This window comes from Muribaculum sp. (assembly GCF_029051885.1).
Classification (GTDB): domain Bacteria; phylum Bacteroidota; class Bacteroidia; order Bacteroidales; family Muribaculaceae; genus Muribaculum.
Window position 1 is genome coordinate 1 of record NZ_JAIDKI010000244.1, and the last position, 55,992, is coordinate 55,992.

Consider the following 55,992-nt stretch of genomic DNA (forward strand, 5'->3'; position numbering starts at 1 on the left):
TCTTTGAGAATCGTCAATACGTTCATATTGTCTAATGTTTTTATAATGAACGTTTTGGCGATTCATTTGTATCTATAGCATTATTCCATCCGCTTAATTTTCAATTACTTCCGCGATTTTTACCGAATCATTGCTCTTAAGTAAGTCGTAAAAATTATTTTATATTTCCGGCGAGAGGATTTTTGATGGATTTTTCCTCGATGAGGAAGGAGTGTAGCGAGCTACATGACTGACGAAGAGAGGGAAAAGCTGCAAAAAGACTCCGCCTGAAATATAAAGTTTGAAAAGTATTCATATACGTAATAATTTTTACGACTTACTTAACATAAAAAGTGATAACTTTGAAGTCATGGAAATCAATACCGTAAACACAACCGCAATCAAACGTCACCCACGAGTTGACGTAGCCGATGTGCTCCGTGGATTCGCAGTGCTTGCAATCATCCTGCTCCACTCTATCGAGCATTTCAACTTTTACTCGTTTCCCGACACCGACGGACAGAGCGCATGGCTCACATTCGCCGACCGGTCAATATGGGACGGACTGTTTTTTACTTTCGGGGGAAAGGCATATGCCATATTCGCCCTGCTGTTCGGATTCAGTTTCTTTATACAGCACGACAACCAGCGCATGCGCGGCTCCGACTTCCGTCTGCGGTTCTGCTGGCGACTGATTCTTCTGCTGCTCATCGGTCAGCTCAACGCTGCGTTTTTCACCGCCGAGGTACTGGTGATGTATGCACTTGTCGGATTCGTGCTTGTGGCTACCTGCCGGCTGTCCGACCGATGGATAATTGCACTGTCGGCCATATGCATGTTGCAGCCTGTGTGTCTGTGGCAGATAATGCGCGCGATATCCGATTCTGATTATACAATAACGGCAATCAACACCTCGGCTTTCTGGGGCGCCACATTCGCCGCTCAGAGCAACGCAGGCTTTCTCGAGACAGTAAGGGTCAACCTCTGGGAGGGTCAACTGGCCTCGCTCGCATGGGCATGGGATCACGGACGCATATTCCAGACTGCCGGACTTTTCATGACAGGCATGCTCATAGGCCGACGCGGACTGTTTGGACGCGAGGCTCTTCCATTATGGCGCCGTGCACTTGCCGTAGCGCTGATATGCTTCTTTCCGCTGCGCGGACTCAATGCCATGGTACCCGACTACATCGTACGTCCCGACATTCTGAAACCATTGGGCATAATTCTGTCCTCGCTTGCCAATCTCAGCTTCATGGTAATCCTCGTGAGCGGCATCCTACAGGCATACTATTGTACCTCAAGGCTCAGCCGTATGCTCGCCGGACTGATACCCTACGGACGCATGAGCATGACCAACTATGTGACACAAGGTATCATCGGCTCGGCTCTTTTCTACCATTGGGGCCTTTATCTGCAAGTGGGCATTACCGGCAGCCTCCTCATCGGAATAGCCATATTCGCCCTGCAATACACAGTATGCCTGATATGGGTACGCAGCCACTCACACGGTCCGCTCGAATACCTGTGGAAACGCGCTACATGGATTGAATTCCCGTTCCGCTCCACTCCGGCACCACGTACGGCATAACTACAGGATTCTTTTTAAGAGCCGGTGAGACAATAAATGAATGAAGTATTTGCGGGAAAAGGGATTTTAAGTTATCTTTGCGCGATAATGTGGCTTAGAGGCTCATAATGGGCCTGAAAGCCTATGTTTTCCCGCTGATACGAGCCGGATTTCCTGCACGACACAGCTGAAGAAACATACATCATCAATCAAGGAAACAATAAAAATTTACAATAAAATGGCTGAAAAAGACCAAAACAATCCCCAACCCACAGCCCTTGACGAAGTAAACCGCAACAATCAGGAGCTGACAGATAAAGTAACTCTTAGTCAGAAGTACATCATGTGGGGCATGATTGCCCTCTCGGCTATTGCCGTAATCGTGCTCGTATATATCTTTGCCGTGCGCAACCCCGGCATAAAGAGCGCCGACGAGGCTGTCGGACAAGCCGACTTCACCCTCGCGCAGGGCAACGACTCGCTCGCTCTGGCACAATACCAGCAGGTTGCCAACGAATATGGCTACGACGCAGGCAACCGCGCCACACTCATGGCCGCCACACTCCTTTTCCAAAAGGGCGAATATCAGCAGGCTCTTGACCAGCTGAAAAACTATGATGCCCAGGAAGCTATCGTAGGCGCTGCCGCATACTCGCTCGAAGGTGACTGCTACGTCAACCTTCAGAAATATCCCGAAGCCATCAAGGCTTACGACAAAGCAATCTCGCAGAGCGACGACAACCAGCTCTACACACCCCTCTTCATGCTCAAGAAAGCAACAGTGCTCCGCGAGCAGAAAGACTACAAGGCCGAGCTCAAGGTACTTGAGGCCATCAAAGCCAAGTATCCCAACTATGGCAATGCCTACCGTCTCGACATCGACAAATATATAGCCCGCGCCAAATATCAGGCCGGCGAATAAGCCTCATCCATAAATAACACGGCGCGGGTGTGTCATAACCAAAGTAATGACACACCCGCACTGCATTTCTCAGAACCTCCTGACCAAAATGCTCATAACCGCACAATATGACCACACACACCGTCGGATGGCCACAATCGGCACATTCGACGGTGTTCATCTTGGCCACAGGGCTCTCTTGTCGCAACTGATATCGGAAGCCCGTAAGGCCGGACTCATACCTGCGGCTGTGACTTTCACAGCCCACCCTCGACGGAAAATCACCCCTGCGGAAGCCCCGATGATGCTAATGTCGCCACAACAACGGGCCGAGGCTATTATGTCGGCCGGAGTAGACGACGTGATTCTGCTCGATTTCGACGAGAAGATGCGCCATATGTCGGCACGCGAGTTTCTCGAGCTGCTACACACACACTACGATGTAGATGCGCTGCTGATGGGTTTCAACAACTCGTTCGGACACGACCGGCCAAAGGGGCTCGACGCCTACCGGGCTATCGGAGAAGAGACGGGAATCAGGATTATCGGCGCCGCAGAGCTGACAGTAGAGGGCTGTTGCAGAGTATGCTCGTCGGAGGCTCGCGAGATGCTGCTGCAAGCACGCCCCGACGAGGCGGCCCGTCTGTTGGGAGCACCATACCGGATTATCGGACGTGTGGTCCACGGAAAGGAACTCGGGCGAACAATCGGATTTCCCACTGCCAACATCAAGCCGCTCGCTACAGAATGCCTCATACCGGCCAACGGTGTCTATGCCGCAGCTGTGACACTCGCCGACGGCACAACCTATCCCGCAATGCTCAATATCGGCCACCGTCCGAGTGTGGACACTCCCCTTGCGCCGGTTTCTATCGAAGCACATATACTGGGATTCGACGGCGACATATACGGCACCACAGTAGCAGTCGACTTCCTGCACTACATGCGCCGCGAACGCAAATTTCCGTCGATTGAGGCACTGCGCCGACAGCTTGTAGACGATGCCGCCGCTGTGCTGGAGATTTCTGAATTAAAGGATATGATTACCCCAACCTGCCGCATATGAGAATTGTAATACAGCGCGTAAAACGTGCATCCGTTACCATCGAAGGGACGGTCCACTCATCTATAGGCGCCGGCCTTATGGTACTTGTAGGTGTCGAGAAAGAGGATACCCGCGACGACGCCATATGGCTCGCATCCAAGACTGCCGGCCTGCGCATATTCAACGATGCCGACGGCATAATGAACCGCTCAATCGCCGAGAGCGGAGGCGAAATACTTGCAGTAAGCCAGTTTACACTTACTGCCTCAACCCGTAAGGGCAACCGCCCGAGCTACATACGCGCCGCCGGCCACGATACGGCTGTTCCTCTATACGAACTTTACTGCGAAGAGACAACACGCCTGCTCGGACGCCCTACCCTACGTGGAGTATTCGGCGCCGACATGCAGGTAGAGCTCATCAACGACGGTCCTGTAACCATCATCATAGACTCAAAACTGAAAGAATAATGTCCGACAACAACAATACACATCCCATCGGCAACGGTACGGAAGATACTCCTCCGACCGAAGAAATTACCCTGCGCGGACTCCAGGAGCAGGTAGACAAGTGGATTACCGGCATAGGCGTACGCTATTTCTCTCCGCTGACCAATATGGCTGTCCTCACCGAAGAAGTAGGCGAAGTAGCCCGCATAATGGCACGCCGTTACGGCGACCAGTCGTTCAAGCCGGGTGAGAATCCCGACGCACTTGCCGACGAGCTTGCCGATGTGCTATGGGTGGTGGCCGCAATCGCCAATCAGACCGGAGTAGACCTCACCGATGCGTTTGCCCGCAACATCGCCAAAAAGACAGCCCGCGACCTTCACCGCCACGAACATCTGGCAGAATAGTTGTATCTATCTCCCGGCAGATTGTTATATTGTTATAAAGTATCAAAATATAGTAAGCATTTATCAGCAATTTGCATATGCTGATGAATTTGAGTATTTTTGTACGGCTTCCGCATGCAATCTCCATTTCTGCGGGACAAACTACAAATACACCATATAAATGAAGATAGCACTTATAGGATACGGCAAAATGGGCCGTGCCATTGAAAAAATAGCCATCGAAAGAGGCCATGAGATTGTGTGCCGCATCGATGCCGACAACCAGGATGATTTCGAATCGCCGGAATTCGCAAAGGCCGATGTTGCCATTGAATTCACCACGCCCGCTACAGCTGTGGCCAACTATCGGCGAGCTTTCTCCAAGGGAGTACCTGTTGTATCAGGCACTACCGGCTGGGGCGCTCAGATGCCGGAGATAAAGCAGATATGTGACAACGGAGAGGGAACTCTGTTCTGGACCTCCAATTTTTCACTTGGTGTAAACATATTCTTCGCCGTCAACAAGTATCTCGCATCTATCATGGAGGGATTCCCCCAATACACCCCTTCGATGGAGGAGATACACCACATACACAAACTTGACCACCCGAGCGGCACGGCAATCACTCTGGCCGAAGGTATCATCGCCTCCGACTCACGCATCAAAGGCTGGACCGAAGAGCCCTCGCAGGCCTCCGAAAGCGCTATGCACATAGCCCACAGACGCGAAGGAGAGGTGCCCGGCACACACATAATCCGCTGGGACAGTCCGGTAGACACAATAACCATCGAGCACCGCGCCCATTCGCGTGAAGGGTTTGCCCTGGGTGCCGTAATAGCCGCCGAGTGGACCAAAGGACGCCGCGGATGGCTCACAATGGACGAGATGATGCACTCGCTTATAGCCCGTCCCGCCCTGCTCGACTTAGTAAAATAATACACAGACAATCCACATCCATCCCCCGAAACACAAATGGCCGACAACAATACCGCAGCAAAGCGCTCCTTCGGCGAAGACCTTCGCGAACGCATAAGCGCCACCCGTACAACCCGCTGGATACGATTCGCCATCGTAGCCATCATATTCATAGCCTGGACCGCATGGCTCGGAAGCTGGTGGGTGCTGATATTCCTTCCGCTGCTGTTTGACATATATATCACCGGATTCATACCGTTCACATGGTGGAAGAAAAGCAAGTCGGCAGCTGTACGCACCGTCATGAGCTGGGTCGATGCCATAGTATATGCCCTCATTCTTGTATACTTCATATTCACTTTCGTAGGGCAAAACTATGCGATACCCTCCTCGTCGCTTGAGAAGACCCTGCTTGTAGGCGATTATCTTTGGGTCAACAAAATGGCCTACGGACCCAGAGTGCCGATGACTCCTGTACATTTCCCGCTGGTACAGAACCGCATGCCGATAATCGACACAAAAAGCTATACTGAATGGCCATCGTGGAAGTATCGCCGCCTTAAAGGTCTCGGACAGGTAGAAAGAGGCGATATCGTGGTATTCAACTTTCCCAAGGGCGATACAGTCACCACAAAATTCATGGAATCGGCCCAGACCTACTACGACCTTGTGGCTCAGTACGGACGCAATGCGGTAAATAACAACAAAGAGGTATTCGGCGATGTAATCTACATACCCGTCGACCGCCGTCAGAACTATGTGAAACGCGCAATCGGCCTCCCCGGCGAACGCCTCAAGATAGTCAATGACACCATATATATAAACGGCGAGCCGCTTGACGACCCTCAATATGTACAGTACAACTATCTCTACCAGTTCCGCAATGGCGGCCTCACAGACAGCGACTGGGAAGAACTTGGTGTAAGCGCCGCCGACCGATATACAATGGAACTGTCGGCTGCCGACATGGCTGCGGTGGAGTTAAATGGATTCTATATCGCGCCCGACGGCAAGGTACCGCCTATATATGTATCGCCACTGACCAGGGAAATGGTCGATAAACTGAAGTCCAACCCCGACCTCGCCCGCATAATAAAGGCTCCGGCCTATCCCGTACGCCTTTTCCCGGAAAATATCGACCATGGCTGGACTGTAAGCGACTACGGAGAGATATGGATACCCAAGAAAGGGGCCTCAATACGCCTGGATGCCTCGACATGGCCTGTATACGAGCGTGTAATCCGCAATTATGAAGGTCATACCGACTCGTATCTAAAAGACAACACGGTATATATCGACGGAAAACCGGCCGATACCTATACTTTCGCCATGGACTATTATTTCATGATGGGCGACAACCGCGACAACTCTTCCGATTCGCGCTTCTGGGGTTTCGTGCCCGAGGACCACATCGTGGGCAAGCCTTGGAGAGTACTCGTATCATTTGACAAGGACAAAGGCTTGTTTGACGGCAAGATACGATGGAACAGAATATTCCGCACAGCCAATCCCGACAAGTGAATAAGCCCGCATACTCCCCATTGGTGATATACCCCGAGCGCACGGCAATCGTGGCGCCTGCCTATTGCGGCAGTGTGGCCATGTATGCCGCAATGGCGCGATACGGACATGTCGTAATCGACGCATCGGCAAAATACAACAAGCGAGAGAAGTCGCTCCACCGTTGCACGATTGAAGGCCCCAACGGCATACAGCGCCTTACCGTGCCTTTACAGAAACCACAGGAATGGCACTCGACACGCATAGCCGACGTCATGGTCAGCACTCACGGCGACTGGTGGCACGTACACTGGGGGGCGATTGAGGCCGCATATGGACGCACGCCTTTCTTTGAATATTATGCGGACGATTTGCGCCCATGGTTCAACGGCGAGGTAGAGCGGCTGGTCGACCTCGACATGGGCATACACAGGTTCTGCCTGGATGCTCTCGGCATCGACTCTCGAAATCATGTCCTCATAGAGAATCGCGACAGCCTTCCATCCGAGGCCATATGTCTCGGAAATCCTACGGACAGTATGCCGCCATATTACCAGTTGTGGGCAAGGCGGTTCGGCTTTACCGACGGATTGTCGGTACTCGATCTTATATTCAATCTTGGTCCGGAGTCGGCGCTATATATGCGCGGCGATCTGTAACGGTCACCCCTTGTCAGAGGATGTGGTGGCGCCTTGTGCATCATCCGCCGACGCACGCTCTCCGGATACCCCCTCGGAATACACGATACCCGGCATGACGGGAGTCTCTCCGGTAGTCTTCGGAATATCTGAAGGATAGACCGTAACTGTCGAGAATGTATAGCCGGGGTCGCCCGATGTGTTGGGGGGCACCATGAAATTAGTTGTCGGATTATATGGAAGTGACGAAAGCGGTCTGTCGCCATAGTAAGGCATCGCCTTAGGATTGGGATTGGCGATATTGACCACGTCGCGCCCTGTAGGCGAACTGTAGGCCGACAGACCGAATACCGGCGCCGCGGCAATGATATGTTCGAAAATATCGCTTGATATGCCTTCGTATTTTACCCAGTCGACAGTGTTGAGATAGCAGAACAGCTGCAAAGGTATACCCTGGGCCGTATGCTCAAGCAGACGTACCATACATATCGGACCGCCCTGGGCCACCCATGGATGATGGCTCACATACAGACCTATGTATGCCCGGAAAAGACCGAGATTCGTGTCAAGCGAACCGTTTACAGGCACTCCGTCGCCGACTACTGCCGTGGGCTTGCCTTCTGCTGCAAGTTTCTGCATCTCGGCTATATACTCGCTCATATACGGCATCTTGCGACATTCTTCTATAAGCTCCGGAGTGGCAGGGCCCACAGAGGTCACATCAATGTATACTGAGCGTTCAATCTGTCGGCGTCCGCGTTTCTGCATCTGAGTCCAGTTCTGAAACCCGTCCTGGACCAGGGTGTACGGAGGCATAGTGACTGTGGTATTGTCCCAGTTGCGTATCTTCACGGCGGTGAGCGACACATCGGTCACTATACCGTTGGCTATGGTCTTAGGCACGGCTATCCAGTCGCCGACATGGAGCATATCGTTGGTCGACAGTTGTATGCCGGCTACAAATCCGAGTATAGAGTCACGGAATATCAGCATCAGAGCAGCGGCAAACGCGCCGAGGCCGGTGAGAAGAGCCAGCGGCGACTTATCAAGGATTATCGACACTATGATTATTGCAATCACTATCCACACAAGCCCCTTGCCGACATTAAGGATACCCTTGAGCGGAAGATTCCTGGTATTGTCGTGCCGGTCGTAGGCCATCCATATTATTTCCAGCAGTGAGCATATAGACCATCCGAGCACCATCATAAAATAAATGATGACTATCGCCTCTATGCGTGCCAGAGTATGGGGATCAGTCTCGAAAGCCACCGGCACCAGCGCAAGAAACACAAGTGGAGGTATGATATGGCTCGTACGGCTCACTACCTTGAGCCTTACCATGTCCTCGATAAATGGCGACTTGTAGTGACTCATCCACTGGTTCACAAGCAGCACGGTTATCTTCCGCGCCATCCATCCCAGCAATATCGCCACACCAAGTATGACAATCGTATATATTATCTCTTCAATAGTGCTCGACTTCTCTATGCCGAGAGTCTCGAGCACAGAGTCGACACCAGACATCAGCCATCTGGCCAGCGAATGGGCGGGAATAAGATTTATCAGCATAACTGTGGACAGAGCAAGTTTATATTTTCATCCTGGTTTATTTTTAACAATCTCCTTTACAAATTAGTTCCATAAAATTTGTACCTTTGAAAAGGAAGCCGACCCGGCTTCAATACACAGCGACCATAGATTACAACAACAAGAACTACAAAAAGATATGCACACTTTACTGTGGATTGCCATAGGCACGACTGAAATATGTGTGATGCTGCTGATTGTAGCGGCAGCCATACTTGCAGCCGTCATACGCCCGGCAACAGCCTCGCCGGTCATGACATATCTATATGCCTGCGACATATCTTCCGCAATCGACGGCAATGAAGTATCCATACAGCCGGAGGTTAGTCTTGAAGTACTTGATGATATGAGGGTCGTAATATCGCGCAGCGGATTTGGCGCAACACTTACCGACACCGGAGCCGTAAGCATCGCTGTCAATGTAAAGGGAACCGACATTTCCATAGAAGAGCGCATAACTCCCGGAGGCGGATATCCGATTGATGAGCCTGCACAGGCCGTCGCTTACATCGACTGTCTGCGTCCGGCCGGGCGTCCGCTCCATATCCACTACCGCAGCCAGTCGCTCAGCCGTGAAGCGGCCATGTCGCTTGCCATAGTACCGGGAGTGGTCATGAAGCGTATTCTTGCCCAATAATCCCATTATTGTTATATTTGCAATCCGGAAGTCATCGCAGGAAAAATCCGGGATGACTCAACGGTTAAACGATTAATAGAAGAAGATATGGAAAAAACATGGCGATGGTTTGGCCCGAATGACCCCATCACTCTTGAAATGCTCCGTCAGATTGGAGTCGAGGGTATCGTAACAGCTCTCCACAATGTGCCTCTCGGCCAGGTATGGAGCCGCGAAGATATCCGTGAAATGCGCGAATTTATCGAAAGCCGCGGACTGCGATGGAGCGTTGTGGAGTCTCTGCCCGTTACCGAAACAATAAAATACGCCGGTCCTGACCGCGACCAACAGATAGAAATATATAAGGAGAGCCTGCGAAACCTAGGCAAGGAGGGAGTGCGCACAGTGTGCTACAACTTCATGCCCATACTTGACTGGGCGCGTACCGACCTGGAGTACCCCAATCCCGACGGCACCTCCAATCTATATTTCAACAACGCTGAATTTGCCTATTTCGACATAAATATACTGAAACGCGAGGGCGCCCGCAATGATTATCCCGCCGATGTAATCGCACGCATGGAGGATATGGGCACACTTACCCCCGAAAAGGAGCAACAGCTTATCGAAAATATCATAATCAAGACCCAGGGATTCGTAAGCGGTAACTTCTCGGAAAATGACTTCGACCCCGTAGGCAAGTTCCGCGACCTGCTGAAGCTCTATGAGGGCATAGACAAAGAGCAGCTGCGCGCCAACATGAAGTACTTCCTCGAAGCCATCATGCCCGTATGCGACGAATACGGCATAAACATGTGCGTACATCCCGACGACCCGCCAAAAGCTGTGCTCGGACTGCCGCGCATAGTGACATGTGATGAAGATATACGCTGGCTGCTTGATGCAGTACCCGACCGCCACAATGGCCTTACCTTCTGTGCAGGCTCACTTTCGGCCGGACGACACAACGATGTATGCACTCTGGCGGAAAAGTATGCCGACCGTACCCACTTCGCCCATTTCCGCATATGCCAGGTAATGCCCGACGGCGACTTCAAGGAATCATCACATCTCGATTCCCGCCTGATTGAAGTAATACGCACATTCAGCCGCATAAATCCCGATGTACCCATGCGAGTCGACCACGCACCACTCATGCTCGGCGACGAGAAGATGGGCTACAATGCCGGATATTCATTCCATGGACGCATGCTTGCCCTTGGTATGGTAAGCGGCATCATGGCAACAATCGAAACTGAAAATCAACAATCATGACAAATCTGTTTGACATAAAGGGCAACGTCACTGTAATCACAGGTGGCACAGGCGTGCTTGGCCGCGCCATCGCCCGATATCTCGCACTCAATGGCGCTTATGTGATAATTCTTGGCCGAAAAGAAAGTGTAGGAGCCGAAATTGTGGCCGATACCATGACAGCCATAGCCTCAGAAAATGCCACCGGGAGCATTGAGTTCATGAAAACCGATGTAATGGACCGCGAAGTCCTTGAAGATAATCTCAGACATATCATAGAGCGCTACGGACGTGTCGACACGCTGCTCAATGCCGCCGGAGGCAATATGCCCGGAGCCGTGATAAGTCCCGACAAGACTTTCTTTGATCTTGACCCGTCGCAATTCCAGCGAGTGCTCGACCTCAACCTTACCGGCACGGTAATTCCGACACAGGTATTCCTTAAGCCCATGGTAGAGCAGAGCAAAGGCGTAATCATCAACTTCTCGTCGATGGCCGCATTCCGTCCGCTGACGCGAGTATGCGGATATGCGGCGGCCAAGGCAGGCATATCCAACTTTACAGCTTATCTTGCCACCGAATGTGCAAAAAAATTCGGAGAAGGAATACGTGTCAATGCAATAGCTCCCGGATTTTTCATAACAGAGCAGAACCGCTCGCTCCTTACCAATCCCGACGGCAGCTATACAGAGCGTGGACTCGATGTAGTGCGCCAGACCCCATTCGGACGCATGGGAGAAGCTGAAGAGCTGTGTGGTACAATCCACTATCTCATGTCGGAAGCCTCGAGATTTGTAACCGGTACAGTAGCTGTAGTTGATGGCGGATTCAATGCCTTCGCTATGTAAGAGCCGGTTTTGACAATAAATGCATCTTTTGTCGGGAAGGTTAGTGTTTAATCATGGTACAAGATTATTTAAAAGGGAATGATGCTTGGAAATATTTTCGTGAGAAAATTTCTTCCAAAATTTTTAAACTCTCGACAAAAGATGCTAACTTTGCAAAACCTTTCGGGGCGTAGCGCAGTCCGGTAGCGCACCTGGTTTGGGACCAGGTGGTCGCAGGTTCGAATCCTGTCACCCCGACAGTCTTACAAAACGGTGCAATCTGTTGGATTGCACCGTTTTTGCATTTCGGTATTTTTCATTATTTTTGCGGCTATGAACGAGAGCAAAAGGCTGCCACGTGTACTGGTGGTAAACAAATTCTATTACCGCAGGGGGGGCGACTGCGTCTACACGCTCAATCTTGAGCGTATGCTCCGCAGCGCCGGCCATGAGGTCGCGGTGTTCGCGATGCGCTATCCGCTTAACGAAGCCGCCGACTGGGAGGATTATTTTCCATCCGAGGTGTCCTTCTCCGGCAGTCTGCCGCAGAAGTTTAAAGCCGTGCGCCGAATGTTCGGCTCCGACGATGTGGCAAGTTGTTTCACCGCTCTGCTCAATGATTTCCGGCCTGAGATAGTACATCTCAACAACATCCATTCATACCTGTCGCCCGTACTTGCCTCAATTGCCCATGCCCTCGGTATAAAGGTTGTGTGGACGCTCCACGACTACAAGTTGCTATGCCCGTCATACAGCAGGCTTGCAGGGGGAAAAGTATGCGACCGATGCCATTCGTCACGGTTCAAGACATGCGTGCTACATACCCGCTGCATGAAAGGCTCGGGGGCCGCAAGCATCCTGGCATGGCTTGAATCGCTACGCTGGCGCCGACATACATTAAGCCGCGATACCGACGCATTCATATGTCCAAGCGCATTCATGGCCCGCGAAATGGAACAGGGAAAATATCCTGTAGAGAAACTCCACACTCTCAACAACTTCATACCCGCCATACCGGAGCCACCATCAGGACAACGCGGAAAATACTACTGCTACGTCGGACGTCTGTCAGAAGAAAAAGGCGTGGAGACCCTGCTCGAAGCCGCCACAATGCTACAGCATGAGCTTCGTATCGCCGGTAGCGGACCTCTCTACGGCAAACTCAAAGCCAAATATGGCAGCTGGCCCCAGATAACCTTCCTCGGACAACTCGACAGCGACGGGGTGGCAAAACTGCTCGGAGAAGCCGCATGCTCGGTGCTCCCGTCGGAATGGTATGAAAACAATCCGCTGGGTATAATCGAGTCGCTATGCGCAGGCACCCCGGTAGTGGGCGCGGAAATCGGCGGCATACCCGAACTCATTGACGACAACAACGGTCTTACTTTCGCTCCAGGCGACACCAAAGCGCTGGCAGCTGCGATAGACGCCGCTGTGTACGGTCCATGGAATCATGAGCAGATACGCCGTGACGCTATCTCTCGATTTAACCCCGATACCTATTACTCACGTCTTCTCTCCATATATAAATCCATCCTATAAATTCACTCTCCAACTAAAAAATACAATATATGTTTTCCGGAATAGTAGAAGAAGCCGCCAAAGTTGTGGCGGTAAAACGCGACGGCGGCAATGTGCATCTTACACTCGAATGTTCATTTACCGACGAATTGCGTATCGACCAGTCGGTGTCGCACAATGGTGTGTGTCTCACAGTTGTCGCCCTTCCAGGCGACGGCACCTACACCGTTACAGCCATACAGGAAACTCTTGAACGCAGCAATCTCGGCGACCTCAAAGAAGGCGACCTTGTAAATGTGGAGCGCTCTATGATAATGAACGGACGCCTTGACGGACATATCGTACAGGGTCATGTTGACTGTACCGCCATATGCGACGAACTGCGCGAAGTCGAAGGCAGCACCTACTTCCGGTTTGCCTATAATGTGGCTCCGGAAATGGCTCGCCGCGGATATGTGACAGTAGAGAAAGGCTCGGTGACAGTAAACGGCGTCAGCCTTACTGTATGCAACTCTCAGATTGACTCTTTTGAGGTTGCCATCATACCATACACCATGGAGCATACCAATTTCTGCCGCATCAAGAAGGGCACCCGCGTAAATCTCGAATTCGACATAATAGGCAAATACCTCAGCCGACTGATGGAGGTACAGAACCAATGACATACAGCAATATGGCATCACCTAAAGGTATAGCGGTATACTGTGCATCATCCGACAGGCTGGCCAAGGCCTACTACGACTGCGCACGCGAGGTAGGACGACTGCTCGCGTTGCGCGGTGTGCCGGTAATCAACGGCGGCGGCCGCATGGGGCTGATGGCGGCTACAACCGAAGGCGCCGTAGAGGCCGGTGGCACCTCAATAGGCGTGTTGCCCTCGTTCATGCTCGACCGCGGCTGGAATCATCCTGCCCTCACCGAAACAATCCGCACCGCCGACATGCACGAGCGAAAACAGACCATGGCCCGCATGTCGCGCGGAGCAATAGCATTGCCCGGCGGTATAGGCACATTCGAGGAGATGTTTGAAATAATCACATGGCGTCAGCTCGAACTGTATACCGGCCCGATGGTGATATGCAACGTAATGGGATTCTACGATAAGTTGCTCGAATTTCTGGCTCATGTGGATGAAGAGCATTTCATGCGCCCCGGCGCCCCGGCCCGACTCTGGCGTGTGGCATCCTCTGCTGAAGAAGCTGTCGATATGGCCCTTGCTCCGGCCGATATAATCACCGACGACTATACAAAAGGAAAATTCTGACCCTACCATGCAGTTTCAGCAGCACTCCCATCCAGACGACGCACCCACCGAACTGTGGATAAGCGGGCTTACGCATGACAACGTAGGCTACACCACCGGACTCGACGCTACCGAGCGTCCGGAACTGCCGGGATACAACTCCGGGGTACTCTGCATGGTGATAGCGATGATGCTGCTTGTAATATTCAACGCCCGCCATTACGGACGCTTCTTCAAGCGCCTTGTAAAAAATGTGTGGAGTATCCGAGTACGCGCCAACCTGTTTGACGAACATACCGTCAACGAAACCCGCATAATGGTAGCCCTCATTGTCCAGGTATGTGTATGCGAGTCGCTGCTCGGAGTCACATGGATGACCAGCCACGGCTACACATTCACATCCGGCGGCCTGGCGGCTGCGGCAGCAATAGGCACACTCATCACAGGCATGTACTATGTAGCCCAGATTGTCGTATACCGTATCATAGGTTATGCATTCACATCACACCTGCTGAGCACACAGTGGCTTCAAGGCTTCAACTCGACACAGACTCTTCTGGGATTTGCCCTGCTCATCCCTACCCTGATATCGATTTTCTATCCGTCGGCCTCAGAAAGCCTACTTACAATATCGGCATGCCTGTACATACTGGCGCGGATAGTGTTTATCTGCAAAGGTTTTAGGATTTTTTACCACAATTTTTTCTCACTGACATATTTTATTTTGTACCTTTGCAGCGTGGAAATTATTCCTTTGATTTTAGTATACAGAGGGATATCTTCTATTTGTTGTAATTTTCTGAGTTAAAGTCTCCTAACATAGTGAAAGTAAAGAAAGTACTGGTGTCGCAGCCAAAGCCTGCCTCTGAAAAATCCCCTTATTACGAAATCGCGGAGAAATATGGTGTGGAAATCGAATTCCGTCCATTCATCAAGGTTGAGGGACTTACGGCGAAGGAATTTCGCCAGTCGCGCATAAATCTGTCAGACTTTACTGCAGTCATATTCACAGCCCGCACGGCTGTCGACCATTTCTTCCGTCTATGTGAAGAGATGCGTTACAGTGTACCCGACACACTGAAGTATTTCTGCACAACAGAGGCCATTGCCAATTATCTGCAAAAGTATATCGTATACCGCAAGCGCAAGATTTTCTTCGTGACTACCGGTAAACTCGACGACCTGTTGCCTTCGCTTCTCAAGCATAATAAAGAGCGCTATCTCTACGCAGTAAGCGATGTTCACAATGACGCAGCCAACATCCTCGACCGCAACAACATCAACTACACCAAGGCCGTGATGTACCGCACTGTGAGCAACGACTTCCAGCCAGGCGAGCCGTTTGACTACGATATGCTGCTCTTCTTCAGCCCAATGGGTATCGACTCCCTGCTGAAGAACTTCCCCGAATTCCATCAGAACGACATACAGATCGGCTGCTTCGGAGCCACAACCGCCCAGGCAGTACGCAATGCCGGCCTGCGTCTGGACATGGAAGCCCCCACACAGAAAGCACCATCAATGACCGCCGCTCTCGATGCGTTTCTGAAAGAGCACAACTAAACTATATCGGCCAGCGATATGGTAAATATATCACAGCATACTTTTCGGCTGTACAAGCGCGAGAAGCTCTGCTCGGACACAGCAATCGACCTGCTATTCTCCCGTCAGGGAGGAGGGCAGGCCGCGTTGTCTTTTCCCCTGCGCGTTGTATGGCGCCACAACCATGCTCGCAGTGGCGGAGCACAGTTTCTGATAAGCGTGCCTAAAAAACGCCTTCGTCATGCCGTAGACCGCGTTGCCATGCGTAGGCTCATCCGTGAGGCCTATCGTCTCAACCGACGTCATCTCGGCGAGGCAATCGACATGCCTGTCGACATCGCCTTCACCTATGTGGCCGACAAGCATACCGACCTCCGCAGAGTGACTAATGCAATGATAAAGAGCCTGCGACGCATTGCCAAATCAATGCTTCCCGACGGAGATGACTCCGCTACCGACAACAGCTCTCACGCTATGGCACAACAATAGCGAGCCACATCCGTCCCCGTACAGTATGATAAAGCGATTCATAGGCCGGCTGCTGATATTGCCAATACAGTTTTACCGCGCGGCCATCTCACCCCATTTTCCCCCGTCGTGCCGCTTCACCCCTACATGCAGCCAATATGCCATCGAGGCCATAAGCCGTCACGGACCACTGCGCGGCATGTGGCTCACACTTCGCCGCCTGTCAAGATGCCACCCATGGGGAGGGAGCGGATATGATCCGGTACCTTAAGAGGATTTCATAACAAAAGCATGTTTGACTTCCATACACACAATCCCGATGCCACCGACGCCATGATAAACGCAGAACCGGGATTCATACCTCGACAAGGAGCCATATACTCAGTAGGAATACATCCATGGAACTGCGCTGATGTAACCGACATGGAACTGCGACGGCTGGATGCCGACGCACACCTCGACTGCGTCAAGGCAATAGGCGAGACCGGTCTCGATAAACTTCGCGGCGCGACACTCGAGCGACAGACAGAACTGCTGATACACCACATAGCTCTCAGCGAAGAACTACGCAAACCCATTGTATTGCACATAGTAAAGGCATTTCCTGAAATTATAGCACTCAAGAATCGAATTAAGCCGACACAATCATGGATAATTCACGGCTTCAGAGGTAAACCTCAACAGGCTGCAGAGCTGTTGCGCCACGGATTCTACCTCTCATTAGGCGAACATTTCAATCAGGAATCAGCTAAAATCATACCCGCCGAAAGATTGCTGGCAGAGACCGATGACTCTGATATGGATATAACCGCCATTGCAGCCACGCTCCCTACCCTCGACCCGGCACTCCCTTCCAAGATTCTCAAATTAAAAATTTCATAGAAATTTAGTATATTTGCGTTTAATACAATCATCATGGAGAAAGAAAATCCCTCAAAAGTATATTTCTGTCCGCGCATCAATGCCGAAAATCTTGTAAAAATATATGAGGCTCTCGGGCGCGAGGCTACCGGACGTGTGGCCATAAAGCTATCGACCGGAGAAGCCGGCAATCCCAACCATCTCAGCACTGATGTCATCAAGCAGCTGGTACAGCTTACCAAAGGCACTATCGTGGAATGCAATACCGCCTACGAGGGACGCCGCAACACGGTAGCCGAACATATGCAGACAGCCGCCGAACATGGATTCACAGCCATAGCCGAAGTCGATATCATGGATGCAGAGGGCGATATCGAGCTTCCGGTAAGAAACGGACGGCACCTTGATAGGAACTATGTAGGAAAAAACTGGGAGAATTACGACTTCACCATAGTACTTTCGCACTTCAAAGGACATCCGATGGCAGGATTCGGAGGCGCGCTAAAAAATGTGGCCATCGGCATGGCATCGTCGCGTGGAAAAGCGTGGATACATACTGCCGGCGCTTCACTGGATGTGCCTGTCGACTGGGAGAACGTACCCCCGCAAAACGATTTCCTCGAATCCATGGCTGAAGCATGCGAATCTGTATTCGACCGGGCCGGAGACAGGATACTATACATAAATGTAGCCAACAACCTGTCGGTCGACTGCGACTGTGTGGCCGAACCCGAGACAATACATATGGAAGACATCGGCATACTCGCCTCGCTCGACCCTGTGGCGCTCGACCGCGCAAGCATCGACATGGTGTACAACTCGCCCGACCCCGGAAAATCCCACCTCATCGAACGTATCGAGTCGCGTTGCGGCACACATTTACTCGACTATGCCGAGCAGATGGGCCTTGGCTCGCAGAAATATGTAATCGAGAATATCGAGTCCTGATGCACGACGAGGTCTTAAAAAAAGTACATGACGCCCGAGTCGTGATTATGTGCGGAGTGAGCGGTTCAGGAAAAACGTTTTTCTCCCGCAGGCTTGAGCAGTTGGGATTCCGCCGTATTTCATCCGACGGCATCGTATGGGACAAATATGGCAGCGAGTTCATGCACTTCCCGCCCTCACGTCAGAAGGAAATATTCATGTCGGCGCAACACGACCTGGCCGAACAGATGGTATCGCTTATTGACGCGGGAGATAAAGTGGTTGTCGACTCCACCATGTGCCGCCGCTCAAAACGCAATCACATGCGTGCTCTATGCCTCAGCAAGGGTATAAACCCAGCCATAGTATATATGTCAGCGCCGCTGCATATACTCCAAGAGAGGCTATCGAATCGCAAGGACACAGGTCCCGACGACCAGAGGGTAGATGACGATAATCTCAAGCAATACTATACAAACTTCGAGACACCATCTGCTGATGAAAATGCCTTTGTTTGCTCTCCCATCATACATGACCAAAGTAAGCTGACAAATTAATAAAACACTATACGCCGTACCATCGCAATTGATGATACGGCGTATATGTTTATAGACAAGTACCTTATTTACAGAGAGAGCTCTCTGTCATGAATCAGAAGTTGTAGCCCAGCGAGATGTTGAAGTTGCTGTTCTTGATTGAGGCTTTGCCCCACTGCTCCTTGTCGGCGATGTTTACAAGGCCAAACTGATAGTTCATGCCAAGATACACCTTGTGGAAAGTATAGCCGAGACCTACGCCCAGACCGAAATCAATGCGCTTGAAACCGCCCTTAGAGTCCTCATCGTCCTCATCAGCTACACCGAACATATCCATATCGTATTTTTCATCGCCATCCTCAAATTTCATCTTGCCGTTTACACCATAAGCGAAGTAAGGACCGAAGTTGACCTGAAGCTGCGACTCCTCGGCAAAGTTGAGACGATAAGAAGCATACACAGGAAGTTCAAGGTAGCCGGCAGTCATAGTGAGCTTATCGGTGTATCCTTCTTCACTTGAATCCTCTTTGGCGCCCTTCACGGTATAGAACAGACCTGTGTTGATGTAGAAAGAGCGTACAATCGGGAACTCTACAGCGAGACCGGCGCTGAATCCAACTTTTGTTGAAAGATTGGAATCATCAAGTTTATCGAGAGAGTAATTAGAGAAATTCAGACCTACACGCGGACCGATTACAATGCTCTGTTCAACTTCGTCAGTGTCCCAGAATGAAAATTCAGACGAGTCAGAAGCACGCTGTGCCGACAGGCCAAGGGCCGATACCACTGCCAGAGCAGTCAAAAATAATTTTTTCATTGCAAAATTAAATTATAGTGAATAACCTTAGTGTTTATCAAAGATCGAATGACATTTTCCACACATTGAATATGCGGTTGGCCGAACCACGCTGAGAAAGAAAATATATTTCCTTTCCGTCGGGCGACCATATGGCCGACATATCGTTGCCGGGATGATAAGTAAGCTGTGTGAGATTTGTGCCGTCTGTACGCACTACAAAGATATCGGTATTGATTGCTTTCTCCTTTTCTGAAACACTTGTCCCGGTCACCAGAAGCCATTTGCCATCAGGCGACAGCTGCGGAGTGGTGAAACTGCGTCCGGGCTGCGACAGGATTATCTCCTCCACACCGGTTTCAAAATTGATGCGCCATATCTCACTCTCCTTCTGGTCGGTAAAACGCGCGCAGTATATTTCATTAGCCTTTCCCGGAATCATCACAGGTGTCATGCCGCGCGAATAGTTGGAAAACAGATTGGTCTTGCGGTCGTAGCTCCATATGCTGTACGACTGAAGACCCTCCCCGCGATGGAAGAAAATAGTATTACCGTCGCGTGAGATAACACCTCCGTAGTCATTGTCATTACCTCCTGAAATCTGCTTTACAACCGAACCCTGCTCGGCATTTACAAGATATATGCCATGGTGGCCGTTGCGTACTTCCGTGAAACACAGCGTGCTACCGTCAGGACTCCAGCTGAAATCCTCTACGGCAGTACGAAACGTGCGCTGCACGCTTGCACCACCCTTCTTGGCACTCTTCACCATGATATTCTGAGTACCGTTCTTGAGATTGATATAAGCTATCTTCTGCCCGTCGGGCGATATGGCTATCTGCGGATTTACCCACCAGTCTACTCCCGAGGCTTTCTTCTTTCCGAATATGCCGCTTCGGTTGTTTACAGTGTACAACACACAATCGGCATCGTCGGTAATACGCTCAAAATTAACACCTCCCTCTTCAGGAACATTTACTACAGAGTAGTCAAACTTTATCTTTTTAGCCTCAGCGTTCAGTGCCAGAAGCGAAACTGTAAGGATGGCTGCGAAAATTTTATTCATTGAAATGTTGTAAATAATGAACTGGTTTATAGAATTGTAAAACAGTTACAAATTTACACATTTATTAACCAATTACCCCCCCCAATTGTTAATAATTATTAAAACGATTATTTTCTAATGTTAATCCCTTCCCCAAATGTAAGCAATTGCGGTATAATGCGTAGGCATTATACCGCAATTAAGCGCTCTATATATTATACTCTATATATTATATATGTGTAGGCTATACGTAGCCGAACATGCGGTGCATGGCATCGAACCGCATCAGCGAGTCGCCACCGTGGCGCGCCAGTGCGGCACGCGCTTTAGCTACAGTACGCTTCTCCATAGCTCCCGACTTGGAATAGAATTTGTCGGCATAGCATACGAGTTTCTCAAGTATTGACTCGGGCATATAGTCGCATGCCGGAAGGGGCAACTGCTGCTGTACTATGTCTTCTGCTGTAAGTCCGGTGCCTGTATGGGTTTCGGCCACCCGTACCCACTCCTCGGGAGCACCCTCTTCGCGCAGTATTCCGGCTCCGATAATACCGTGGCGTATATAAGGCTCCTCGCCGAAACAATGTATTCCGGGAGCTTTAGTGCGGCATATGCCTATATCGTGGAGCATCGCCGCTCCGCGCACCATATCGGCGTCGAGGCCAAGCCGGGCCGACTCGTTGAGAGCCACAGCCATGTCAGCTACCTGGCATGCATGCTTCATATATATTTCCCGCATCAGGGGGTCGGCACCTGATGCGGGATAATATTTGTCGATTATGGCTTGATAGTCAGTAGTCATTCAATAACAATCAGTCAATAATGGTATTCCAGCCATGTACATCGGGCTCTTCACCGAGCTGTATGGCGCGGAGACGATTGTAGAGAGCTGTTGTGACAGGACCGGGCTGTCCGTCCTTGCTTACCACATATTTCACACCTGTATCGAGGTCGTCGATTTCAGCTACAGGCGATGCTACGGCGGCAGTTCCACAGGCGGCAGCTTCATCGATTTCAGCGAGTTCTTCGATAGGTATATGGCGTGCCTCTACCTCTATGCCCATGTCGCGCGCGAGCTGCATGAGGCTCTTGTTGGTAATAGACGGAAGAATAGACTCCGAAGCGGGAGTGATGTACTTGCCGCCCTTTATGGCGAAGAAGTTGGCGGGACCACACTCGTCGAGATATTTCTTTTCTTTCGGATCAAGATAAAGCACCGCACTGTATCCGAGCGAATGGGCTTTTTCACCAGCCTCAAGACTGGCTGCATAGTTTCCGCCTACCTTCCAGCGTCCGGTTCCCTTCGGGGCAACGCGGTCAAACTCACGCATGATACATATATTGGTAGGTTTGAAACCTTCCTTGAAGTAAGGGCCTACGGGAGTTACGAGTATTATGAACATATATTCCCTTGCAGGCTTCACCCCAACCTGTGCCGAGATACCTATCTCAAGCGGACGGATATAAAGCGATGCACCGCTGCCATACGGGGGTACAAAGCGCTCGTTAAGTTTCACCACCTTCTTAACCATTTCGGTGAAAAGCTCGACGGGCACCGGCTCCATCATGATTCCTTTTGCCGACTCGATAATACGGCGGGCGTTCTCTTCGAGACGGAACACACGTATCTTTCCGTCTTTGCCGCGGAAAGCCTTCAGACCCTCAAAGATTTCCTGTCCGTAGTGGAGGCAGGTAGCTGCAATATGGAGATCGATGGTCTCCGACTGAGATACCTCTATATCGCCCCATTTTCCGTCGCGGAAGCAGCAACGTACGTTGCAATCGGTAGGAATATAGCCAAATGAAAGATGGCTCCAGTCTAATTCTTTATCCATAACTCTTTTATGTTTTAGAGCCGGTGAGACAATAAATGTTAATTGCAGTGCCGAGGCGATGCTGACTCTTATTATCCGTGCGGCTTGTTGTTACACGTGTTGTGAAATTCTTTCGATCTCCAAGGCCGTCCGAGGTTGTAAAAAGTTTCCTCCTTATTGTCGAAACGGCTCTTATCAACCGCAGACATCCTCCACAGTTGAATCAATTACTTTCTACCGCGAATTTACAAAAATATTTCACTTGTCACCCTTTATCAAACTATTTTATTTTATCATTATGTATCAAAATTGGCGAATAGAGATAAAATCGTTAATTTTGCGATTAATTGACAAAACATTACAGTAAAAGCAATATGGCTATCAACTTACTTGAACTCAGCGAACAAGAGATAATACGTCGCGGCTCGCTCGACGAGATGCGCAACCGCGGTATCGATCCCTACCCTGCCGCCCTCTATCCGGTCGACGCATATACCACCGAAATCAAAGAAACATTCAGCGACGACGCTCCACAGAGAGAGGTATGTGTAGCCGGCCGTATCATGAGCCGCCGTATCATGGGCAAAGCATCGTTCATGGAACTTCAGGACTCACGCGGACGCGTACAGGTGTATATCTCACGCGATGATCTCTGTCCTGGCGAGGACAAGGATTTATACAACGTAGTGTTCAAGAAGCTCCTTGACATAGGCGACTTCGTAGGCGTGAAAGGCTTTGTGTTCCGCACCCAGACCGGCGAAATATCCGTTCATGCCCAGGAACTCACCGTACTTAGCAAATCGCTCCGTCCGCTCCCTATCGTAAAAGTAAAGGACGGTGTCACCTACGATGCCTTCGATGATCCCGAACTCCGCTACCGCCGCCGTTATGTCGACCTGGTGGTCAACGACGGTGTAAAGGAAATCTTCATCAAGCGCACAAAGGTATTCAACTCCATGCGCCAGTTCTTCAACGAGGCAGGCTATATGGAAGTGGAGACCCCTATCCTACAGTCAATACCCGGCGGAGCTGCCGCCCGTCCATTTATCACACACCACAATGCTCTCGACATACCCCTGTATCTGCGTATCGCCGACGAGCTGTATCTCAAGCGCCTCATCGTAGGTGGATTCGAGGGTGTATACGAGTTCTCCAAGAACTTCCGCAACGAAGGTATGGACCGCACCCACAATCCGGAGTTCACCTGTATGGAAATATATGTAGCATACAAGGACTACAACTGGATGATGGACTTCACAGAGCGCATGCTTGAAAAGATATGTATGGATGTCAACGGCACAACCGATGTAAAAGTAGGCGACAACATCATATCGTTCAAAGCACCCTTCAAGCGCATCACCATGCGCGACGCTATCCTCGAGCACACCGGATTTGATATCAACGGAAAGAACGAGGATGAGCTCAGAGCGGCAGCGCGAGGCATGGGTATCGAAGTGGACGAAACCATGGGCAAAGGCAAGCTCATCGACGAGATGTTCGGCGAGAAGTGCGAGGGCTCATACATACAGCCTACCTTCATCACCGACTACCCCATCGAGATGTCGCCCCTTACCAAGCGCCACCGCGACAATCCCGAACTTACCGAGCGCTTCGAGCTTATGGTAAACGGCAAGGAGCTCGCCAATGCTTACTCGGAACTCAACGACCCCATCGACCAGTATGAACGCTTTGTAGAGCAGATGCGACTCGCAGAGAAGGGCGATGACGAAGCCATGATTATTGACAAAGACTTCATACGCGCCCTCGAATACGGCATGCCCCCCACATCGGGCATGGGTATCGGCATGGACCGTCTGGTAATGCTGATGACCGGACAGACTACAATACAGGAAGTACTTCTCTTCCCGCAGATGCGTCCGGAGAAGACCGAGAAGCGTGACAACGCTGAGGCATATGCCTCGGTGGGCGTACCCGTCGAGTGGGTACCCGTGCTGCAGAAAGCAGGCGTATACACCGTGGCCCAGCTCGCCACAGCCAATCCCGGAAAACTTTTCCAGGATATCTGCGGCCTGAACAAAAAATTCAAACTCGAACTGAAGAATCCCTCACAGGACGATGTAAAGAACTGGGTTGCCGCATCCGCGCCTCAAAAGGAAGAGGAGGCGGAATAATGCATCCCCAAGGTATGGATAACAATACGCCCCACCCGCTGCCCGGACGGATTGCCGTCATGGGCGGCGGCTCATGGGCGACTGCCCTTGCAAAACTTATCATACGCAACGAAGAGCGTATAATATGGTACATGAGGCGAGACGACCGAATAGAGGAATTCAGACGTCTCGGACATAACCCGGCATATCTGTCGGATGTGGAATTTCCCATCGACCGCATAGACTTTACAAGCGATATAAATGCCGCCGCAAGAGAGGCCGACACATTGCTTATGGCAATGCCCTCGCCATACTTCAAGAGCCACCTGGCAAAGCTCAATGCCAACATTTCGGATAAAAATATTGTTATAGCTACCAAGGGAATAATCCCCGACGAAAATCAGCTTGTCACTGACTATCTTGAAGAACGATACAATATAGACCCTTCGAGGATGATTGTCGTATCCGGACCATGCCATGCCGAAGAGGTGGCTCTCGGACGTCTGAGCTACCTTACAGTAGGCTCGGAGAGCAAAGACGCCGCCGAGGCTTTCGCCCGTTGCCTCAATGGCCCGGCGATGCGCACGCTCATATCCGGCGATGTGCGCGGCATAGAATATGGCGGTGTACTGAAAAATGTATATGCCATAGCCTCAGGAATAGTACACGGAATGAAAGCCGGCGACAATTTCCAGGCCATCCTTGTGGCCAATGCTGCAAAAGAGATGGAACGCTTTATCGACAAGGCTGTAGGAGGCAACCGCTGTATCTGCCATTCGGTATATCTCGGCGACCTTCTTGTCACCGCCTACTCTAAATTTTCCCGAAACCACAACTTCGGTTCGATGATAGGCCGCGGATGCGCCGTGCGCCGTGCCATGATGGAAATGGAGATGGTGACCGAGGGATACTATGCAGCCAAATGCATGCACGAGATAAACCTTGCCATAGGCGCCGACATGCCTATACTCGAAGGCGTATATGATATCCTTTACCACTCTATGCCGGCAGCGAAGGTAATGGAACGAATCAGCCATCATCTTACATAACCACTAACAAGTATACTCATACCTAATTAAATTTTCATATACCTTATGGAAAAAATCAAATTAGACATCAACTCAGTACTGAAGTTTGTCTCAGAAAAAGAAATCCGACAGATTGAGTCGGAAGAAGCCACCAAGGCTATCGACATGGTGAAGAACGGTACCGGCGAGGGTAATGACTTCCTTGGATGGTACGACCTCCCGTCGCGTACATCCATGAAAGAACTTGATGAAATCATCGAAGTAGCCAACGACCTCCGCAACTCCTGCGAATATGTAGTATCCGTAGGTATCGGCGGCTCTTATCTCGGAGCAAAAGCCGTGATAGAGGCTCTCAACAATTCGTTTGACGCATATACCTCTACCTCGAAGGGCGCTCCCAAGGTACTCTTTGCCGGCCAAAACATCGGTGAAGAATATCTCGCCGAACTACAGGAATTCCTTAAAGACAAGAAATTCGGTATCATCGTTATATCCAAATCAGGCACCACCACCGAACCTGCCATCGCTTTCCGCCTGCTCAAGGAGCAGCTTGAGGCTCAGGCCGGCAAGGAAGCTGCCAAAAACCTCATCGTGGCCATCACCGACGCCAAGCGCGGAGCTCTGCGCCAGCTCGCCACAGAAGAGGGCTACCGTACATTCGTAATCGAAGACAATGTAGGCGGACGTTTCTCAGTGCTTACCCCTGTAGGACTTCTCCCCATCGCTGTAGCCGGCTACGATATCAAGAAGCTCGTAAAAGGCGCGGTAGAGATGGAGAAAGAACTCGGCAACGCATCGGACAGCAATATGGCCGAACTATATGCATCGACCCGCAACGCCCTTTACCGTGCAGGCAAGAAGACCGAAATTCTTGTAAACTACAATCCCAAGCTCCACTTCTTCGGAGAATGGTGGAAACAGCTCTATGGAGAAAGCGAGGGCAAAGACCACAAAGGTATCTTCCCCGCAGCTGTCGACTTCTCTACCGACCTTCACTCGATGGGCCAGTGGATACAGGACGGCGAGCGCACTATCTTCGAGACTGTAATCTCTGTTGAAAAGTCAAAATCAGAAAAACTTATCCCCTCTGACGAGGCAAATCTCGACGGTCTCAACTATATCGCAGGCAAGCATGTCGACGAAGTAAACAAGATGGCCGAACTTGGCACACGTATCGCCCATGTGGATGGCGGAGTACCCAACATGCGCATCATCGTGCCCGAACTCTCTGAAGAGTATCTCGGACAGCTTATCTATTTCTTCGAGATATCCTGCGGTATCTCCGGATACCTGCTCGGTGTGAATCCCTTCAACCAGCCCGGTGTGGAGGCTTACAAGAAGAATATGTTTGCCCTTCTTGAAAAGCCCGGCTATGAGGAAGCCACCAAGGAAATCAAAGCAAAACTCTGATATACCTGACCACTGTCGGTAATATCAACACCTGATGTAGATATTATCAACATCCCCCAAAAATGCCTGTACCATATATAAATGGTGCAGGTATTTTTTTTCTCTGTGAAGTACCTGTCGACAGTTGTTGAAAACAATGTTGATAAAGGTTGAGAAATATAAAGGAAGTTTTAATAAGTAGATTTGGAGTTTATGGAAGATTTGTATATAGCGGATAATAGCAGTCTGCCTCCAAAAGAGTTTCAACAATTGTATCAGCGCAGTTTCAACACACAAAACATATGTTTTCAAGGTTATAAACCATATGTTTTTTTCAACCAATAACGTTATCAACGCTATGTAAATAACCTATGTATATCATTATTCCACACCACATTACATGTAGATAAAGATGTATATTCAGTTGATGGTACATCAATAACTTAATATCCAAGCAAAATAGACAAAAGTTATCCTAATTATCAACGACAATAAACACTACAATATAGATAAGAGAAAAAATTTTTAATCTTAAATAATAATAGGTTAATGTTGATGATGATAATCTTTGGCTGAACAGTCAGGAATCATGGAGTGTGTCACATGTAGTATATGCATGATACGATGGAAAGTCTGTAGGAAATATACTGCTTCTGTGGCTTTCTGCGATTTACAACATGTCTACATAGGGTAATGGTTTGAGTCTTTAAGGAAATTATATTAACTTTGCAGTTATCAACCATATGTTGATAAACATGCTAAATATCTGATAATCCAATAAAAGAAATGTTGATATCAGGTAGAAACCATGTGAATGCCGAGTAATATACATATAAGTCATTCTCAATCCTCATCACATATCAGCAGATGAATATAGAAAAAGGCTATGTCGATGCTCCAGTAGAGCCTGGTACCGACCTTGTAGCAGAGATAAAAAGACTCAAGAAAGAGAAGAACGCAGTGATTCTGGCCCACTATTACCAGAAAGGTGAAATACAGGATCTTGCCGACTATATAGGCGACTCTCTGGCTTTGGCTCAGATTGCCTCGCGTCTCGACGAGCCTGTAATAGTACTGTGTGGAGTAAACTTCATGGGCGAGACGGCCAAGATGCTGTGTCCCGACAAGAAGGTGCTTATACCGGACCTCTCGGCCGGATGTTCATTGGCCGACAGCTGCAAGGCAGATGAATTCAAGGAATTCATCGAAGCAAATCCCGGCCATACGGTGATAAGCTATGTCAACACTTCGGCTGCAGTGAAGAGCCTTACGGATATAGTGGTGACATCGTCCAACGCCCGGCAGATTGTAGAGAGCCTTCCTGAAGACACCCCTATCATATTCGGTCCTGACCGTAACCTTGGCAACTATATCAATTCCATAACCGGACGCTCTATGAAACTGTGGAACGGCGCATGCCATGTTCACGAACAGTTCTCGGTAGAGAAACTGGTAGAGCTTAAGAAAGAGCATCCTATGGCTAAGGTGCTCGCTCATCCTGAATGTCCCCGCCAGCTTATAATTCTTGCCGACAAGGTAGGATCGACTGCGGCACTTCTGAAATATGCCGTAGAGTCGGAGGAAAAGGAATTTATAGTAGCCACTGAGAGCGGCATACTTCATGAGATGCGCAAACGCTGTCCGGACAAGACGTTTATCCCTGCCGCTCCAAATGACTCTACCTGCGCATGCAACGACTGTGGATATATGAAGCTGAACACTCTTGAAAAGCTGTACAACTGTCTGCGCTATGAGCAACCTGAAGTGACTGTAGATTCCGACACGGCAGCGCGCGGACGCAAGCCTATAGAGAGAATGCTGGAAATAAGTGAGAGACTCGGGCTTTAAGCGTATGTGAATAATGGCTCTTTGAAGTGATGCAAATCATATATTTATTGAGTATAGAGCATTTTTCGAATATTAAAACAACTATAATATAATATGGAATACAACCATAAAGAGATTGAATCTCGCTGGCAACAGTATTGGAAAGATAATAAGACATACAAGACTGAGATAGACCGCTCACGTCCGAAATACTATGTGCTCGACATGTTCCCCTATCCTTCCGGAGCGGGACTTCACGTAGGTCATCCCCTTGGCTATATAGCAAGCGACATATATTCCCGCTATAAGCGGCTCAACGGATTCAATGTGCTTCATCCGATGGGCTACGACTCGTATGGTCTGCCTGCCGAGCAATATGCCATCCAGACCGGACAGCATCCGGAGAAGACTACTTTCGAAAACATAGACCGCTATCGCAGTCAGCTCGATAAGATTGGATTCTGTTACGACTGGGACCGAGAGATACGTACCTGCGACCCCTCTTATTATAAGTGGACACAGTGGGCGTTTATGAAGATGTTTGAGCATTACTACGACCGTAATGCCGACAAGGCAATGCCTGTGGCTGATCTTATAGCACACTTCGAGAAGTCGGGCACAGAGGGTGTGAATGCCGCCTGTGGAAAGGATATGGAGTTTACCGCCGAGGAATGGAAAGGTATGTCGCCCAAGGAAAAGAGCGATACTCTGATGAATTACCGCATCGCTTTTCTTGCCGACACAATGGTAAACTGGTGTCCCAAGCTGGGTACGGTGCTTGCCAATGACGAGGTAAGCGAGGGTGTGTCGTTGCGTGGCGGATATCCTGTGGAGCAGAAACTGATGTACCAGTGGTGTCTGCGCGTATCGGCTTATGCACAGCGTCTGCTCGACGGTCTTGACACAATAGACTGGACCGATTCACTCAAGGAGACACAGCGCAACTGGATAGGACGCTCAGAGGGAGCTGAGATGCGCTTCCCTATATCCGGCAGCGATGTAGAGCTTGAGATATTCACTACCCGCGCCGATACGGTATTCGGTGTGACATTTATGGTGCTTGCTCCTGAGAGTGTCTATGTAGATATGATAACCACTCCCGAGCAGCGTGCTGCTGTCGATGCATATCTTGATGAAGTCAAGCATAAGACCGAGCGCGAACGTATGATAGACAAAAAGGTAAGCGGAGTATTCACCGGGGCATATGCAGTGAATCCTCTTACCGGAAAGAATATACCCGTATGGGTGAGCGATTATGTGCTCGCAGGCTACGGTACAGGAGCTATCATGGCAGTGCCTGCCCACGACAGCCGCGACTATGCTTTCGCCCGTCATTTCAATCTTCCCGTCATACCTCTGATTGAGGGGGCCGACGTGTCGGAGGAGAGCTTTGACGCAAAATCAGGCAAGATGATAAACTCGGCAAGCGCTGAACTTGACCTGAATGGCATGGAAGTAAAAGACGCAATTGCCGCAACTAAGAAGTTTATCGAAGAGAAAGGTATAGGCAAGGTAAAAGTAAACTATCGCCTGCGCGACGCTATATTCAGCCGTCAGCGATATTGGGGAGAGCCGTTCCCGGTATATTATAAGGATGGTATACCTACCCTGCTTCCGGAAGAAAATCTGCCCCTCGAACTTCCCGAGGTAGATAAATTCCTGCCTACCGAGACTGGAGAGCCTCCTCTCGGACGTGCCAAGAACTGGAAGACCGGCGAGGGTTATCCTCTTGAACTGAATACTATGCCCGGTTTTGCCGGATCGAGCGCGTACTATCTGCGCTATATGGATCCTAAGAACGACAATGCTTTGGTAAGCGAGGAGGCTGACGGATACTGGCAGGATGTAGACCTTTACATCGGCGGTACGGAGCATGCTACCGGACATCTTATCTACAGCCGTTTCTGGAATAAATTCCTGTATGACCTCGGTGTGGTATGCCGCGACGAGCCTTTCCGCAAACTTGTCAACCAGGGAATGATTCAAGGTCGAAGCAATTTTGTATATCGCATAAAGGATACCAATACATTTGTGTCGGCAGGTCTGCGCAAGGAGTATGACACTACCCCGATTCATGTCGATGTGAATATAGTGAGCAACGATGTGCTCGATACAGAGAAGTTCCGCGCATGGCGTCCGGAATTCAAAGACGCTGAATTTGTCCTTGAAGATGGCAAGTATGTGTGTGGATATGCTGTAGAAAAGATGTCGAAATCTATGTTCAATGTCGTTAATCCCGACGATATTGTAGAGCGCTATGGTGCCGATACACTGCGTCTGTATGAAATGTTCCTCGGTCCGATTGAGGCAAGCAAGCCTTGGGATACAAACGGAATCGACGGTGTGAACCGATTCCTTAGAAAGCTCTGGAGCCTGTTCTACAAGGGTGACAACCTGCTTGTGAGCGATGAGCCTGCATCAAAGGAGGCTCTTAAGGCTGTGCATAAGCTAATCAAGAAAGTAACCGCCGATATAGAAACATTCAGCTATAATACATCGGTAGCGGCATTTATGATATGTGTGAATGAACTTACACAGCTCAAATGTCATAGCCGTGAGGCTCTTGAGCCTCTGGTTGTACTCATAGCTCCGTTTGCTCCTCATATAGCCGAAGAGTTATGGCATGCGCTCGGACATGATACTACAGTATGTGATGCCAAATGGCCTGTACACAACGAGGAATATCTTGTGGAGTCGACCGTCACTATGGCCGTGAGCTTCAACGGTAAGGCTCGTTACAATATCCAGGTGGCTGCCGACGCTCCGCGTGAGGAGATTGAAAAGACAGCTCTCGCTCATGAAGGTGCTGCCAAGTGGATTGAAGGCAAACAGATAAGGAAGATTATCGTGGTGCCCGGCAAGATTGTCAATATTGTGGTAGGCTGATATATAAGTTTTTAGCCTGTAGAAAACAATGCGCCGTGTCAAAAAAAGTTGACACGGCGCATTTGTTATAGAATGTAAGTGCTTGAATTACATAATTATTTTGGTTGATTTTGAACCCTGACGCAGGATATACACTTTACCTTTCTGGGGATTGGCAACTTCGATACCCTGAAGATTGAAATATCTGGCAGGCGCTGTTTCGTCGATTGCGATATTATCGATTGCAGATGTTTCATCGCTGTATTCGATAGTCATGTAGGAAAAGCGCATGGGATTTGATTTCTTGGGAGTGAATGTGAGACCGAAATCAGATGTTGCTGAGCCGGTCCAGTAAGGAGTGGTGCCTTCAGTAACGCATTCACCGAAATTTTCAGGGTAATTGACTTCCAGATTCTGTGTATATCCGGCAGTAGTGCAAGCAAAGGTTATCTTTGTAATGGTGATACCTTCGTTAGGTGATATGTTGAGCAGAGTCTGCTTGGCCCACTGGAGATGAGGGGTCTGACCGGAGGGATTGATATAAGAAAATCCGGTGGTTTCTATATTCTTATAGAATGCAAACTTACATACTCCGGGCACTTCGAAGTCTTTGTTGTTGATGGAAGTGTCAGAGTTGCCTTCAGAAAACTCGACTTTAGAGGTAATATCTCCCTGATAATCATATCCGGCAAACACTACAACTACTTCGTCGGCTTTAGCCACACAAGTCATGGCAATTGCAAAAAATAATGAGAGTAAAGATTTCTTCATAATTAAATTTAATGGTTAATTTTAGGTTATTGGTTGATGTAGATAAAAATAAATATATGTGTATAATAAAGACAGTTCAATATTACGACATGCTAATAAGTAATGAGAAATTTTTTGTTTTTTGTTATAAATGAGGCCGCCTACATGATTTATGCTTTGAATGACAGCAATAAAAGGCTTTGATATTTCGTTTATATCTGTATGAAACAGATAGTGTTCGCTACAAATAATGCTCATAAACTTAAGGAGGTACGCGAGATACTTGGCGATACCGGTATCGTAGTGCTTTCTTTGGAAGAAATAGGTTGTAATGATGATATTCCTGAGACTGCGGATACGCTCGACGGTAATGCTTTAATCAAGGCTCAATGGGTGAAACAGCACTATGGCTATGATTGTTTTGCCGATGATACCGGTCTTGAAGTAGACGCTCTTGGTGGTGCTCCCGGTGTGTATTCCGCACGTTATGCAGGTCCGGGGCATGATTCTGCTGCCAATGTTGCTCTTCTTCTTGGCAATATGGAGGGAATGGAGGATAGAAAAGCCCGTTTTCGTACTGTAATAGCTCTTATAATAGGCAATGGAGAGCCCGTACTGTTCAATGGTATAGTGGAAGGATGCATAACTCATGAGCGTCATGGTGAAAGTGGCTTCGGATATGACCCTGTATTCCGGCCTGAAGGCGAGATGCGCACTTTTGCACAGATGTCCGACGGAGAGAAGAATGCAATCAGTCATCGTGGTCGGGCGGTAAAGAAACTGGTCGAGTATCTCTCGCAAAGGTGATGTAGAATAAAAGAGTAGGGGACTCTCTGCTTTCTTGCAATTAATAAAGTAATCATAGTATATGTATAGATATTATCTGGTATTAGTATCTCTGATATCAATATTATGTGTGGATCTGTCGGCACAGCATGCTGTCGGTTCATGGGATTTGTACAGTAATTACGGCATTGACCGTGCTGATATTCTCGACACCAAGTCGAGGGTTTATTTCTGTGGTGGCGGTTCTTTGTTTCATTACGACAAGGATATGGACGAGATGTATTCCTATAATCTCGCTAATGGACTTTCGGATGTGAATGTGAGTGGTATCTATCGTAACTATGACAGAGATTATATCGTATGCGTATATGAAAACTGCAATATAGACCTGATATATGACAATGGCAATATTGTGAATCTAAGCGATATAAAGGATGCACAGTATGTTACTGACAAAAGTATTAACAGTGTATCTTTTGATGATGACGATATGTATGTCGCTACCGGTTTCGGCCTGGTACGGTACGACACTAAGTCTGGTGCTGTAAAGGAATCAGGCATTTTCAGCTTTCCTGTATATGGAGTTACGGTGATGGGTGAAAATGTGGTTATAAGCACTGATACAGGTCTTTATGGTATAAGCAAGACACAGCGAGTTAACGACTTTACAAGGTTTGTGAAATTGAGCGATTTGCAGTGTGCAGGCTTGTATGGAATGAATGATGATTTCATTATTGCGCATCGTCCGTCGGCCAGTTGGGTTAATATATATAAGGTGGATTTCGAGAATAAAACGGTAGGAGGCAATTATCCGGGATTTGCAATGTATGATTTTGCGAGAATGCGAATGTTTGGAGATTGGTTTGCTATAATATCGAGATATTCATATGTATTATGTCGGTTTAATGAGGATAATTGGATTGAATATAAGGCTATTGAGTTGCCTTCTAATCTGTATACATCTTTTATTTATGTGGGAGGAAATGGTTCTGGTAATGATAACGACTTATGGTATTTGAATGATGACGGGTTAGGTCATCTGACATATACCACTAAGTATACTGATATTGATAATAATCAGAAATTATCAAACTATACGATTGACAAAGAGCCATCGTATCCTTTTGGAACATCTGTGCACGGTGGTCCTACCAGGCTTGCAGTTTCAGATTTGGGAGTTTATACCACCTATAATGCCCAAAGCCGATATCCGTCTCATGACAACTATAGTTATTTGATGAAGCTGAATCTGATAAGCAATGGTTTCGTTGAAGATATCACCCCCAAGAAAGGAGATTACACCCCTATAAATTCGTCAAGTGAAAATCTTTTGCGAACCGGTCATCATGTTGTTGTTGATCCTGAGGACCCTTCTATTGTATATGTGCCTACATGGTTTGAAGGCATATGGAAGTTTAAGGATGGCAAGCAGATAGCTAAGTATGACAAGACTAATGGTCCTTTTGGTACAGGATTTTCATGCTCGGTCGAAGACGTGGCTTTTGACAGCAATAATAATCTATGGGCGATTGCTCATGATTTTCCAAGATCACGCGAGATTGTAACTATTCTGCCTGCCAGTAAGAACAAAAGCAACAATGTTTCTTATACTGACTGGATTACTCTTGATTTGCCTTATTTCGGCTCTCATGAAAGTCGAGATTCAAGAATCGTGCATTTCAAGCATTCAAAAAATAAGAATCTGGCAATGATAACCCAGACATACGGTGACCAGAATGTACTTATATATGATACTAACGGTACATCGGCTGTGTCGGATGACAATTACTGGATGGTTAACAGATTTACTGATCAGGACGGGAAGACTTTCGGTCCGTATGCTGTACTCAGTATTGCTGAAGATAATAACGGTGATATATGGCTTGGGACCGGATGCGGAGTTGTGGTGATTCATAATTTGCGAAGCATGCTGTCTAATAAGGATAATACAATAGAGCGCATAAAGGTGCCTCGCAACGACGGCACTTCACTGGCTGATTACCTTCTTGATAATCAGGAGGTAACTTCAGTATCTGTAGATGCCGGAAATCGTAAGTGGCTGGCAACCACAACCTCCGGTGCATATTATGTAAGTGCTGACGGGCGTGAGATTCTTGAAAATTTCACACGTTCCAACAGTATTATTCCGTCAAATGAAGTACATTCGATAGTATGTGAGCCTAATAGCAGCGATGTATATTTCGGTACTACCAACGGTCTGGCTGTATATCATAGTACAATTACTCCGGCTGCTGCTGATTTCAGCGATGTTTATGCATATCCCAATCCGGTAAGGCCGGATTACACAGGTTGGATTACAATAAAGGGCCTGATGGATAACTCCCTTGTAAAGATTGCAGATTCTGCCGGCAATGTATTCCTTCAGACACGTTCGGAAGGTGGAATGGTCATGTGGGACGGATGCAATGGAGCAGGCGAACGTGTGCCTACCGGAGTGTATTACGTATATGCCTCTCAGAATCAGGAATCCAATAATGGTGCAGTAACAAAGATTCTTGTAGTAAAATAATATATCGGACGACACACATACCACACACGCCTGTGGTATGTGTGTCGTTAATGTATATAAAATGGTACAATCGCAAAGAATAAGATTTATATCATTCCTACAGATTGTAGGAGTAGTGCTTGTGATTCTTGGACATTCTTTGCATGAATATCCTGGCGATTTTCATCAGTTTTGGTTCTATCGAATGTTTCAGACGGTGAGAATGCCTCTGTTTGTATTTATTTCAGGCTATTTATTTATGATATCAATGGTCAAGAGGGATTATAACGTCTCCTTTGGCGATTTCATAAGAAATAAGTCACAGCGCCTGCTTGTACCTTATTTTGTACTGACCATAGTGACATTTGTACCCCGTGCATTGATGTCAGGATATGCGGATGATCCTGTGGATTTAGATATCAGTTCATTCGTATCATCTATATTATTTTCTGATAGGCTTACTATAGTGTTTCTATGGTTTCTGCCAGTTGTTTTTGTGTTGCTATGTGTGTCATTCATAGGGTTAAAATTATTTAGGAATAGAATATCACTGTTTTTTCTGACTGGAGGAATTCTATCTATAGCAGGCTATTTATATGTCAATCAGTGGGCATGGACCTTCATGGGGATAGGCCGTACTGCCGAACTTGCAGTTTTCTTTATGTGTGGTATCGCATACGCACGATGGAAGTCGGATATTGACTTTTTATTTGGGCAATGGTGGTTCGGCGGTATATGCGCCACAATATGGCTTATATTGTTTTATACGGATAATTTATCGGGAGTGTATGGTCTTGTTTGCTCATTATCCGGGCTTGCAATGCTTATTACGTTGGCTATCACAGCTTGTGAATGGCAGTTGGGATGGCTACATCTTGAGGGATACAACTATATGATGTATCTGCTGTCGTGGTTTACATGTGTGCTATCCCAGCAGATACTCCATCATTTTACCGATTTTCCATGGTGGGTATATACTATAATCGCTTTATTAAGCAGTATATATATACCTTGGTCAATAGGTAAGATACTACACAGATACTCTCCATCAAGCCGGTTGGCAAGGTCGGTGCTTTGGCTTCTCGGCCATAATCCTAATAAAAACAGGATATGATTGATTCTTATATGGTTTCTGTTATTATTCCGGTATGGAATGTAGAGGAGTATCTGGATGCATGTCTGGAATCCGTTTCATTACAGACCTATAGCAACCTGGAGGTGATAATGGTTGACGATGGTTCGACAGACGGTAGTACCGGGATATGTAGAGCATGGGAGAAGAAAGATAGCCGGTTTATTCTTGTAAGGAAGGAGAATGGAGGACCCTCTATAGCTCGTAATGTCGGATTGGACAATGCCAAGGGTGATTATATCGCATTTGTAGATAGTGATGATATATTACACGTTGAATATATACACACCTTAATAGATATCGTAAAAAGAAATGAAGGCTATTCTATAGCCGGGGTTGATTATATAAGATTTGGCGACTCTGATATAGTCACTACCTCACGTAAATGGAATATGGCTGAATTTCATCACTATCTTCCCGGGGAGGCATTAAGAAAATTGCTTTACCAGAATGATTTTATATGCAGCGCTCCGTGGGGTAAATTGTTCAGTCGTGAAGTTATAGATGGTATAAAGTTTAAAGAGGGTATCCTTTATGAGGATCTTGATTGGATGGCAAGGGTGTTGGAGAGTATGCCTAAGGCGAAACGGGTAGGACTGTGTAATGCCCAGTTGTACTTTTATCGGAAGCGGAAAGGTAGTCTGATAGAGACATTTTCGAGACGCAGGCTTGATGTACTTGACATCACTCGTGACATCGAGCATAGAGCAGTCGCATCGTCAGACATGAAGCTGGTGAGTGCGGCTCGTGACCGCAGATTGAGTGCGAATTTCGACATATATATGCAACTGTGGAAATATATCCGACACTGTAAGGCTGGAAGGGATACTGTACATAATTGTGGATACGATGCTGAATTGGCAGCATGCTGGGCTCAGATAAAGCGGCTCAGAATAGCATCACTCATAAATTCTGATGTAAGAGGAAAAAATAAGTTTGGCATACTCCTGTCGTTTTTCGGGCCTAAAGTGTGTGGCTGTATCGGGTCAAGAATTATAGGCATCCTTAAAAAATAGGGGATAAATTTTGTTGCGGGCGATACAATTCCTTATATTTGATGTTTAATAAGGAGAAGACCCGTAGGCGGTGCTGCCTTCAATCGGCCGACTGCGCATGCTGAAGAGGTATGCCGCCATTTGCACCATGCGTCGCATGGTAGCTATATCGGGCTGTTAAGTACTGAGAAATACTACTTTAAGCAGACATGAGACTGAAATATACAGATGAGCAGGACAAGTGTTACGGCGTGACAGGCATGGCCGTAAGTCTTGTTGTATGGGATGCCGACGATATGTTGGCGCGCATTGATATGGATTCCGACGACAATATCGAATTCGTACCGGAGTATTATTTTTCAGGAAATCCGAGACTGTCGGCAAAGGTGGCATGGCAATACATTCTCAAGCATTATCAGGCTTCTATGGGTATGATGATAGGCAATGTGATGTGTCGCCACTATATGCAGCTGAATATGGCTCCGGACGCAGACACGCGCAATGCTCTGCTTGAATGTCTGGAGCAGGAGGGGGCTGACGCCTGTTCGCTTGAGAATGACGAGATACACCGCCTTTTCGAGCGTAGTTACTCATACCTCGACAGGGTGTTCTCCCATAGCGGTGTGCAGGGGATTGTGAGAAATTTTGCACGTGAGTTGCAGAATCAGCGCACTCTTACACGCGGTGATGTGTCAGAATTGCTTGCGTCATTGCGCAATCTATAGCATACCTTGCTCCACGAGCACGCATACACGCTCGATTATAGCGTCTTCCTCGCTTTTGTCGGGACGGAAATCGCTCTTGAGGTTTACCCCGAAAAAGCGTCCGAAAGTCTGCCAGAATCCGGCGCGGAAAGTCCCGAGGAAGGCTTTCAGTATAGAGTAGGACGACTGGTTGGTCTCCCGCGTGATGAGCTTCACCAGCATTTTACCCTGTGATTTTGTAAACTTCTTCAACTGAGGCTTATATTGGTTGAACACCTCTTTTTCCATCTGCTGAAGATGATGCTGTCGCTCTTCCTGCGATGGCAGTGTTTCCATATATTCGTAGGTCTCGAGTATGGTCTCTGCAATCATTTTGGCATAGGGCAGAGTGCGCTTCACATCGCGTACGGTACGCCAGTAGAACTGTTCCTGTTTCTTGTTTTTAAACTTCAGAGGAGGATAATATGTGATATTGTTGAGTACAACCATTACGGCAGTATCTCCCTCCTCGTTGACGAAATGGTAGCGTCCGTGCACAAGAGGTATGCGGGCGTCTTTCAGCGTCGGTTCGTCGAGTATTCCGGCCACACCATCAGGTGTGCCGTCCTGCGCTGAGACGCAGACGGCACATGATAATATCATTATGATGGCGCAAAAGATATTCTTCATTCACACAAAATGCTCGTTACGCAAAAAAAGTTCAATAAATCAGCAGAGTAGGGAGGAGATGATGAGCTAATGATATACCACAGGTCAGTCAAGTATACCCTGCCGCATCAAGCCGACTACTTGTGAGGATAGTCGATAGTATAGTGCAGACCGCGCGATTCCTTGCGTTCCATGGCCTGGCGCATAATAAGATAGCCAACGTTGATTATATTGCGCAGCTCGCATATCTCGCGCGAGGCTTTGGAGCACTTAAACAGTCGTTCGGTCTCCTCATAGAGTATGTCGAGACGATTCCATGCACGCTTCAGGCGGAGGTCCGAACGTACAATACCCACGTAGGCCGACATTATCTGTCCTACTTCCTTGATGCTCTGGGTTATCAATACCATCTCTTCGTTGTGGCGCGTGCCTTCATCGTTCCATTCAGGCACGTCGGTACGGTATGAGTAGCCATCCTTTACCGACATCGCATGTCGGGCGGCAGCATCGGCATATACCACAGCTTCTATCAGCGAGTTGGACGCCAGACGGTTGCCGCCGTGGAGTCCTGTGCATGAACATTCACCCACTGCATACAGGCGCCCTATCGACGACTCTCCGTTGGTGTCTACCTTTATGCCTCCACACAGGTAATGGGCCGCAGGAGCCACCGGTATATAGTCCTTGGTAATATCTATGCCGAGCGACAGACATTTTGCGTATATGTTGGGAAAATGGTGGCGGGTCTCCTCAGGGTCTTTATGTGTGACGTCAAGATAGACGTGGTCGTCGCCATTGAGTTTCATCTCCGAATCGATGGCGCGGGCCACTATGTCGCGTGGAGCAAGCGACAGGCGCGGGTCATATTTCTGCATGAATTCCTCACCCTTGAGATTGCGGAGCACGGCTCCATAGCCGCGCATTGCCTCGGTGATGAGAAATGATGGACGGTCGCCCGGATGATACAGTGCGGTTGGATGAAACTGTATGAACTCCATGTCCTTGACCGTTCCTTTGGCGCGATATACCATCGCTATGCCGTCGCCGGTGGCTACAAGCGGATTTGTAGTGGTAGTGTAGACGGCTCCCACTCCTCCTGTAGCCATGAGAGTGACACGTGATAGGAATGTGTCTACTTTGCCTGTCGCAGGATTAAGCACGTAGGCACCGTAGCATGTGATGTCGGGGGTACGCCGTGTGACAATCTTGCCCAGATGGTGCTGGGTGATGATTTCAATAGCGAAGTGGTCCTCAAATATGTCGATGTTGGGGTTGGCTTTTACAGCCTCGATAAGCGATTGCTGTATCTCGGCGCCGGTGTTGTCGGCATGGTGCAGTATGCGGAATTCGCAGTGTCCGCCTTCACGGTGAAGGTCGAAACTGCCATCCTCTTTCTTGTCGAAGTCGACGCCCCAGCCTATGAGTTCGCGTATCTGGGCCGGAGCTTCTGTCACTACTTTTTTCACGGCTTCTGGATCGGACAGCCAGTCGCCGGCAATCATTGTATCGTTTATGTGCTTGTCGAAGTCGTCGACTTCAAGATTGGTCACTGACGCCACACCGCCTTGGGCGAAGTAGGTGTTGGCTTCCTCAAGTCTGGTCTTGCATATCAGCGCCACGCGGCCTGTAGCGGCCACTTTCAGCGCGAAGCTCATTCCGGCGATGCCAGAGCCAATCACCAGATAGTCATATTCGTAGGTCATAGCGTAGAAATCCGGCTAATGATTAGTAGAAATTGCAATGGCAAAGATAGCGAAAATTCCACCCCGTTATCCTGTTGACTGGTATTTTTATGAAAGAACTCTATTTATTATGTTATTATTCTATTGATTTATTGTTTGGAATGTGTTTGGCTGGTGATTGGTGGAAAGTATTCAACAACATGTCGTGTGAATACTTCGAGAGTGAAGTTTTTGTCATAAATATTTTTCCCATTTCTCCCGATTTCCTTGAGGGTTTCAGTGGGCATATTGATGATTGTTCGTATTACTTCGGCCAGAGCTTCGGGATTGTCAGCAGGAAATACCATGCCGCTTTCTCCTGTAGTTATAAGTGCGGCTGTTCCTGTTGCGTCAGAAGTAGCTACCGGGATATTTTGCTGGAAGGCTTCCGTGCAGACAATGGGCATTGGGTCGTCGATTGACGGGCATATCAGAGCCTGCATCTGTCCCATTATTTTAAGTAGTTCTTCGTGGGATTTCTCTCCCCACCATTTTACGGTATCCGGAGCATTGTTAATTTCTTTACGAGTATTGTTTTCGCAACATCCGCCAATGAGATGCACCTTTATGCGCTGCTGTTCGATATCAGTGAGCATATCGACAGCCTTAAGAAGGGTATTGGTGCCTTTACGATGTCCCATCATACCGGACATCATGATATGGATTTTATCGGCCTCCAATGTTACCGGCTTGATTTTGCATAGAGCGTCAGCGTCTATTGGTGGTATTCCATAAAGAAATATGCTAGAGTCGATATTACCATGTGTATATGTATCGAACATCTTTTTGGCGTGTTCGCCTACAATCCATATTTTTTTTGCATTGTTTAATGCTGATATAATTTTGTCTCTGTTACTGCGCAGATAACGATAGCTAATACCTGCTTCATGAATCCATATGAAAGAATTGCTTCGATTGATGAAATCATTGAGTATGTCTACTGAAACTATGGTATTGTATATGACAGTAGAATACCGATTTATCAGTTTAGCTACAACGTCTCTTTCTGCCTTGTACAGAGTATTTGGCACATATGGATTCACTAATTCCGATTCGGTAATCATTACTGGTATGCCATGTCTATTAGCTTCTTGTGTTAATGGACCCTCGGATAACGACAGTATCGCTGGGGAATAGCCGAGCGATTTTAATGTAATAGCAAAGGTAAGAAGTGCGCGTGGTGCTCCTGTAAGAGTCATTTCATGAGAAATAAGCAGAATCTCTTTGGAAGATGCAGGAGACTCAAACATAGCTAATATTGCAGGGTTTTCGGCTAATAACAGTCTGCGGGTCTTAGGTATGACGTGTTTTATATTTCTGTGAAAAATCTTTTTTAGATGTAATGAGACGACTTTTGAAATAGGGGCACCATTACGCTTATATTCACTGATAGCTGAATTAATGTCGCTATCAGTGTAAAAGCCGTTGTGTATTGCTTTGGAGATATTTCGAAATGTCGATTTACTCATAATCGGTCTTTTTTCTTTGTAATAAGCCCTGGGATAACGTGCACCAGCGCACGGTTTATGCGTTCGATACGGTAAGTATTATTGGACGAGCCAAGCGTATCATTCATTATCTGAAGAATTTTTTTCTTCTCTTCAGGTACATATTGCGGAGCACGTTTGATTTCCTTTATATACTGTCCGCGGCATATTGTTCTACGATATATTCCTACGGGAAAATGTGACTCCACATACTTCATGACAATGAAGTCCTCGATGAGTCGGTTGCCGTTGTTATTGCCTCTTGATGTAGCACTCCCCGTGTGTATTCTGAAATAGTTGAGCTTTTCGTAAATCTCGATTACTTTACCTTTTGCTACCATTTTTATCCAGAACAACCAGTCACCGGAGTTGCGCATTGTTATTGAGTCATCAAGCATTGACGGTGTATATGCATCTTTACGGAATAGGGTCATAGATGCATTATAGATGTAATTGTTCCAATAAAGTGAATGTATGATATACTTTTCCCCGTCAAATATACGTATGCCACCATTCATTTTATAAGGCCAGTATTTCCAGTTGTCGACATCATATGGTTTAGGTTTACCTTCCGAGTCAATTGCGGTAGACCCTGTAAATGCTACTGTGGCATCTGGATTATTTTCGAGAGTATTTACAGTTGTTTCAAGAAATGTAGGCTCAGCCAGATCGTCAGCTTCAGCAATCCAAATATATTTTCCTTTGGCATGGCTGATGCCTTTGCGCCATTGTCTGAATGTGGAGCCTGAATTCTCACGATTGAGTTCTATATATGCTATCTTCGGATGATTACGATATGATTCAATAACCTCGAGGGAGTTGTCTGTTGAACAGTCATCAAGCAGTATAACCTCATAGTCCTGGAATGTTTGCCTGAATATGGAGTCCATACGCTCCGGAAGATACTGAGCGTAGTTGTAATTGGGTACAATAACGGAAACAAGAGGGTGTGACATAGTTCAAACTGTTCGTTAACTAAAGTATTAATTAGTCTGTTAGTAAATATATTAACAAACGGCATTGAGATAAATGTTCTGTTTGCAGCGTAATTATCGGACAAAGGTATGCAATTTTATTGTAACAGAGCATATTTTGTAGGAGTTATCGGAATGCTTGTATAACTCCAGGTTGATAATTAGCTACGAGTCAGAGTCGGTCGCGGTGCTGTGTGAGAATCAGTGGGCATATGGCGGCGGCAGCCTTGTTAAGGCGCTCGAGGCGGTAGTCAGTCATGTTTGCTCCAAACTCTGAGTGTATGGCATTAATTATCTCAAGGCGAGTTGAAGGGGAGTATTGTGGGGCCTTTATTACAGACTTTATAAGGCGTCCAATTCTCAGACGCCGTCGGTATGAACCTATATTGAAGTTGTCGTTAATGTATTTTAGTACGACAATTTCCTCAAAACGTATTTTCCCTGAGCGGTCGCCCTCAACCGTGGTGCTTGTACTGTGGCGTCGAAAGCGGTTGAGTTTTTCATATACCTCTATTACATTGCCAAGCGATGCAAGTTTTGTCCAGAACATCCAGTCACCGGCGTTGCGCATGGTTATGCTTTCGGCAAGTAGAGAGGGGGAGTATGCGTTGCGGCGAAACAGGGCCATACTGGCATTGTAGATATAATTTTTCCAAAATAGGTTGTGGATAATATACTCTCTTCCGTCAAATGCGTTCCATCCTCTGCGGGTTTTGGCTCCGCGCCATTTGTCCCAGTCTTTACCGGATGGATTGCCGTTTTCGTCGATGATTACAGAGCCGGTAAACGCAACTACAGCCTGAGGATTGGCTTCGAGTGCTGCTACGGTCTTTTCGAGGAATGTGGATTCAGCAAGGTCGTCGGTCTCAGCTATCCATATATATTTGCCTTGTGAATGTGATATGCCTTTTTCCCATTGGCGAAAGGGAGAGCCTGAATTTATGGTGTTTATCTCAAAGTAGCTTACTTTTGGATTGCAACGGTACTTTTCAAGTTGCTGAACGGAGTTGTCTGTAGAGCAATCGTCGAGTAGGATTATTTCAAAGTTTTGAAACGTCTGGTTAAGAATAGATTCCATACGTGTGTCAATATAACGGCCGTAATTGTAGTTAGGCACGATTATTGACACTACAGGTGTATTATTTTTATTATCGATTATAGGAATGTGATTCATAACTTTCCGTTAAATTTTTGTTTGCGGTATCCGTTGCGTAGGCCGAGCATGTCCTGCAGAGGAAATGTAAGGCGGTTGAGGGTAAATCCGATATGTTTCTCCGGCCTCATTCCTTTCCATGGCGACATATCGGTATATTTTTCCCACATGGGTTTATACGGATTGATGCATTTTTCCTGCCAGGGTTTGTGTTTGCCTGCGAAGTGGATGATTGCAGGCTGCTTCATCTCCCGGTCAATTGTGGATTCTGATGACGGAAGGGTGTGGCGGCGGCGGCGCAGCATTCCTTCCTGCATGTTCCAGCGGTGGGGCAGGTAGGTGACTTCTTCTGACAATACTGCGTTGAGCAGATCCTGGTCATGTGCTACGATGCGTGTGCGGTATTGCTCCATCCATGTCATCAGACGCTCCATTACGTTGTGTCTGCGCCAATAGTCGAGATTTATCAGCAGCACTCCGGCATTGAAGTAAAGATAGCTTTCCGGCATTCCGAGACGGCGGTGCTTGTCGGTAAACGAACTGTTCATGTCCTCTACAGCAGCGAGTGCATAGCCGGATATATCGGTATCCCATAGCGGTCGCAGGGAGCCGAGCACAAGCAGGTCACAGTCTACGTAGATTGCTTTTTTTATGTCGGAAGGTAGGATTTCTGTGAGAAAGCATCTGAAATATGTCGACAGGCTTATATAGTCGTTGTCAAAGTGGGGCAGCTCTTTTACAAGACTGTCCCCTACGATGTAAAATTTTATACCGGCGCCGAATGTATCTTCCACAATACCGCGAAGTGTCTCCATATTGTCGGTCGACAGCGTGGCTGCCACTATATGGATATTTACCTCATTGTCGCGGTTGTTGTCGAGCAGCGAGGTAAGCATTATGCCGCAGTATGGTACGTAGCGGTCGTCGATGTTACATACAATGTCCATGATGGAAGATAATTGGGCTATTTATGCGTTTTGCTTAGTTCATTGAATTATAGCATTCGGCATCAGTCCGTATTGCTCTTTGGGGATGTCAGCATCACTCCGCAATATTTTACGAAGTTGTGGTCAATATTACAGATAATGTCAATAGTAGCCATAACACACAGACTATAAGGAAATAGATTGATTCAGGATTGTGCTGAATTCTGTACTATTGCAAAAGTAGTAAAAATCATATACTTTTCCTCATTTTGAATAGACATAAGTCAAGTTATTGATGTTTTATCGTGGTGGCATATGCTTTATATGGTGCGGGTAATGCATTTATATGTTGTAAAACATATTATTAAGTTAAAATTATGTCGGGATTAAGTAGATTTTAAATCCTGTGTTAAGTCTGTCGGCCTAACTTTGCCATCGAAAAGTTAATCGAAGCGAATATATTTAAAGTGGAAAACGGGCTGCTGCAAATCATGATATTTTTGTGGCAGCCCATTTTTAAGACCGGTGAATTTAAAGTAACTCGGAACAGTTACTTATCTCACACTTGCAATACTCGTCTAAACCATTCAAAAAAACATAATTATGAGTCACTCTATCTGTAACCGTATTTTTTCGGTCGCGGCGTTGTACATCATGCTGCCGCTGACGGTGGCCTATGCTTTTGACATTCCTGATGACCAGCCGTATATCTATGATTATTACGACAATGGCGTTACCGCGGAGGAATATGTGGCCAATTATAAGGGCACGCCATATCGGAGCCATCTACTGAGCGCGTCGTCCGACTGCAAGATGCAGGCCGAGGATTTTGATAACGGTGGCAAGGATATCAGCTGGAATTTCATGAATACAGGCTCCAACTCTTATCGTAAGGATATCGACGAAGTACGTATCAACAGAGGTGGCTCTGGATATGTGATAGGCAATGTAAGTGCCGGCGACTGGCTGTGCTATACGATTGAAGTGGCCGAAGCCGGTGAATATGAGTTGCAGATATGCATGAGTTCCGACAATGTGAAGGATTTGTTCTTTGAGATTGACGGAAAGGCTGCCGGAGAGATTGTTTCCGCTCCGGGCCATGGCTGGGACACCTATTCGATGGTTGTAAATCCCGGTATAATGCTTTCTCAGGGGAAGCATGTGCTTCGATGGGTACCTTCCAATTCAATGAATATTGATTATTACGTGTGGCACCGCACGGGCGATTATGTTGAAAATACAGGCAACGGGCAGTATGATTTCAATTATCCGCGTCAATGGACCTATACGTCCAACCCTATGTTTACAGAGCTTACATCGCCAATGTTTGGTGTAGGATTTACATCTCCGCTGTACACAGCCGACCCGTCGGCACACGTGTGGAATGTAGACGGTAAGGAAGTGCTGTACGTGTATGCCTCGCATGACATGTCGCCCTCGCAGGGGTGCGACCATATGGACCGTTATCATATTTTCTCTACAGAAGATATGATACACTGGACCGATCACGGCGAGGTAATGAATGCGGCGACATCCAACAGGTATACCGGCACTACCAACAACTACGGCGAGGAATATATGTGGGCGCCCGACTGTAATTACAATCCTGCCGACGGCCTTTATTATTTCATCTATCCTCACCGTATACGCATGAACGGAGAGGCCGTATGGCAGCATTTCCTTGCGACAAGCGAGAATCCGGCCGGTCCGTGGAAGTGTATCGGATATATCGACGGTATCCCATCGACAATAGACCCATGCCTCTTTGTGGATGACGACGGAGAGGCCTATGTGTTCACTTCGGGCCGGGGTGGATGCTGGATGACGAAACTGAAGCGCGACAACTGGCTTGAGATGGAGGGAGAGAGCGTTATGCTGCTTGGTCCTGACGGTGATGTCGCAAGCGGTTTCCCGAGTTTTCATGAGGGGCCCTGGGTATTCAAGAAGGATGGCAGGTATTATCTTGTCTATGCCGACGGTTATACTACGGTCAACCGCATGCAATACTCTGTCTCCGACAATATTGCCGGACCGTATACTCCCAAAGGTGTTTTTATGAATCCTATGGGGTGCAACACCACACACGGATCGGTTGTGGAGTTCAAGGGTAAGTGGTATACGTTCTATCATACTGCTGATTTCTCGGGGCATGGTGCATTGCGTTCGGTGTGCTACGACGAGCAGACATTTGATGATGAGGGAAATCTCAATCTTCTTCGCAACTTCGGAGAGCCGCATGGCGGGAAGGCCAGAGTGTTCAACGGCACAGAGCCGTTGACAATAAGTGCTGTAGAGTATAATGATGGTAAAGGCGGAAACGCGTATTACAAGCGTGATATGTCGGTACCCTCGCGCAGTGCCGATGGAGTCAATCTTGACAATTTCGAATTTCTCCGTTTCTCACTCAATGTGGCTAAGTCCGGACGCTACGCCATGACTGTCGTGGCCGAGAATATCATGTCGGACAGCAGGATAGCAGTGGCTTTTGATGGAACCTGGAAGACTGCCGAGAGCGGTCGCGAACTCCCTCAGAAGAGTCTTACTGGCGACAGGCAGGAGCTTTACATATATCCCATATCTCTTGAAGCGGGTGAGCATTATATCGAGTTGAGGGTGACTCGCGGAGCAATGAGACTATATGATTTCACATTATCGACAGGCGCCGCCTACATACCCGGCGTCATCGAGGCCGAGGATCTTGAAGCCTCCGACTACAGATTTCAGGACAAAGGCGCATGGGAACGCAACTCAAAGGGATATCGTGATGATGTTCAGGTTGCTATAGATTCTCATTCCGACGGGTGGCACATAGGCTCTACCTCGACAGGCGATTACTACAAGTATAATTTCATCGCGAAAGAGGATGGTGTGTATACAGTCACGGCACGCCTCAGCGACGACCCTAAGGCATCAAGCCGGTTGCGTATGTATATCGACGATGAGGAGATTGATGACTGGAGTTTCTCGGGACAGAGCGACTGGAATACGTATTTTAATCACGATGTAAAGGATGTAGAGATAGCCGAAGGGGCCCATGTGCTGAAATTCGAGGTGGTGCGCGGCCCGATGAATATCGACCGGTTTACATTCACCCGTACCGGTGAGCTCTCCGGAATGGATGAAACCCGCTGGCAGCATCCGTCCGCGGAATTTGTGAGTGTATATTCTATAGACGGGCGCCCGGTAAGAGGCCGGGTTGCTGCCAAGTCGGCTCTTGACGGTCTTGACCGGGGGATATACATAGTAGGAGGTCGCAAGGTGGCCAAATAACTGTTAGTTGGTTATATAAATATCGGGCGGGAGCATACTTTTGTGCTCCCGTCTTCATTATGGCTGGTAGAACAATTATGTTACAATTGGAAAAATTTGAGTACTTTTGCAACTGTTTGCGCTTTTCGTGCATCAAATAATGATGAATACTTTTACTAAGTAACTGGTCGAAATTATTTAATGTTTATTTGAGTGAAGTTTTTTAGAAGATTTTGCCGGAGAGACATCGAAATAATCTGACCGGGAAACATAAAATTTAGAACAGTTACTTAACACAATTACAGTAATAATATGAACCTGTTAAAATCACTTGCAACCGCCGGACTCATGGGCTTCCTCGCGGTGCTCCCTATGAGCGCTGAGGAACATCTGAAAAGCCTTGATCCCAAGCAGTTTGATCCAAACACTCCGGCCTCTGCCGACTTCTACCAGCATGTAACCAAAGGATGGCGTGACGCTCATCCTCTTACCGCCGAACATGCACGCTACGGCGCGTTCGACGTGCTCAACGACTCTTCCGAGGCTCGTGTAAAGCGTATTGTGCTCGGTCTGGGCGCTACCAATCCCAAGCCCGGCTCGGTAGCCCACAAGGTATGGACGATTTACTCACAGGCTATGGATTCAGTGCGTCGCAACCGTGAGGGTGCCGCTCCTATCCAGGCCGATCTCAAGAAGATTGAGAACACTCCCCACGAGGAGATGACCGACCTCTTTCTCTGGATGCACGGCAACTATGCCTCTCCCTTCTTCGGCGCAGGACCCATGGAGGACCTTGCCAACAGTAAGGAATACGCAATGTATGTATCAGGCGGTGGTATGGGTCTTGGCGACCGCGACTACTATCTGCTCGACGACAAGCGCAACAAGGAAGTGCGTGAGGCGTACAAGAAGCTGATTGTAAAGCAGATGCAGAATGCCGGCTTCAAGGCCAAGGATGCAAAGCGCATCATGACCAACGTAATGAAAATCGAGACTGCCCTTGCCGACTCGGCATGGACCCGCGAGCAGAGCCGTAATATTCCGGCGATGTACAATCCGTTTACATTCGCACAGCTCAAGGAGACATATCCCGGAGTAAACTGGGACCGTTTCTTTATCGAGACTATGGGAATCCCCTCGCCTGAGACTGTTATCGTTACAGAGCCCAACTCGGTGATGCAGGGTGTCAATCTGCTTTCGACCCTCACCGACCGTGAAATCAAGGACTATTACCTCTGGAAATATGTGGCTCAGGCTGCCGGTAAACTCAGCGACAAGTTTACCGACGCTTCATTTGAGTTCAACAAGGTAATGAGCGGTGTAAGCGAGCAGCGTCCGCGATGGAAGCGTGCGCTCGGAGCTACCGAGGGTATGCTCGGCGAGGCTGTCGGACAGCTTTATGTAGAGAAATACTTCCCTCAGTCGTCAAAGGACTACATGGTGGGTCTGGTAGAGAATCTGCGCACAGCTCTCGGCAAACATATAATCAATCTTCCCTGGATGAGCGACGACACCAAGCTCAACGCCATCAAGAAGCTCAATGCCTTTACCGTGAAAATCGGATATCCCGACAAATGGAAGGACTACAGCAGCATGGTTATCGATCCTGAGCTGAGCTACTACGAGAATATGCACAATGCCGGCATGTGGCATCAGAAAGAGGAATATGCCAAGTGGGGCAAGCCTGTCGACAAGACTGAGTGGGGTATGACTCCGCAGACCGTCAACGCCTACTACAATCCTCTGGCCAATGAGATTGTGTTCCCGGCAGCTATTCTCCAGGCTCCTTTCTACGACCCTGAGTCGTCGGATGCCGAGAATTATGGCGGTATCGGTGTGGTAATCGGTCATGAGATGACTCATGGATTTGACGACCAGGGACGCAACTTCGACGCAGACGGCAATATGGTCAACTGGTGGACTGCAGAGGATGCCGAGAAGTTTGCTGAAAAGACCAAGGGTCTTATCGCACAGTTTGACGCAGTGGAGATTCTTCCCGGTCTTCATGGCAACGGACAGTATACCCTTGGCGAGAATATCGCCGACCAGGGTGGCCTTCGCGTGGCTATGACAGCATTCCTCGACTCGCAGAAGAAGAAGGGTGTGGATATTGCTACTGAGAAAATCGAGGGTCTGACCCCCATGCAGGTATTCTATCTCAACTACGCCAACCTCTGGGCTCAGAATATCCGTGATGAAGAGATTCGTTCTCTTACCCAAGGCGATGTGCATTCACTTGGCGAACAGCGTGTCAACGTTACTCTGCGCAACATTGATCCGTTCTTCGAGGCATTCTCTATCAAAGAGGGCGACAAGATGTTCCGACCGGTAGAGGAGCGCGTGGTTATCTGGTAATATACCCGCAGATACATATCCTACACAATAACAAAGGCCGTGGCAAAATCTTGCCACGGCCTTTGTTATTGTGTGAGCTATGTATCGTTGTTCTGTACAGTAGTCGATTATGCTTACTGACAAGGGATTTTGGCTATGCGCTTTTCGTGACGCCCTCCATCGAATGGAGTTGCAAGAAATTCATCGACAATGGCGAGAGCCAGAGTTGGCTCAATAAAGCGGGCCGGCATTACCAGTACATTGGCGTCGTTGTGGGCACGGGCCAGTCGGGCCAGTTCTACCTCCCAGCAGAGAGCCGAGCGTATCCCCTGGTGCTTGTTGAGGGTCATGTTTATACCGTTGCCGCTTCCGCATATGCCAATGGCCGGATAGCAGCGTCCTTCTTCTACGGCTTTCGCACAAGGGTGGGCGAAGTCGGCATAGTCGCAGCTTTCGGCAGAGAATGTACCGAAGTCCTCATATTCGATACCTTGGGCTGTGAGGTATCCCTCAACAATGCTTTTCAGTTCGTAGCCAGCATGGTCGCTACATAGGGCAACTTTCTTGCCCGGTTGGAGTATGGACATTTTGGAGTATGTATTTATGTGGAGTTATCAGAATTTCTGCATGTCGACCAGATGGCGGTAGGCTCCACCTTCGATAGTCATAAGCTCGTCATGAGTGCCGGATTCCACGATACGGCCCTCGTTCATCACGCATATTATGTCGGCATTTTTGATTGTCGACAGGCGATGTGCGATTACGAGCGTGGTGCGGTCCTTCATCAGTCGCTCCAGTGCTTCCTGTACTGACTTCTCGCTTTGGCTGTCGAGCGCCGATGTGGCTTCGTCGAGAATGAGTACCGGCGGATTCTTTAGCACTGCGCGTGCGATAGAGAGTCTCTGGCGCTGTCCTCCCGACAGACGGCATCCGCGGTCGCCGATGCATGTGTCATAGCCCTGTTCAGTCTCCATGATGAATTCATGTGCGTTGGCTATGCGTGCGGCCTGCTCTACCTGGTCGCGTGTGGCCTCTTTTACGCCGAATGTTATGTTGTTGTATATAGTGTCGTTGAAGAGGATTGCCTCCTGGTTTACATTGCCCATGAGCGAGCGCAGGTCATGTACGCGCAGGTCGCGGATGTCGGTGCCGTCGATAGTGATTGAGCCTTTGTCTACATCGTAGAATCGCGGTAGAAGGTCGGCCATTGTCGATTTTCCAGAGCCGCTCTGTCCTACGAGGGCTACTGTGGCTCCCGCAGGGATGTGGAGCGAGACGTCCTGTATGACAGGCATATCCTTTGTGTAGCTGAACGATATGTTGTTGTAGCGTATATCGCCCTTGAAGTCGGTGATTTTCTTGGGATGGGCCGGGTCGTGGATAGGGTTGCGGGCCTCGATTATAGCGTCGACACGGGTCATGGCCGCGAGGCCTTTCTGTATGGCATATACGCTCTTCGACAGTTCTTTGGCAGGGTTGATGATACTGTAGAAGATAATCATGTAGTAGATGAAGTCGGGGGCTTCCATCGAAGAGTGATGGTCGATAATCAGAGTGCCTCCGAACCACAGTACAATAGCGATGGTGATGGTGCCGAGAAATTCGCTCATGGGGTGGGCGAGCGACTGACGGCGTGCTATTCTGTTGCTGATTTTATAGAAAACCTGGTTGCCGGCGTGGAAACGAGCCTTTACCTTGTCTTCGGCGTTGAAGGCCTTTATGATGCGCAGGCCTCCGAGGGTTTCCTCGATGTTCGACATAAGAAGTCCCCACTGGTTCTGGGCTTCGAGCGACTGTCGTTTCAGTCGCTTGCCTACGCGCCCCATCACAAGGCCGGCCATAGGGATAAGCACAAGTACAAACAGGGTGAGCTGCCACGACATGATAATCATCATCGTAAGGCATGCGATAATCATTACCGGATTTTTGAAGAACATATCGAGCGACGACATGATTGAGTTCTCAATCTCGGCTACGTCGCCTGTCATACGTGCCATCACATCGCCTTTGCGGGCATCGGTAAAGTAGGATATCGGCAGTCGTACTATCTTGTCGTACATATAGTTGCGTATATCTCTCACTATACCCGAGCGCATCGGTATGATAAAATAAGACGACAGGAATGTGGCTCCCGTCTTAAGGCCGGTCATTACTACGAGCAGCGCGGCCAGTGCGGCCAGTGTGATCGAAGGCCCGTAGGTGGTGATCATCTCCTGGGTGTAGTAGTAGAAGTTGTTGAAGAATACTTCCTTGAAACTACCGTTCTCCCATTCGATATGCGTATAGTTCATCTGGTCTATCCCGAACAGCATGCGCAGTATGGGTATCACCACTGCAAATGAGAACAGTGTGAGGAAAGCCGCGAGGATATTAAAGATAATGTTGAGTGCCAGATACTTCTTATAGGGAGGTACAAAGCGTCGGATGATAATCAGCAATTCTTTCATACGGCAAAGTTACTATTTATTTGGTATTTATTTAGCTGTCGGATGCAGGGAAGTCTTCAATAAGTATTAATTTTGTAGAAAATAATCTTTAACAGACCGCCTGTTGAGTGTGGTTTGGCCCACACAAAAGAGTGGTAATATATTAATCCGGAGCGTGAAACGTTATCAAGGTCTTAAAGCTATGCGCATAACGGTGTCGGTGGCTGTAGCCGCTGTCATCACCTTGTTGTGGATTGAATATAGCGACCTTGTGCTTGGCACGATGGGATGGATTGAGCATACACAGATTATACCTGCCGGTCTGGCTTTTTCGGGTGTCACGATACTGTTCTGGCTTGTCATGACCGCCTTGTTCGGCAGGATATATTGCTCGATGTTCTGTCCGCTTGGTGTCGTTCAGGATGTAGCGGCAAGGCTTGGCCGCATGAGTCGCAAGGGCTCGCGCCGCGATTATCATTATGCACCTCCGATGACGCGTCTGCGTTACTGCTCGCTCGCCGTAGTGGCCGTGTGTCTTTTTACGGGGTTGCTTATAATTCCGGTCATATTGGACCCCTACAGTATGTATTCGGCCTTTGTGCTGAATGTGTTGAAGCCTGTATGGGGGTGGATTAACAATGCTGTGGCGGCGTTTGGTGTATATACCGGATGGTGGACTGTGACTTATGTGTCGGTTATCACCGCTTCTCTCTTCGGTGTGGCTCTGTCGGTCGTGTCTTTGGGTGCAGTCGCCGTATCAGCCTGGATTTTAGGCCGGCCGTTCTGCAATACTTTCTGTCCGGTTGGTACTGTGCTTGGCATGGTCTCTGCACGCTCTCTCTGGCATATAGATATCGATACCGACCTTTGTACCAACTGCCGCAAATGTGAGCATGTATGCAAAGCTCACTGTATCGACCTTATCGACCATGTTGTCGACGGCTCGCGTTGTGTAGGTTGTTTCGACTGCCTTACCGTGTGTCCCGACGATGCCATATTCTATCGTCCCGACCGTAAGCAGCTCTCGCTCCCCATGATGCAGAGCCTCGACTCGCCTGAGATAGGGCGCGCAAGCGCATGCTCCGGAGCGTCAGCTACCGTGTCGATGGACACTGATTCGATTGTAAATACAAAATCCGATGAAACAATATCTCGAACTTCTTGACCATGTGATGGCTAATGGTGTTGAAAAGGGCGACCGCACCGGCACCGGCACGCGCAGTGTGTTTGGCTATCAGATGCGTTTTAACCTTGAAGAGGGTTTTCCGTTGCTTACTACCAAGAAACTTCATCTGAAGTCGATTATATACGAACTGCTGTGGTTTTTGCGTGGCGAAACCAATGTGCATTATCTCCAGGAGCATGGAGTGCGTATCTGGAACGAATGGGCCGGTCCCGACGGTGAGCTCGGTCCGATCTACGGCTATCAGTGGCGCTCATGGCCTGATTACAACGGCGGCCATATCGACCAGATTTCCGAAGTGGTGGAGACGATAAAGAATAATCCCGATTCGCGTCGTATAATCGTAAGTGCCTGGAATGTAGGTCAGCTCGACGAGATGCATCTGCCTCCCTGCCATGCCTTTTTTCAGTTTTATGTAGCCGACGGGCGTCTCAGCCTTCAGCTATATCAGCGGTCGGCCGATATATTCCTCGGAGTGCCGTTCAATATAGCCTCATATGCTCTGTTGCTCCAGATGATGGCCCAGGTGACGGGATTGCGTGCAGGAGATTTCGTACACACTCTCGGCGACGCCCACATCTACAATAACCATATCGAGCAGGCGCGTCTGCAATTGTCGCGTGAGCCCCGCCATCTGCCGCGTATGGTACTGAATCCTGAGGTAAAATCAATATTTGATTTCAAATACGAGGACTTCACTCTCGAAGATTACGATCCGCATCCCCATATAAAAGCAGTAGTGGCAGTATGATGAACGATAAAGACAGAATCCCTCTGACTCTTGTGGCCGCTGTCACCCGTGACGGTGGGCTGGGGCGTTCCGGCCAGCTCCTTTACCGCATAAGTGCCGATATGAAACATTTTAAGTCTCTGACAATGGGACATCCACTCATAATGGGCCGCAAGACATATGAGTCGTTTCCCTCAGGTCCGCTGCCCGGACGTCTCAACATCGTGCTCACACGCGGCGATATGGAATTGCCCGACGGAGCGGTTGTAGCCCATACTCCCGACGAGGCCCTCTCCATCGCTGCAGATTATATTGCAGCCAAAAGCGAAGGGAGCGCCGATGATACCATGCTTTCGGCAATGGTGGTAGGTGGAGGAGAGATTTACCATATGTTTATGCCTATGGCCGACACACTTGAAATCACAGAGATAGACGCAGCTGCGCCTTCCGACACCGACACATGGTTTCCTGAAATCAGCGCCGGTGAATGGAGTGTTGTATATGAGGGGGAAATTCAGGCTGATCCGCGTTCAGGTGCCGAATACCGTTTTATTACTTATCGACGCTAAGACCCCGTTCCCCAATATTTGTTAACGCTGGGGTCGCATATCTCTGAGTGATTTTTGTCTTGTGATGATGGA

The 55,992-nt window shown here is 48.4% G+C and carries 50 protein-coding genes and 1 tRNA gene; 37 read left to right on the top strand and 14 right to left on the bottom strand.

The window, feature by feature from the left end:
* Positions 1 to 349 precede the first annotated feature (349 nt).
* The 8 genes from K2I50_RS10030 to K2I50_RS10065 all read left to right on the top strand — a co-directional run bounded on the left by K2I50_RS10030 (position 350) and on the right by K2I50_RS10065 (position 7,405).
* Positions 350 to 1,570: a DUF418 domain-containing protein gene (locus K2I50_RS10030; protein ID WP_301026200.1), complete on the top strand. Its 1,221-nt coding sequence runs from the start codon at positions 350 to 352 to the stop codon at positions 1,568 to 1,570.
* Between the two features lie 217 nt (positions 1,571 to 1,787).
* The gene (locus tag K2I50_RS10035; RefSeq protein ID WP_301026202.1) at positions 1,788 to 2,471 is read left to right on the top strand and encodes a tetratricopeptide repeat protein; all 684 of its coding nucleotides are present in this window, start codon (positions 1,788 to 1,790) and stop codon (positions 2,469 to 2,471) included.
* Between the two features lie 88 nt (positions 2,472 to 2,559).
* Positions 2,560 to 3,516, top strand: a complete 957-nt coding sequence (gene ribF / locus K2I50_RS10040) for a riboflavin biosynthesis protein RibF (RefSeq protein WP_301026203.1) — start codon at positions 2,560 to 2,562, stop codon at positions 3,514 to 3,516.
* A complete protein-coding gene (dtd, locus tag K2I50_RS10045) occupies positions 3,513 to 3,965 on the top strand; it encodes a D-aminoacyl-tRNA deacylase (RefSeq protein ID WP_301026205.1) in 453 nt (150 codons plus the stop codon). Before ribF ends, dtd begins: the two co-directional genes overlap by 4 nt.
* Positions 3,966 to 4,030: 65 nt before the next feature.
* Positions 4,031 to 4,351, top strand: coding sequence for a nucleotide pyrophosphohydrolase (locus K2I50_RS10050; protein WP_301026259.1), 321 nt, complete (start codon positions 4,031 to 4,033; stop codon positions 4,349 to 4,351).
* 160 nt (positions 4,352 to 4,511) lie between these two features.
* Positions 4,512 to 5,267 (top strand): 4-hydroxy-tetrahydrodipicolinate reductase, encoded by a 756-nt coding sequence (locus K2I50_RS10055; protein ID WP_301026207.1) that lies wholly within the window; start codon positions 4,512 to 4,514, stop codon positions 5,265 to 5,267.
* 36 nt (positions 5,268 to 5,303) lie between these two features.
* Positions 5,304 to 6,767, top strand: coding sequence for a signal peptidase I (lepB, locus tag K2I50_RS10060; RefSeq protein WP_301026208.1), 1,464 nt, complete (start codon positions 5,304 to 5,306; stop codon positions 6,765 to 6,767).
* Positions 6,764 to 7,405 carry a WbqC family protein gene (locus tag K2I50_RS10065; RefSeq protein WP_301026210.1) on the top strand — a complete coding sequence of 214 codons (642 nt, stop codon included), beginning with the start codon at positions 6,764 to 6,766 and terminating at the stop codon, positions 7,403 to 7,405. The genes lepB and K2I50_RS10065 overlap by 4 nt, the downstream gene beginning before the upstream one ends.
* Before the next feature lie 3 nt (positions 7,406 to 7,408).
* Here the strand turns inward: K2I50_RS10065 and K2I50_RS10070 are convergent, their stop codons facing one another.
* Positions 7,409 to 8,956, bottom strand: coding sequence for a mechanosensitive ion channel family protein (locus K2I50_RS10070; RefSeq protein WP_301026212.1), 1,548 nt, complete (start codon positions 8,954 to 8,956; stop codon positions 7,409 to 7,411).
* A gap of 157 nt (positions 8,957 to 9,113) precedes the next feature.
* On the opposite strand from K2I50_RS10070, the gene K2I50_RS10075 reads away from it, so the two are divergent.
* The 14 genes from K2I50_RS10075 to K2I50_RS10140 all read left to right on the top strand — a co-directional run bounded on the left by K2I50_RS10075 (position 9,114) and on the right by K2I50_RS10140 (position 18,790).
* A complete protein-coding gene (locus K2I50_RS10075) occupies positions 9,114 to 9,611 on the top strand; it encodes a hypothetical protein (RefSeq protein ID WP_301026213.1) in 498 nt (165 codons plus the stop codon).
* 87 nt (positions 9,612 to 9,698) lie between these two features.
* A complete protein-coding gene (gene uxuA / locus K2I50_RS10080) occupies positions 9,699 to 10,865 on the top strand; it encodes a mannonate dehydratase (protein WP_301026215.1) in 1,167 nt (388 codons plus the stop codon).
* A complete protein-coding gene (locus K2I50_RS10085; protein WP_301026217.1) occupies positions 10,862 to 11,692 on the top strand; it encodes an SDR family oxidoreductase in 831 nt (276 codons plus the stop codon). The genes uxuA and K2I50_RS10085 overlap by 4 nt, the downstream gene beginning before the upstream one ends.
* 163 nt (positions 11,693 to 11,855) lie before the next feature.
* Positions 11,856 to 11,929 (top strand) — tRNA-Pro (locus K2I50_RS10090).
* A 75-nt stretch (positions 11,930 to 12,004) separates the two neighbouring features.
* Positions 12,005 to 13,213 carry a glycosyltransferase gene (locus K2I50_RS10095; protein WP_301026219.1) on the top strand — a complete coding sequence of 403 codons (1,209 nt, stop codon included), beginning with the start codon at positions 12,005 to 12,007 and terminating at the stop codon, positions 13,211 to 13,213.
* 29 nt (positions 13,214 to 13,242) lie between these two features.
* Complete coding sequence (locus K2I50_RS10100) at positions 13,243 to 13,854, top strand: riboflavin synthase (RefSeq protein ID WP_301026221.1); 612 nt, start codon at positions 13,243 to 13,245, stop codon at positions 13,852 to 13,854.
* Positions 13,855 to 13,865: 11 nt separating this feature from the next.
* Positions 13,866 to 14,456 carry an LOG family protein gene (locus tag K2I50_RS10105; protein WP_301026223.1) on the top strand — a complete coding sequence of 197 codons (591 nt, stop codon included), beginning with the start codon at positions 13,866 to 13,868 and terminating at the stop codon, positions 14,454 to 14,456.
* A gap of 7 nt (positions 14,457 to 14,463) precedes the next feature.
* A complete protein-coding gene (locus K2I50_RS10110; RefSeq protein ID WP_301026225.1) occupies positions 14,464 to 15,243 on the top strand; it encodes a DUF4271 domain-containing protein in 780 nt (259 codons plus the stop codon).
* A gap of 14 nt (positions 15,244 to 15,257) precedes the next feature.
* A complete protein-coding gene (locus K2I50_RS10115; protein ID WP_068961664.1) occupies positions 15,258 to 15,998 on the top strand; it encodes a uroporphyrinogen-III synthase in 741 nt (246 codons plus the stop codon).
* Between the two features lie 18 nt (positions 15,999 to 16,016).
* Positions 16,017 to 16,466, top strand: a complete 450-nt coding sequence (locus K2I50_RS10120) for a ribonuclease P protein component (RefSeq protein WP_301026227.1) — start codon at positions 16,017 to 16,019, stop codon at positions 16,464 to 16,466.
* A gap of 25 nt (positions 16,467 to 16,491) precedes the next feature.
* Positions 16,492 to 16,716, top strand: a complete 225-nt coding sequence (gene yidD, locus K2I50_RS10125; protein ID WP_526022982.1) for a membrane protein insertion efficiency factor YidD — start codon at positions 16,492 to 16,494, stop codon at positions 16,714 to 16,716.
* Positions 16,717 to 16,736: 20 nt separating this feature from the next.
* A complete protein-coding gene (locus K2I50_RS10130; RefSeq protein ID WP_301026229.1) occupies positions 16,737 to 17,327 on the top strand; it encodes a TatD family hydrolase in 591 nt (196 codons plus the stop codon).
* A 33-nt stretch (positions 17,328 to 17,360) separates the two neighbouring features.
* Complete coding sequence (locus K2I50_RS10135) at positions 17,361 to 18,254, top strand: DUF362 domain-containing protein (RefSeq protein WP_301026231.1); 894 nt, start codon at positions 17,361 to 17,363, stop codon at positions 18,252 to 18,254.
* Positions 18,254 to 18,790, top strand: coding sequence for a P-loop nucleotide/nucleoside kinase family protein (locus tag K2I50_RS10140; RefSeq protein ID WP_301026233.1), 537 nt, complete (start codon positions 18,254 to 18,256; stop codon positions 18,788 to 18,790). Before K2I50_RS10135 ends, K2I50_RS10140 begins: the two co-directional genes overlap by 1 nt.
* A gap of 94 nt (positions 18,791 to 18,884) precedes the next feature.
* On the opposite strand, the gene K2I50_RS10145 is transcribed toward K2I50_RS10140, so the two are convergent.
* From K2I50_RS10145 to K2I50_RS10160, 4 genes are all read right to left on the bottom strand, one after another.
* Positions 18,885 to 19,586: a porin family protein gene (locus K2I50_RS10145; protein WP_301026234.1), complete on the bottom strand. Its 702-nt coding sequence runs from the start codon at positions 19,584 to 19,586 to the stop codon at positions 18,885 to 18,887.
* Between the two features lie 37 nt (positions 19,587 to 19,623).
* Entirely contained in the window at positions 19,624 to 20,631 is a 1,008-nt protein-coding gene (locus tag K2I50_RS10150; RefSeq protein ID WP_301026236.1) for a hypothetical protein, read from the bottom strand.
* Between the two features lie 223 nt (positions 20,632 to 20,854).
* The gene (locus tag K2I50_RS10155) at positions 20,855 to 21,412 is read right to left on the bottom strand and encodes an HDIG domain-containing metalloprotein (protein ID WP_301026237.1); all 558 of its coding nucleotides are present in this window, start codon (positions 21,410 to 21,412) and stop codon (positions 20,855 to 20,857) included.
* 10 nt (positions 21,413 to 21,422) lie between these two features.
* Positions 21,423 to 22,478: a branched-chain amino acid aminotransferase gene (locus K2I50_RS10160; protein WP_301026261.1), complete on the bottom strand. Its 1,056-nt coding sequence runs from the start codon at positions 22,476 to 22,478 to the stop codon at positions 21,423 to 21,425.
* A 326-nt stretch (positions 22,479 to 22,804) separates the two neighbouring features.
* Here K2I50_RS10160 and lysS point away from each other — a divergent pair, with 326 nt between their 5' ends.
* From lysS to leuS, 5 genes are all read left to right on the top strand, one after another.
* Complete coding sequence (lysS, locus tag K2I50_RS10165) at positions 22,805 to 24,556, top strand: lysine--tRNA ligase (protein ID WP_301026262.1); 1,752 nt, start codon at positions 22,805 to 22,807, stop codon at positions 24,554 to 24,556.
* 14 nt (positions 24,557 to 24,570) lie between these two features.
* Positions 24,571 to 25,584: an NAD(P)H-dependent glycerol-3-phosphate dehydrogenase gene (locus tag K2I50_RS10170; protein ID WP_301026238.1), complete on the top strand. Its 1,014-nt coding sequence runs from the start codon at positions 24,571 to 24,573 to the stop codon at positions 25,582 to 25,584.
* 45 nt (positions 25,585 to 25,629) lie between these two features.
* Positions 25,630 to 26,973 (top strand): glucose-6-phosphate isomerase, encoded by a 1,344-nt coding sequence (locus K2I50_RS10175; protein WP_278744638.1) that lies wholly within the window; start codon positions 25,630 to 25,632, stop codon positions 26,971 to 26,973.
* Between the two features lie 846 nt (positions 26,974 to 27,819).
* Positions 27,820 to 28,800, top strand: a complete 981-nt coding sequence (nadA, locus tag K2I50_RS10180; protein WP_301026239.1) for a quinolinate synthase NadA — start codon at positions 27,820 to 27,822, stop codon at positions 28,798 to 28,800.
* Between the two features lie 93 nt (positions 28,801 to 28,893).
* Positions 28,894 to 31,665 carry a leucine--tRNA ligase gene (leuS, locus tag K2I50_RS10185; protein ID WP_301026240.1) on the top strand — a complete coding sequence of 924 codons (2,772 nt, stop codon included), beginning with the start codon at positions 28,894 to 28,896 and terminating at the stop codon, positions 31,663 to 31,665.
* A gap of 87 nt (positions 31,666 to 31,752) precedes the next feature.
* On the opposite strand, the gene K2I50_RS10190 is transcribed toward leuS, so the two are convergent.
* Positions 31,753 to 32,415: a hypothetical protein gene (locus K2I50_RS10190; protein WP_301026241.1), complete on the bottom strand. Its 663-nt coding sequence runs from the start codon at positions 32,413 to 32,415 to the stop codon at positions 31,753 to 31,755.
* A 201-nt stretch (positions 32,416 to 32,616) separates the two neighbouring features.
* Between K2I50_RS10190 and K2I50_RS10195 the strand changes: the two genes are divergently transcribed.
* The 5 genes from K2I50_RS10195 to K2I50_RS10215 all read left to right on the top strand — a co-directional run bounded on the left by K2I50_RS10195 (position 32,617) and on the right by K2I50_RS10215 (position 38,541).
* Positions 32,617 to 33,201, top strand: coding sequence for a non-canonical purine NTP diphosphatase (locus tag K2I50_RS10195; RefSeq protein ID WP_301026242.1), 585 nt, complete (start codon positions 32,617 to 32,619; stop codon positions 33,199 to 33,201).
* A gap of 109 nt (positions 33,202 to 33,310) precedes the next feature.
* Positions 33,311 to 35,710, top strand: a complete 2,400-nt coding sequence (porZ, locus tag K2I50_RS10200) for a type IX secretion system anionic LPS delivery protein PorZ (RefSeq protein ID WP_301026243.1) — start codon at positions 33,311 to 33,313, stop codon at positions 35,708 to 35,710.
* A 61-nt stretch (positions 35,711 to 35,771) separates the two neighbouring features.
* Complete coding sequence (locus tag K2I50_RS10205; protein WP_301026244.1) at positions 35,772 to 36,803, top strand: acyltransferase family protein; 1,032 nt, start codon at positions 35,772 to 35,774, stop codon at positions 36,801 to 36,803.
* Complete coding sequence (locus K2I50_RS10210; RefSeq protein ID WP_301026245.1) at positions 36,800 to 37,837, top strand: glycosyltransferase family 2 protein; 1,038 nt, start codon at positions 36,800 to 36,802, stop codon at positions 37,835 to 37,837. The genes K2I50_RS10205 and K2I50_RS10210 overlap by 4 nt, the downstream gene beginning before the upstream one ends.
* A gap of 188 nt (positions 37,838 to 38,025) precedes the next feature.
* Positions 38,026 to 38,541 (top strand): hypothetical protein, encoded by a 516-nt coding sequence (locus K2I50_RS10215; RefSeq protein ID WP_301026246.1) that lies wholly within the window; start codon positions 38,026 to 38,028, stop codon positions 38,539 to 38,541.
* On the opposite strand, the gene K2I50_RS10220 is transcribed toward K2I50_RS10215, so the two are convergent.
* The 6 genes from K2I50_RS10220 to K2I50_RS10245 form a co-directional block, all read right to left on the bottom strand.
* Positions 38,536 to 39,189: a DUF4294 domain-containing protein gene (locus K2I50_RS10220; RefSeq protein ID WP_301026247.1), complete on the bottom strand. Its 654-nt coding sequence runs from the start codon at positions 39,187 to 39,189 to the stop codon at positions 38,536 to 38,538. The two genes, K2I50_RS10215 and K2I50_RS10220, sit on opposite strands and share 6 nt — an antisense overlap.
* Positions 39,190 to 39,305: 116 nt before the next feature.
* Complete coding sequence (gene nadB / locus K2I50_RS10225; RefSeq protein ID WP_301026248.1) at positions 39,306 to 40,871, bottom strand: L-aspartate oxidase; 1,566 nt, start codon at positions 40,869 to 40,871, stop codon at positions 39,306 to 39,308.
* Positions 40,872 to 40,999: 128 nt separating this feature from the next.
* Positions 41,000 to 42,358, bottom strand: coding sequence for a glycosyltransferase family 4 protein (locus K2I50_RS10230; RefSeq protein WP_301026249.1), 1,359 nt, complete (start codon positions 42,356 to 42,358; stop codon positions 41,000 to 41,002).
* Positions 42,355 to 43,332 carry a glycosyltransferase family 2 protein gene (locus tag K2I50_RS10235; protein WP_301026250.1) on the bottom strand — a complete coding sequence of 326 codons (978 nt, stop codon included), beginning with the start codon at positions 43,330 to 43,332 and terminating at the stop codon, positions 42,355 to 42,357. Before K2I50_RS10235 ends, K2I50_RS10230 begins: the two co-directional genes overlap by 4 nt.
* A 190-nt stretch (positions 43,333 to 43,522) precedes the next feature.
* The gene (locus K2I50_RS10240) at positions 43,523 to 44,524 is read right to left on the bottom strand and encodes a glycosyltransferase family 2 protein (RefSeq protein WP_301026251.1); all 1,002 of its coding nucleotides are present in this window, start codon (positions 44,522 to 44,524) and stop codon (positions 43,523 to 43,525) included.
* A complete protein-coding gene (locus K2I50_RS10245; RefSeq protein WP_301026252.1) occupies positions 44,521 to 45,450 on the bottom strand; it encodes a glycosyltransferase family 8 protein in 930 nt (309 codons plus the stop codon). The genes K2I50_RS10240 and K2I50_RS10245 overlap by 4 nt, the downstream gene beginning before the upstream one ends.
* Before the next feature lie 633 nt (positions 45,451 to 46,083).
* On the opposite strand from K2I50_RS10245, the gene K2I50_RS10250 reads away from it, so the two are divergent.
* Entirely contained in the window at positions 46,084 to 48,699 is a 2,616-nt protein-coding gene (locus K2I50_RS10250; RefSeq protein ID WP_301026253.1) for a family 43 glycosylhydrolase, read from the top strand.
* Positions 48,700 to 48,990: 291 nt separating this feature from the next.
* Positions 48,991 to 51,033 (top strand): M13 family metallopeptidase, encoded by a 2,043-nt coding sequence (locus K2I50_RS10255; protein WP_301026254.1) that lies wholly within the window; start codon positions 48,991 to 48,993, stop codon positions 51,031 to 51,033.
* Positions 51,034 to 51,146: 113 nt separating this feature from the next.
* Here K2I50_RS10255 and K2I50_RS10260 read toward each other — a convergent pair whose 3' ends face one another.
* Entirely contained in the window at positions 51,147 to 51,599 is a 453-nt protein-coding gene (locus K2I50_RS10260; protein WP_301026255.1) for an RpiB/LacA/LacB family sugar-phosphate isomerase, read from the bottom strand.
* Between the two features lie 27 nt (positions 51,600 to 51,626).
* Positions 51,627 to 53,459 (bottom strand): ABC transporter ATP-binding protein, encoded by a 1,833-nt coding sequence (locus K2I50_RS10265; protein ID WP_301026256.1) that lies wholly within the window; start codon positions 53,457 to 53,459, stop codon positions 51,627 to 51,629.
* A gap of 154 nt (positions 53,460 to 53,613) precedes the next feature.
* On the opposite strand from K2I50_RS10265, the gene K2I50_RS10270 reads away from it, so the two are divergent.
* Genes K2I50_RS10270 through K2I50_RS10280 form a run of 3 tightly spaced genes read left to right on the top strand, consistent with a single transcriptional unit; the run spans position 53,614 to position 55,920 of the window.
* Positions 53,614 to 54,603, top strand: a complete 990-nt coding sequence (locus K2I50_RS10270) for a 4Fe-4S binding protein (RefSeq protein WP_301026257.1) — start codon at positions 53,614 to 53,616, stop codon at positions 54,601 to 54,603.
* On the top strand, positions 54,578 to 55,372 hold the full coding sequence (locus K2I50_RS10275) for a thymidylate synthase (RefSeq protein ID WP_301026258.1): 795 nt from the start codon (positions 54,578 to 54,580) through the stop codon (positions 55,370 to 55,372). The genes K2I50_RS10270 and K2I50_RS10275 overlap by 26 nt, the downstream gene beginning before the upstream one ends.
* Entirely contained in the window at positions 55,369 to 55,920 is a 552-nt protein-coding gene (locus tag K2I50_RS10280) for a dihydrofolate reductase (RefSeq protein WP_278436353.1), read from the top strand. Before K2I50_RS10275 ends, K2I50_RS10280 begins: the two co-directional genes overlap by 4 nt.
* Positions 55,921 to 55,992 lie beyond the last annotated feature (72 nt).

Bases quoted from the DNA above. Each gene is read 5' to 3' on its own strand.
- K2I50_RS10100 (WP_301026221.1), top strand. From the start codon at position 13,243: ATGTTTTCCGGAATAGTAGAAGAAGCCGCCAAAGTTGTGGCGGTAAAA.
- K2I50_RS10255 (WP_301026254.1), top strand. From the start codon at position 48,991: ATGAACCTGTTAAAATCACTTGCAACCGCCGGACTCATGGGCTTCCTC.
- nadA (WP_301026239.1), top strand. From the start codon at position 27,820: ATGAATATAGAAAAAGGCTATGTCGATGCTCCAGTAGAGCCTGGTACC.
- K2I50_RS10095 (WP_301026219.1), top strand. From the start codon at position 12,005: ATGAACGAGAGCAAAAGGCTGCCACGTGTACTGGTGGTAAACAAATTC.
- K2I50_RS10055 (WP_301026207.1), top strand. From the start codon at position 4,512: ATGAAGATAGCACTTATAGGATACGGCAAAATGGGCCGTGCCATTGAA.
- K2I50_RS10205 (WP_301026244.1), top strand. From the start codon at position 35,772: ATGGTACAATCGCAAAGAATAAGATTTATATCATTCCTACAGATTGTA.
- K2I50_RS10195 (WP_301026242.1), top strand. From the start codon at position 32,617: ATGAAACAGATAGTGTTCGCTACAAATAATGCTCATAAACTTAAGGAG.
- dtd (WP_301026205.1), top strand. From the start codon at position 3,513: ATGAGAATTGTAATACAGCGCGTAAAACGTGCATCCGTTACCATCGAA.
- K2I50_RS10140 (WP_301026233.1), top strand. From the start codon at position 18,254: ATGCACGACGAGGTCTTAAAAAAAGTACATGACGCCCGAGTCGTGATT.
- K2I50_RS10240 (WP_301026251.1), bottom strand. From the start codon at position 44,524: ATGAATCACATTCCTATAATCGATAATAAAAATAATACACCTGTAGTG.
- K2I50_RS10120 (WP_301026227.1), top strand. From the start codon at position 16,017: ATGGTAAATATATCACAGCATACTTTTCGGCTGTACAAGCGCGAGAAG.
- uxuA (WP_301026215.1), top strand. From the start codon at position 9,699: ATGGAAAAAACATGGCGATGGTTTGGCCCGAATGACCCCATCACTCTT.
- K2I50_RS10210 (WP_301026245.1), top strand. From the start codon at position 36,800: ATGATTGATTCTTATATGGTTTCTGTTATTATTCCGGTATGGAATGTA.
- K2I50_RS10215 (WP_301026246.1), top strand. From the start codon at position 38,026: ATGAGACTGAAATATACAGATGAGCAGGACAAGTGTTACGGCGTGACA.
- K2I50_RS10175 (WP_278744638.1), top strand. From the start codon at position 25,630: ATGGAAAAAATCAAATTAGACATCAACTCAGTACTGAAGTTTGTCTCA.
- K2I50_RS10135 (WP_301026231.1), top strand. From the start codon at position 17,361: ATGGAGAAAGAAAATCCCTCAAAAGTATATTTCTGTCCGCGCATCAAT.
- ribF (WP_301026203.1), top strand. From the start codon at position 2,560: ATGCTCATAACCGCACAATATGACCACACACACCGTCGGATGGCCACA.
- K2I50_RS10230 (WP_301026249.1), bottom strand. From the start codon at position 42,358: ATGAGTAAATCGACATTTCGAAATATCTCCAAAGCAATACACAACGGC.
- K2I50_RS10265 (WP_301026256.1), bottom strand. From the start codon at position 53,459: ATGAAAGAATTGCTGATTATCATCCGACGCTTTGTACCTCCCTATAAG.
- K2I50_RS10190 (WP_301026241.1), bottom strand. From the start codon at position 32,415: ATGAAGAAATCTTTACTCTCATTATTTTTTGCAATTGCCATGACTTGT.
- lepB (WP_301026208.1), top strand. From the start codon at position 5,304: ATGGCCGACAACAATACCGCAGCAAAGCGCTCCTTCGGCGAAGACCTT.
- K2I50_RS10130 (WP_301026229.1), top strand. From the start codon at position 16,737: ATGTTTGACTTCCATACACACAATCCCGATGCCACCGACGCCATGATA.
- K2I50_RS10280 (WP_278436353.1), top strand. From the start codon at position 55,369: ATGATGAACGATAAAGACAGAATCCCTCTGACTCTTGTGGCCGCTGTC.
- K2I50_RS10085 (WP_301026217.1), top strand. From the start codon at position 10,862: ATGACAAATCTGTTTGACATAAAGGGCAACGTCACTGTAATCACAGGT.
- K2I50_RS10275 (WP_301026258.1), top strand. From the start codon at position 54,578: ATGAAACAATATCTCGAACTTCTTGACCATGTGATGGCTAATGGTGTT.
- K2I50_RS10030 (WP_301026200.1), top strand. From the start codon at position 350: ATGGAAATCAATACCGTAAACACAACCGCAATCAAACGTCACCCACGA.
- K2I50_RS10245 (WP_301026252.1), bottom strand. From the start codon at position 45,450: ATGGACATTGTATGTAACATCGACGACCGCTACGTACCATACTGCGGC.
- K2I50_RS10220 (WP_301026247.1), bottom strand. From the start codon at position 39,189: ATGAAGAATATCTTTTGCGCCATCATAATGATATTATCATGTGCCGTC.
- K2I50_RS10145 (WP_301026234.1), bottom strand. From the start codon at position 19,586: ATGAAAAAATTATTTTTGACTGCTCTGGCAGTGGTATCGGCCCTTGGC.
- K2I50_RS10105 (WP_301026223.1), top strand. From the start codon at position 13,866: ATGGCATCACCTAAAGGTATAGCGGTATACTGTGCATCATCCGACAGG.
- K2I50_RS10035 (WP_301026202.1), top strand. From the start codon at position 1,788: ATGGCTGAAAAAGACCAAAACAATCCCCAACCCACAGCCCTTGACGAA.
- K2I50_RS10110 (WP_301026225.1), top strand. From the start codon at position 14,464: ATGCAGTTTCAGCAGCACTCCCATCCAGACGACGCACCCACCGAACTG.
- leuS (WP_301026240.1), top strand. From the start codon at position 28,894: ATGGAATACAACCATAAAGAGATTGAATCTCGCTGGCAACAGTATTGG.
- yidD (WP_526022982.1), top strand. From the start codon at position 16,492: ATGATAAAGCGATTCATAGGCCGGCTGCTGATATTGCCAATACAGTTT.
- K2I50_RS10260 (WP_301026255.1), bottom strand. From the start codon at position 51,599: ATGTCCATACTCCAACCGGGCAAGAAAGTTGCCCTATGTAGCGACCAT.
- K2I50_RS10075 (WP_301026213.1), top strand. From the start codon at position 9,114: ATGCACACTTTACTGTGGATTGCCATAGGCACGACTGAAATATGTGTG.
- K2I50_RS10155 (WP_301026237.1), bottom strand. From the start codon at position 21,412: ATGACTACTGACTATCAAGCCATAATCGACAAATATTATCCCGCATCA.
- K2I50_RS10250 (WP_301026253.1), top strand. From the start codon at position 46,084: ATGCTGCCGCTGACGGTGGCCTATGCTTTTGACATTCCTGATGACCAG.
- K2I50_RS10150 (WP_301026236.1), bottom strand. From the start codon at position 20,631: ATGAATAAAATTTTCGCAGCCATCCTTACAGTTTCGCTTCTGGCACTG.
- nadB (WP_301026248.1), bottom strand. From the start codon at position 40,871: ATGACCTACGAATATGACTATCTGGTGATTGGCTCTGGCATCGCCGGA.
- K2I50_RS10070 (WP_301026212.1), bottom strand. From the start codon at position 8,956: ATGCTGATAAATCTTATTCCCGCCCATTCGCTGGCCAGATGGCTGATG.
- K2I50_RS10235 (WP_301026250.1), bottom strand. From the start codon at position 43,332: ATGTCACACCCTCTTGTTTCCGTTATTGTACCCAATTACAACTACGCT.
- K2I50_RS10170 (WP_301026238.1), top strand. From the start codon at position 24,571: ATGGATAACAATACGCCCCACCCGCTGCCCGGACGGATTGCCGTCATG.